At 73.9% G+C, this 56,365-nt stretch carries 51 protein-coding genes and 1 pseudogene (2 of these 52 cut by a window edge); 16 read left to right on the top strand and 36 right to left on the bottom strand.

Annotated elements, in window-relative coordinates; all coding sequences use genetic code 11:
* On the bottom strand, positions 1-364 hold the 5' end (the start) of the coding sequence (locus tag JK359_RS21965) for a DNA-binding protein NsdB (RefSeq protein WP_201838180.1). 1,127 nt of this gene lie to the left of the window's left edge; the window shows 364 of its 1,491 coding nt (coding positions 1-364); the start codon lies at positions 362-364; its stop codon lies off the left edge, out of view.
* A gap of 333 nt (positions 365-697) precedes the next feature.
* Here JK359_RS21965 and JK359_RS21960 point away from each other — a divergent pair, with 333 nt between their 5' ends.
* Both JK359_RS21960 and JK359_RS21955 read left to right on the top strand, forming a co-directional pair.
* The gene (locus JK359_RS21960; RefSeq protein WP_201838178.1) at positions 698-1,843 is read left to right on the top strand and encodes an aminoglycoside phosphotransferase family protein; all 1,146 of its coding nucleotides are present in this window, start codon (positions 698-700) and stop codon (positions 1,841-1,843) included.
* A gap of 459 nt (positions 1,844-2,302) precedes the next feature.
* Complete coding sequence (locus tag JK359_RS21955) at positions 2,303-4,273, top strand: N-acetylmuramoyl-L-alanine amidase (RefSeq protein WP_201838176.1); 1,971 nt, start codon at positions 2,303-2,305, stop codon at positions 4,271-4,273.
* A gap of 17 nt (positions 4,274-4,290) precedes the next feature.
* Here the strand turns inward: JK359_RS21955 and JK359_RS21950 are convergent, their stop codons facing one another.
* The 9 genes from JK359_RS21950 to JK359_RS21910 all read right to left on the bottom strand — a co-directional run bounded on the left by JK359_RS21950 (position 4,291) and on the right by JK359_RS21910 (position 13,505).
* Positions 4,291-4,788, bottom strand: a complete 498-nt coding sequence (locus JK359_RS21950) for a glycosyltransferase family protein (protein ID WP_201838174.1) — start codon at positions 4,786-4,788, stop codon at positions 4,291-4,293.
* Between the two features lie 155 nt (positions 4,789-4,943).
* The gene (locus JK359_RS21945; RefSeq protein WP_236678237.1) at positions 4,944-6,476 is read right to left on the bottom strand and encodes a 3-hydroxybutyrate oligomer hydrolase family protein; all 1,533 of its coding nucleotides are present in this window, start codon (positions 6,474-6,476) and stop codon (positions 4,944-4,946) included.
* A gap of 186 nt (positions 6,477-6,662) precedes the next feature.
* Entirely contained in the window at positions 6,663-7,904 is a 1,242-nt protein-coding gene (locus JK359_RS21940; protein ID WP_201838171.1) for an extracellular catalytic domain type 1 short-chain-length polyhydroxyalkanoate depolymerase, read from the bottom strand.
* Between the two features lie 200 nt (positions 7,905-8,104).
* Positions 8,105-9,007, bottom strand: coding sequence for a universal stress protein (locus JK359_RS21935; protein ID WP_201838169.1), 903 nt, complete (start codon positions 9,005-9,007; stop codon positions 8,105-8,107).
* Positions 9,008-9,149: 142 nt separating this feature from the next.
* Complete coding sequence (locus tag JK359_RS21930; protein WP_201838168.1) at positions 9,150-9,392, bottom strand: DUF397 domain-containing protein; 243 nt, start codon at positions 9,390-9,392, stop codon at positions 9,150-9,152.
* Positions 9,393-9,509: 117 nt separating this feature from the next.
* Positions 9,510-10,676: a thiolase family protein gene (locus JK359_RS21925; protein WP_201838166.1), complete on the bottom strand. Its 1,167-nt coding sequence runs from the start codon at positions 10,674-10,676 to the stop codon at positions 9,510-9,512.
* The gene (locus JK359_RS21920; protein WP_201838164.1) at positions 10,673-11,743 is read right to left on the bottom strand and encodes a thiolase family protein; all 1,071 of its coding nucleotides are present in this window, start codon (positions 11,741-11,743) and stop codon (positions 10,673-10,675) included. The genes JK359_RS21925 and JK359_RS21920 overlap by 4 nt, the downstream gene beginning before the upstream one ends.
* On the bottom strand, positions 11,740-12,690 hold the full coding sequence (locus JK359_RS21915) for a Zn-ribbon domain-containing OB-fold protein (protein WP_201838162.1): 951 nt from the start codon (positions 12,688-12,690) through the stop codon (positions 11,740-11,742). Before JK359_RS21915 ends, JK359_RS21920 begins: the two co-directional genes overlap by 4 nt.
* Positions 12,691-12,704: 14 nt before the next feature.
* The gene (locus JK359_RS21910; protein ID WP_201838160.1) at positions 12,705-13,505 is read right to left on the bottom strand and encodes a crotonase/enoyl-CoA hydratase family protein; all 801 of its coding nucleotides are present in this window, start codon (positions 13,503-13,505) and stop codon (positions 12,705-12,707) included.
* Between the two features lie 189 nt (positions 13,506-13,694).
* On the opposite strand from JK359_RS21910, the gene JK359_RS21905 reads away from it, so the two are divergent.
* The gene (locus JK359_RS21905; protein ID WP_201838159.1) at positions 13,695-15,314 is read left to right on the top strand and encodes an acyl-CoA synthetase; all 1,620 of its coding nucleotides are present in this window, start codon (positions 13,695-13,697) and stop codon (positions 15,312-15,314) included.
* Between the two features lie 4 nt (positions 15,315-15,318).
* Here JK359_RS21905 and JK359_RS21900 read toward each other — a convergent pair.
* Positions 15,319-16,014 (bottom strand): annotated as a pseudogene (locus tag JK359_RS21900) (alpha/beta fold hydrolase); the annotation flags it as partial.
* Positions 16,015-16,069: 55 nt separating this feature from the next.
* On the bottom strand, positions 16,070-16,927 hold the full coding sequence (locus tag JK359_RS21895) for an alpha/beta fold hydrolase (protein WP_201838155.1): 858 nt from the start codon (positions 16,925-16,927) through the stop codon (positions 16,070-16,072).
* 294 nt (positions 16,928-17,221) lie between these two features.
* Here JK359_RS21895 and paaK point away from each other — a divergent pair, with 294 nt between their 5' ends.
* Positions 17,222-18,526: a phenylacetate--CoA ligase PaaK gene (gene paaK, locus JK359_RS21890; protein WP_201838153.1), complete on the top strand. Its 1,305-nt coding sequence runs from the start codon at positions 17,222-17,224 to the stop codon at positions 18,524-18,526.
* Between the two features lie 155 nt (positions 18,527-18,681).
* Here the strand turns inward: paaK and JK359_RS21885 are convergent, their stop codons facing one another.
* From JK359_RS21885 to JK359_RS21875, 3 genes are all read right to left on the bottom strand, one after another.
* Positions 18,682-20,178, bottom strand: coding sequence for an acyl-CoA synthetase (locus JK359_RS21885; protein WP_201838151.1), 1,497 nt, complete (start codon positions 20,176-20,178; stop codon positions 18,682-18,684).
* 110 nt (positions 20,179-20,288) lie between these two features.
* Entirely contained in the window at positions 20,289-21,839 is a 1,551-nt protein-coding gene (locus tag JK359_RS21880; protein ID WP_201838450.1) for an acyl-CoA synthetase, read from the bottom strand.
* 8 nt (positions 21,840-21,847) lie between these two features.
* Positions 21,848-22,975: a nitronate monooxygenase gene (locus JK359_RS21875; protein ID WP_201838149.1), complete on the bottom strand. Its 1,128-nt coding sequence runs from the start codon at positions 22,973-22,975 to the stop codon at positions 21,848-21,850.
* Positions 22,976-23,325: 350 nt separating this feature from the next.
* Here JK359_RS21875 and JK359_RS21870 point away from each other — a divergent pair, with 350 nt between their 5' ends.
* Entirely contained in the window at positions 23,326-25,194 is a 1,869-nt protein-coding gene (locus JK359_RS21870; RefSeq protein WP_201838147.1) for a serine hydrolase domain-containing protein, read from the top strand.
* A gap of 197 nt (positions 25,195-25,391) precedes the next feature.
* Here JK359_RS21870 and JK359_RS21865 read toward each other — a convergent pair whose 3' ends face one another.
* Positions 25,392-26,960 (bottom strand): phytoene desaturase family protein, encoded by a 1,569-nt coding sequence (locus JK359_RS21865; RefSeq protein WP_201838145.1) that lies wholly within the window; start codon positions 26,958-26,960, stop codon positions 25,392-25,394.
* Positions 26,961-27,081: 121 nt separating this feature from the next.
* Complete coding sequence (locus JK359_RS21860) at positions 27,082-27,933, bottom strand: oxygenase MpaB family protein (RefSeq protein ID WP_201838448.1); 852 nt, start codon at positions 27,931-27,933, stop codon at positions 27,082-27,084.
* A gap of 454 nt (positions 27,934-28,387) precedes the next feature.
* On the opposite strand from JK359_RS21860, the gene JK359_RS21855 reads away from it, so the two are divergent.
* The 3 genes from JK359_RS21855 to JK359_RS21845 all read left to right on the top strand — a co-directional run bounded on the left by JK359_RS21855 (position 28,388) and on the right by JK359_RS21845 (position 31,373).
* Complete coding sequence (locus JK359_RS21855; RefSeq protein WP_201838143.1) at positions 28,388-29,236, top strand: ABC transporter permease; 849 nt, start codon at positions 28,388-28,390, stop codon at positions 29,234-29,236.
* Positions 29,233-30,321: an ABC transporter ATP-binding protein gene (locus JK359_RS21850; RefSeq protein WP_201838141.1), complete on the top strand. Its 1,089-nt coding sequence runs from the start codon at positions 29,233-29,235 to the stop codon at positions 30,319-30,321. The genes JK359_RS21855 and JK359_RS21850 overlap by 4 nt, the downstream gene beginning before the upstream one ends.
* An 89-nt stretch (positions 30,322-30,410) precedes the next feature.
* A complete protein-coding gene (locus tag JK359_RS21845; RefSeq protein WP_201838139.1) occupies positions 30,411-31,373 on the top strand; it encodes an alpha/beta fold hydrolase in 963 nt (320 codons plus the stop codon).
* A 223-nt stretch (positions 31,374-31,596) separates the two neighbouring features.
* On the opposite strand, the gene JK359_RS21840 is transcribed toward JK359_RS21845, so the two are convergent.
* Positions 31,597-32,175 carry a TetR/AcrR family transcriptional regulator gene (locus tag JK359_RS21840; protein WP_201838137.1) on the bottom strand — a complete coding sequence of 193 codons (579 nt, stop codon included), beginning with the start codon at positions 32,173-32,175 and terminating at the stop codon, positions 31,597-31,599.
* Between the two features lie 95 nt (positions 32,176-32,270).
* Between JK359_RS21840 and JK359_RS21835 the strand changes: the two genes are divergently transcribed.
* Positions 32,271-32,717 carry an anthrone oxygenase family protein gene (locus JK359_RS21835; RefSeq protein ID WP_201838135.1) on the top strand — a complete coding sequence of 149 codons (447 nt, stop codon included), beginning with the start codon at positions 32,271-32,273 and terminating at the stop codon, positions 32,715-32,717.
* 146 nt (positions 32,718-32,863) lie between these two features.
* Here JK359_RS21835 and JK359_RS21830 read toward each other — a convergent pair whose 3' ends face one another.
* Positions 32,864-34,042 carry an acyl-CoA dehydrogenase family protein gene (locus JK359_RS21830; protein ID WP_201838133.1) on the bottom strand — a complete coding sequence of 393 codons (1,179 nt, stop codon included), beginning with the start codon at positions 34,040-34,042 and terminating at the stop codon, positions 32,864-32,866.
* 114 nt (positions 34,043-34,156) lie between these two features.
* Complete coding sequence (locus JK359_RS21825) at positions 34,157-34,531, bottom strand: four-helix bundle copper-binding protein (protein ID WP_201838131.1); 375 nt, start codon at positions 34,529-34,531, stop codon at positions 34,157-34,159.
* Positions 34,532-34,695: 164 nt separating this feature from the next.
* Here JK359_RS21825 and JK359_RS21820 point away from each other — a divergent pair, with 164 nt between their 5' ends.
* On the top strand, positions 34,696-35,061 hold the full coding sequence (locus JK359_RS21820) for a DUF6479 family protein (RefSeq protein ID WP_236678235.1): 366 nt from the start codon (positions 34,696-34,698) through the stop codon (positions 35,059-35,061).
* Between the two features lie 95 nt (positions 35,062-35,156).
* Here the strand turns inward: JK359_RS21820 and JK359_RS21815 are convergent, their stop codons facing one another.
* From JK359_RS21815 to JK359_RS21750, 14 genes are all read right to left on the bottom strand, one after another.
* Entirely contained in the window at positions 35,157-35,612 is a 456-nt protein-coding gene (locus JK359_RS21815) for an RpiB/LacA/LacB family sugar-phosphate isomerase (protein ID WP_201838129.1), read from the bottom strand.
* 169 nt (positions 35,613-35,781) lie between these two features.
* Positions 35,782-35,973, bottom strand: a complete 192-nt coding sequence (locus JK359_RS21810) for a hypothetical protein (protein WP_201838127.1) — start codon at positions 35,971-35,973, stop codon at positions 35,782-35,784.
* A 179-nt stretch (positions 35,974-36,152) separates the two neighbouring features.
* Entirely contained in the window at positions 36,153-37,403 is a 1,251-nt protein-coding gene (locus JK359_RS21805; RefSeq protein WP_201838125.1) for an ANTAR domain-containing protein, read from the bottom strand.
* Between the two features lie 269 nt (positions 37,404-37,672).
* Positions 37,673-38,614, bottom strand: coding sequence for a glycosyltransferase family 2 protein (locus tag JK359_RS21800; protein WP_201838123.1), 942 nt, complete (start codon positions 38,612-38,614; stop codon positions 37,673-37,675).
* Positions 38,604-39,596: a glycosyltransferase family 9 protein gene (locus JK359_RS21795; RefSeq protein WP_201838121.1), complete on the bottom strand. Its 993-nt coding sequence runs from the start codon at positions 39,594-39,596 to the stop codon at positions 38,604-38,606. The genes JK359_RS21800 and JK359_RS21795 overlap by 11 nt, the downstream gene beginning before the upstream one ends.
* Positions 39,597-39,795: 199 nt before the next feature.
* Entirely contained in the window at positions 39,796-41,244 is a 1,449-nt protein-coding gene (locus JK359_RS21790) for a PfkB family carbohydrate kinase (protein WP_201838119.1), read from the bottom strand.
* The gene (locus tag JK359_RS21785; protein ID WP_201838117.1) at positions 41,241-42,014 is read right to left on the bottom strand and encodes a D-sedoheptulose-7-phosphate isomerase; all 774 of its coding nucleotides are present in this window, start codon (positions 42,012-42,014) and stop codon (positions 41,241-41,243) included. Before JK359_RS21785 ends, JK359_RS21790 begins: the two co-directional genes overlap by 4 nt.
* Positions 42,011-43,243, bottom strand: a complete 1,233-nt coding sequence (locus JK359_RS21780; protein ID WP_201838115.1) for a glycosyltransferase — start codon at positions 43,241-43,243, stop codon at positions 42,011-42,013. Before JK359_RS21780 ends, JK359_RS21785 begins: the two co-directional genes overlap by 4 nt.
* Positions 43,240-44,202 (bottom strand): glycosyltransferase, encoded by a 963-nt coding sequence (locus JK359_RS21775; protein WP_201838113.1) that lies wholly within the window; start codon positions 44,200-44,202, stop codon positions 43,240-43,242. Before JK359_RS21775 ends, JK359_RS21780 begins: the two co-directional genes overlap by 4 nt.
* The gene (locus JK359_RS21770; protein WP_201838111.1) at positions 44,199-45,209 is read right to left on the bottom strand and encodes a glycosyltransferase family 9 protein; all 1,011 of its coding nucleotides are present in this window, start codon (positions 45,207-45,209) and stop codon (positions 44,199-44,201) included. The genes JK359_RS21775 and JK359_RS21770 overlap by 4 nt, the downstream gene beginning before the upstream one ends.
* Positions 45,206-46,144, bottom strand: a complete 939-nt coding sequence (locus tag JK359_RS40200) for a D-glycero-alpha-D-manno-heptose-1,7-bisphosphate 7-phosphatase (protein ID WP_307788225.1) — start codon at positions 46,142-46,144, stop codon at positions 45,206-45,208. The genes JK359_RS21770 and JK359_RS40200 overlap by 4 nt, the downstream gene beginning before the upstream one ends.
* Positions 46,141-47,136, bottom strand: coding sequence for a glycosyltransferase family 2 protein (locus tag JK359_RS21760; RefSeq protein WP_201838109.1), 996 nt, complete (start codon positions 47,134-47,136; stop codon positions 46,141-46,143). The genes JK359_RS40200 and JK359_RS21760 overlap by 4 nt, the downstream gene beginning before the upstream one ends.
* On the bottom strand, positions 47,133-48,767 hold the full coding sequence (locus tag JK359_RS21755) for a carbamoyltransferase family protein (protein ID WP_201838107.1): 1,635 nt from the start codon (positions 48,765-48,767) through the stop codon (positions 47,133-47,135). The genes JK359_RS21760 and JK359_RS21755 overlap by 4 nt, the downstream gene beginning before the upstream one ends.
* Before the next feature lie 32 nt (positions 48,768-48,799).
* Positions 48,800-49,807: an NAD-dependent epimerase/dehydratase family protein gene (locus JK359_RS21750; RefSeq protein ID WP_201838105.1), complete on the bottom strand. Its 1,008-nt coding sequence runs from the start codon at positions 49,805-49,807 to the stop codon at positions 48,800-48,802.
* A gap of 566 nt (positions 49,808-50,373) precedes the next feature.
* Between JK359_RS21750 and JK359_RS21745 the strand changes: the two genes are divergently transcribed.
* Complete coding sequence (locus JK359_RS21745) at positions 50,374-50,937, top strand: hemerythrin domain-containing protein (RefSeq protein WP_201838103.1); 564 nt, start codon at positions 50,374-50,376, stop codon at positions 50,935-50,937.
* Positions 50,938-51,160: 223 nt separating this feature from the next.
* On the opposite strand, the gene JK359_RS21740 is transcribed toward JK359_RS21745, so the two are convergent.
* Positions 51,161-51,475: a DUF3040 domain-containing protein gene (locus JK359_RS21740; RefSeq protein WP_201838101.1), complete on the bottom strand. Its 315-nt coding sequence runs from the start codon at positions 51,473-51,475 to the stop codon at positions 51,161-51,163.
* A gap of 297 nt (positions 51,476-51,772) precedes the next feature.
* Here JK359_RS21740 and dhaK point away from each other — a divergent pair, with 297 nt between their 5' ends.
* The 3 genes from dhaK (at position 51,773) to JK359_RS21725 (ending at position 53,843) form a co-directional block, all read left to right on the top strand.
* Positions 51,773-52,765 (top strand): dihydroxyacetone kinase subunit DhaK, encoded by a 993-nt coding sequence (dhaK, locus tag JK359_RS21735; protein WP_201838100.1) that lies wholly within the window; start codon positions 51,773-51,775, stop codon positions 52,763-52,765.
* A gap of 66 nt (positions 52,766-52,831) precedes the next feature.
* Positions 52,832-53,440, top strand: a complete 609-nt coding sequence (dhaL, locus tag JK359_RS21730; RefSeq protein WP_201838098.1) for a dihydroxyacetone kinase subunit DhaL — start codon at positions 52,832-52,834, stop codon at positions 53,438-53,440.
* Positions 53,433-53,843: a PTS-dependent dihydroxyacetone kinase phosphotransferase subunit DhaM gene (locus JK359_RS21725; protein ID WP_201838096.1), complete on the top strand. Its 411-nt coding sequence runs from the start codon at positions 53,433-53,435 to the stop codon at positions 53,841-53,843. Before dhaL ends, JK359_RS21725 begins: the two co-directional genes overlap by 8 nt.
* A gap of 197 nt (positions 53,844-54,040) precedes the next feature.
* Here JK359_RS21725 and JK359_RS21720 read toward each other — a convergent pair whose 3' ends face one another.
* A complete protein-coding gene (locus tag JK359_RS21720) occupies positions 54,041-54,742 on the bottom strand; it encodes a glycoside hydrolase family 75 protein (protein WP_201838445.1) in 702 nt (233 codons plus the stop codon).
* A gap of 424 nt (positions 54,743-55,166) precedes the next feature.
* Between JK359_RS21720 and JK359_RS21715 the strand changes: the two genes are divergently transcribed.
* Complete coding sequence (locus tag JK359_RS21715; RefSeq protein WP_201838094.1) at positions 55,167-56,138, top strand: fibronectin type III domain-containing protein; 972 nt, start codon at positions 55,167-55,169, stop codon at positions 56,136-56,138.
* A gap of 177 nt (positions 56,139-56,315) precedes the next feature.
* Positions 56,316-56,365, top strand: the beginning of a protein-coding gene (locus JK359_RS21710) for a hypothetical protein (RefSeq protein ID WP_201838092.1). 490 nt of this gene lie beyond the right edge of the window; only the first 50 of its 540 coding nucleotides appear in the window; it begins with the start codon at positions 56,316-56,318; its stop codon lies off the right edge, out of view.

The raw sequence follows: 56,365 nt of genomic DNA, 5'->3' as shown, positions 1-56,365 counted from the left end.
CCATTCCCGTGAATTCGGTGAGGACCGCGGCGGTTCGCTCGGGCGCCCACGGCACACCGTCGGGATGTTCCTCGATCCCGTCGCCCTGCCGTTTCCCCGCACGCCCGTGCCGCACCAGACCGAGGTCCTCGATGGTCACGACACGGCCGAGACGCTCGGTGAACAGAGCCGCCAGCACCCGCGGCACCGGATCGCGCGGGATCTCTCCCATGTCGATCCAACGCCGCACCCGGGAGGTGTCGGTCGACAGCTGGGGGTGGCCCATGGCCGCCGCCTGCCGGTTGACCAGCCTCGCGAGTTCGCCCTTGGACCAGCCGGCCAGGCCGAACAGGTCCGCAAGGCGGGTGTTGGGTTGTCCGCTCACGTCAAGCCCCCAGGTTCTCGGCTGAGTTGACAGTAGCCCGGCGGAGGTTGCCGGGCGACTATTCGCCACGGTTCGCCAGGGTCCGCCAGATGGTGTGCCACTGGCCATCGGGTGTCAGGTAGGAACGAGCCACCCCGACCCGGTCGCCAGCTCCATATGACGGCCCCATAGCGGCATATGACGGGCACATTCCCCAGGGTGTGTCCGGGCGACCGGGCCGGGTGGGCGCACGCCTCCGAAACCACGCTCACGGGCCACCGAGACCGGAGCACGAGTTCGGAGTGCGGACGTACAGGCAGGCACCGCAGGCACACGAAGGGATCTGTATCTCCCATGTACGCAGCATCGTCCTCCGTGTCCGCCCCGCCCCGGCCGCTGCGCACCCGCCCGGCGGGAGGCGGACCGTATCTCGACCCGGTGGCGCGTCCGGGCAGTCCCGTGCTGGGCGCGGCCCGGCCCCGGCGGCTCCCCGGACAGCCCGGGACCCAACCGCTCAGCGGGAGACTGGACCTGTCCGGCCCCCAGGGCGCGCAGCTGCGCACCGCACTCGCCTCGGTGCACCGGATCTGCCCCGAGTTCGCCCCGGTGCAGGTCCTGCGGCGCAGCGGACGGTCCGTCCTCCTGGTCGGGACGACGGGGCGCAGCACGGCCGTCGCCAAGTGCCTCCTGGACCACTCGCCCGCCTGGGCGGAGCGGAGCCGTCAGGAAATAGCCGCATACCGCTCGTTCGTCCGGCACCGGCCGCCAGTGCGGGTGCCGAGGCTGATCGCGGCGGACCCGGACAACTGCACGCTGGTGATCGAGCGCATGCCAGGCCGGACGGCAGCGTTCCAGCGGCATCCGACGGAAGCGCCGCCCCGCGCGGACATCCGGGCCGCGCTCGGCGCGATCTGCCGGGTGAACGCCTGGCGGCCCCCGGCGGGCACGTTCGACATGCCCCTGGACTACGCGGCCCGTATCTCCCGGTACCACGAGCTGGGCCTGCTCACCGACCGGGACCTCGGCGACCTGCAGAAGCTGCTGCACGGCATCGCCCACGAGGTGGGCCGGCACGGCATGCTCCAGTTCTGCCACGGCGATGCCCTGCTCTCGAACATCCTTCTGTCACCGGCCGGTCCAGTGCTGGTGGACTGGGAGCACGCGGGCTGGTATCTGCCGGGGTACGACCTGGCGACGCTGTGGCTGGTCCTCGGGGACGCGCCGGTGGCCCGGCGGCAGATCAGCCAGATCGCCCAGTCGGCGGGCCCGGCCTCCAGGGACGCCTTCCTGGTCAACCTGATGCTCCTGCTCACCCGGGAGATCCGTACGTACGAGACGGCCGTGCAGCGTTCGATGCACGATCCGGCCCCGGCGGCACCTGGCACGGCCCACCCAGGTGCTGCGCCGTCCGGCGAGGAACAGCGGCTGCTGCTCAGGCGGCTGCACGACGACTGCCAGATGGCCCGCAGGGCCGTCCGTGCGGCGGTCGGCACTCGCTGACGGGGACGACGGCTCCGCGGTGCGCCCTGAGCGGCGGCGCACCGCGGACCTTCGTCTCCGGACCCGTTTCCCACGCGGCCGGCCCGGGGACTTCGTGGCGCCACGCGCACGGCCCAGTGGCTCCCCTCTCTCCGCGCGGCCCGGTGACTCCCCTCTCTCCGCGCGGCCCGGACCACTGACTCCCCTGGTTCCACGCCGCACGGACCAGTGACCTCCCTGGTTCTACACAGCACGGACCAGTGACTCCCCTGGTTCCACGCCGCACGTCCCGGTGACTGGTGTATGCCAGTGACGCCCCGCAGGCCCGCGCACCGCCGCCGCGAAACTCGCCGAAACCCTCCGTGACATGGGAAATCACCGCGCTGTAGGCATCATTGACGGATCGTCGGCCAGCCGGTACCACTGACCCAGCTCGGCGCCGCAAGCCCCGCCACGCTCCGCCCGTCACAGGAGGCCGCATTGCGAGGACCCGCCACCGACCCCACGCCCACGCCCGGCCACAGACGTCTGCGGCGGACCGCCGTCCCGCTCGCCTCAGCGGCCCTGTTGCTGCCTCTGCTCGGCGCAGCCCCGGCGCCCACCACCACGGAAACCACCGCCGGCCGGCTGCAACAGGCGTTCGCCGGCGCGGCGGCCGACTACCACGTGCCGCAGAGCGTGCTGCTGGCCGTGTCCTATCTGCAGTCCCGATGGGACCGGCACGGCGGCGCGCCGAGCGTGACCGGCGGCTACGGCCCGATGCACCTCACCGACGCCCGGACCGCGATCGCCGCCACGGAACACCTCGCCGAAGGGGCGGAGGACGCCCGGGGCGACACCGCGCGGCCCGCACTGCACCCCGCCGTCGAGGCGCCGGCCGGGTCCGCGGTGCCGGCCCGCCTCAGGACGCTGCCCAGGGCCGCCGAGCTGACCGGCATCCCGGCCGACGAGCTGCGTACCGACCCGGCGGCGAACGTGGCCGGCGGCGCCGCCCTGCTCGCCGCCGCGCAGAAGGAGCTGGGCGAGCCGCTGAGCGCCGACCCGGCCGACTGGTACGGCGCGGTGGCCCGGTTCTCCGGCGCCGACGACAGGGCGACCGCCGCCGCGTACGCCGACGACGTGTACGACGTGCTGCGCACGGGCGAGGAACGCACCACGGACGACGGCCAACTGGTCGTCCTGGCCGCCCGGCCGGGGCTGGCCCCCGACACCGCGCAGCTGCGACGGGCCGGCCTGCGCACGCTGCCCGCGGACGACACCGAGTGCCCCAGGTCGGTGTCCTGCACCTCGGTTCCGGCCCCGTACGCGGAGTTCGGCGACCAGGACTACGGCAATCACGACCTCGGCGACCGCCCGGTGTCACAGAGCATCAAGTACATCGTCATCCATGACACGGAGGGCGCCTGGGACGGGGTCATGAAGCTGATCCAGGATCCCACCTACGTGTCCTGGAACTACACGATCCGCTCCACCGACGGACTGATCGCCCAGCACGTCAAGGCGAAGGACGTCGCCTGGCACGCCGGCAACTGGTACGTCAACGCCAAGTCGGTCGGCATCGAGCACGAGGGCTTCCTCGCCAGCCCGGACGCCTGGTACACGGAGGCGATGTACCGGTCCTCGGCCCGGCTCGTGCGGTACCTGGCCAGGACGTACGACATTCCGCTGGACCGGCAGCACATCCTCGGGCACGGCAACGTACCGGGGCCGACCACCTCCACCATCCCGGGGATGCACACGGACCCGGGCCCGTACTGGGACTGGCGGCACTACTTCCGGCTGCTCGGCCACCCGTTCCGGCGCACGGCCGGCCCGCACTCCGGGGTGGTGACGATCCTGCCGGACTACGACGAGAACCGGCCCGTCTACACCGGCTGCACCACGAAGGGCGTGCCCTGCACACCCCACGGCTCCGGCGACGTGCGACTGTACACGGACCACTCCGTGACCGCCCCGCTGGTCAGGGACATCGGCCTGAAGACGGACCCGACGGACGGGGTCAACGATCTGTCCTCCCGGGTCTCCACCGGCCAGCAGTACGCGGTCGCCGACCGCTGGGGCGACTGGACGGCCATCTGGTACCTGGGGCAGGAGGCCTGGTTCCAGAACCCGCGCAAGGACCCGACGGCGGTGCCCGCGAAGGGGCTCGTGGTCACCCCGGGAGACGGCCTGACGAGCATCCCGGTCTACGGCCGCGCCTACCCGGAGAAGGAGGCCTACCCGGCGGGCGTTCCCGCTCAGTCGGTGGTACCGCTGCCGTACACGATTCCGGCCGGGCAGAAGTACGTGGCCGGTGACGAGGTGCCGGGCGAGTACTACTACGCGGTCACCTTCACGACCGACTCGCACCGGGTCGTGGTGGGCAAGGACCTGTACTACGAGATCCAGTACGGCCACCGGATCGGATTCGTCCGGGCCGCGGACGTCCGGCTCGTGGACGCCGCCCGCTAGCAGCGGGCGGCGGTGCCTCAGCCCTGCTGGAAAAGTTCCGCCGGGAGCGGCTTCAGCAGGGCGTACAGGTCGTCCGTGATGGGGCGGTCCCAGGCGGCGATGGTCACGAGGACGCCGTCGCTGCGGTCGAACTGGACGCAGGAGATCCGGCTCTCGGAGAGCTTCAGACGCCGCACGATCAGGAGGTTGTCGCCCTGGAGGACGGGCGTGTCCTCGGTCTCGACGACGGTGACCTCCTCGTCGTTCTCCAGCGCCAGCAGCAGCTGGCCCACCTCGAAGGGGATCTCCCCCTCGGCGACCTCACGGGCCGGGGAGCCCTCCGGCAGATTGCCGATGATCATGGCGGGGCCGCGGCCGCCGAAGAGGTCGTAGCGCAGGAAGACGCCCTGGCAGGTGCCGTCGGGGGCGGGCAGCAGGCCCGCGCCGAGGTTGCCCGGCCAGTCGCCCGGGTCCATGGCCAGCACGTCGAATTCGGGTCCGGCAGGAGTGGCGCTGCGGCGGCGGAGGAACGACATGCGGCCATGGTACGTGCCCGTGCTGCGCCGGGTGGCGTGCGGGCGCCCGGGAGATCACCTGCGGCGGGCGGCTCGCCGGGGGGCCGGCCCGTCACGGCGGGCGGCTCGCGCGGCGCACGGCTCCTCGCGCCGGACGGCCGGTCGCCCGGGGCGGTTCAGCGCAGCGGGCAGCCGGTGAGCAGGGTCGCCGGGTCGGCGCCGGCCGGGCGCGCCACCGTCCGGTCGGCGGGCGGCGGGCCGCCCCCGTCGATCCACCGCTCCAGGGCCGTGAACGCGGAACGGTGGCAGGGCACCATCGGACGGAGCCGGCCGGGGAAGACGTCGGCCAGCGAGTCGGTGTGGGTGCCGTCCTCGATGCGGTAGTAGCGCAGCAGGGAACCGCGTCCGGCCCGGTGGACCATGCGGGCCCACACGTCGGAGTCCTCGCTGATGGGGAGGAGCACGTCGAGGGTGCCCTGGAGGGTGATCAGCGGTTTGCCGATGCGGCCGGTGAGGGCGATGCGGTCGACCGCGTGGTGGACCCCGGCCGGGCGGGCCGCGTAGTCGTAGTCCGCGTCGCACGCGGGGGTGCCGGAGGCGCAGTACGGGGTTCCCGCCTCTGTGGCACCGTCGTAGCCGGGGTCGAGTTCCTCGCGGTAGATGCGCTGGGTGAGGTCCCAGTAGACCTGGTGGTGGTACGGCCAGAGGAACTCCGAGCCGGCCGGGAAACCGGCCCGGTGCAGCGCCGCCTCCGCTTCGGCGGCTCCGGCGCCGCCGGCGGCGTAGACGGGGTAGTGGCGCAGGGCTGCCGGCAGGAAGGTGAGCAGGCTGGGGCCGTCCGAGCGCCAGAGGGTGCCTTCCCAGTCGACACCTCCGTCGTACAGCTCCGGGTGGTTCTCCAGCTGCCGGCGCACCAGATAGCCGCCGTTGGACATTCCGGTGGCGAGGGTGCGGGCGGGCGGGCGGTGGTAGCGCTGGGTGACCACGGTGCGGGCGGCACGGGTGAGCTGGGTGAGGCGGGTGTTCCATTCGGCGATGGCATCGCCGGGCCGGCGGCCGTCGCGGAAGAAGGCCGTGCCCGTGTTGCCCTTGTCGGTGGCCGCGTAGGCGTAGCCGCGGGCGAGCACCCAGTCGGCGATGGCCCGGTCGTTGGCGTACTGCTCGCGGTTGCCCGGGGTTCCGGCGACCACGAGTCCGCCGTTCCAGTGGTCGGGCAGCCGGATGACGAACTGGGAGTCGTGCTGCCAGCCGTGGTTGGTGTTGGTGGTGGAGGTGTCGGGGAAGTATCCGTCGATCTGGATGCCGGGGGCGCCCGTAGGGGTGGGCAGGTCCTTGGGGGTGAGCCCCGCGTAGTCGGCCGGGTCGGTGTGGCCGGAGGCCACGGTCCCGGCGGTGGTCAGCTCGTCCAGGCAGTCGGCGTGCTGGCGGGCGGCGCCGGGCACGTGCAAGCGGGCCCGGCCGGCGCAGTGGCTGTGCGGTGTCCCCGGGCCGGTGGGTGCCGCCGTGGCCGGGCTGACCAGGAGCGAGCAGACGGCGGCGAGCGACAGCGCGCCCAGTGCGGTGCGCCGGGCCGGCCGGGCGGGTGGTGAGGCGGGGTGGTGCGGCCGGGCGGGTGGTGAGGCGGAGTGGTGCGGGCGGGCGGGTGGTGAGGCGGGGTAGTGCGGGCGGGCGGGTGGTGAGGCGGGGTGGTGCGGGCGGTGGGGAAGCATGCGGTTCCTCCGGCGGGTTGGGGACGCGCTGGAGGCTAGGGGCGCTGTGGTGGGTGCGGACATGTGTGGGGCCGCCATGTTGACGACCCGTAGGGAGTCGTCGGCCACCATGGCGGCCCGCTGCGGGGTGGCTGACTCCGGCCGGCCTTGCTCCCGTCAAGGACAGCTGGGCGCAGCGAGGGACGGCTAGGGACAGCTGGTGTCGGCGATGGTGAAGTAGCCGGTGGGTGACTCCCTGAGCGTGTGGGTGACGAACGTGTTGTACAGGCCCATGTTCTGGTGGGAGCCGTTGGCGTAGGTGTAGCCGCCGCCGGTGGTGGCGTGTCCTGCCCCGACGTGGGCGTAGTTGCTCGCCGTCCAGCAGGCGACGGTGTCGCCGCCACCGGGGTCCGGGTCACCCGGTTCTGAGGTGTCCAGGCCGAAGAACCGGGCGATCCAGCGGCTGGAGCAGATCGAGTCGAGGAAGTAGGGGGCGCCGGTGCTGCCGCACTGCTCGCCGCCCGTGCCGGGGTCGACCGGGGTGCCGTGCCCGATGCCCGGAACACGGTCGACCTCGACGGCGACCGTGCCGTCGGCGGCCAGGTACTGCTCCTGCCGGGTGGCGTCGGGCCCGATGACCGCCGTCCGCGTGGGCGTCTGGGACAGCCCGTGCAGCGACGTCCACTGGTCGCGCAGTTCGGCGGCGTTGCGGGGTGCGACGGTGGTGTCCTGGTCCCCGTACCAGACGGCGGCGCGCGGCCACGGTCCGGTGTACGAGGGGTAGGCGTCGTGGACCCGCCGGGCCCAGTCGGCCGGAGTTCTGTCCACGCCGGGGTTCATGCAGGTGTAGGGGCTGGTGTCCGCGGCGCAGTCGTAAGGGAGGCCGGCGACGACCGCGCCGGCGGAGAAGACGTCGGGGTAGGCGGCGAGCATGACCGCGGTCATCGCGCCGCCGGCGGACAGACCGGTGACGTAGACCCGCTGCGGGTCGGCGCCGTAGGCGGTGACGGCGTGGGCGACCATCTGCCGGATGGACAGGGCCTCGCCCTGGCCGCGCCGGTTGTCGGTGGTCTGGAACCAGTTGAAGCACTTGTTCGGGTTGTTGGCGGTGCCCGTCTCGGCGAGCACCAGCAGGAAGCCGTCGTGTTCGGCGCGTTGCGGCAGCCCGGAGTTGTCGGCGTAGACCTGGGCGTTCTGCGTGCAGCCGTGCAGGGCCACGACGACCGGTGGGTGGGCCGGCAGGCCGGCGGGCCGGTACACGTACATGGTGAGGGCGCCCGGGTCGGACCCGAAGTCGCTCACCCTGGTGAGCGTGACGGAGGCGTGGGCGGAGGGCGTCGGCCCGGCGAGAGCAGTGCCGAGGACGACGGCGAGGACGGCGAGGAGACGGCCCAGGAGTCGGGCTCGTGGTGGCGCTCCCGGTGCCGTGCGGGACGAGGGCGGGGACATGGCGGCTCCTTCGGTGGCACATGTGTCCCGGCCGCTCCCGCACACGGGCGGCGCCCGGAGCGCCGGGGGTGGCGGAACCCTAGATTCGGGTGTGTCCGGGCACCATGGCGTCGCGCACCACAGCCGTCACGGCGGGACCCGGCCGCGGAGGGATTGCCGGGTGCCGTGCGGTCTGCTACACCGCTGTCTCTCCCGCGGCCTCACTCCTCCGGCGGGGCCGGCGGCACCACCGCGACCGGGCTCGCCGCGTGCAACAGCACGGCCTGGGTGACCGAGCCCATCATGCGGGCCGGGGCGAGCAGCCTTCTGCGGTGCCGGCCGACCACGACCAGGTCGGCGTCCCTGGAGGCGGCGACCAGGAGCCCGGCCGCGTCGCCGGGCAGGGCCTCGGCCTCGGCGCGCACCCCGGGGTGCCGTCGGCGGTGCGGGGCGAGGAAGCCGTCGGCGAGGGCGCGGGTCTCGCTCTCCACCACCTCCCGGTCGACCGGGGGCGGCACCGGCTGGCCGGGGGCCGACCAGGTCTGCACGGGCCAGGGGTAGGCGGCGATCACCTGCACCCGGGCCCGGCGGAGGGCGGCCTCCTCGAAGGCGAGGGCGAGGGCGCCCTCGTCCGGGCTGTCGACGTGCAGGCCGACGACCACCCTGGGTCCGGGCGCGACGGGTCCCTCCCCGTGCACCTCGCGGCCCGGCGGCGGTACGACGACCACCGGGCACTCGGCGTCCCGGGCGGCGGTGAGGCCGTTGGAGCCGAGCAGCAGGCTGGCGAAGCCACCGCGGCCCCGGGATCCCAGCACCAGCAGCTGTGCGCCGGTGCCGAGTTCGGGCAGCACGGCGCCCGGGACGCCCTCCAGGGCGACGTACTCCACCTCCGGGACCCCGGTGCGGTCCGTGAGCCGGGTGCGCACCTCGTCGAGCACCGGGTCGCCCTCCGCCTCGGGCGGTGCGGCGACCAGTACGTCGGCCTGGCCCCAGGCGGCGTACTGGCGCACGTGCACGACGCGCAGCGGTGCCGCGCGGCGGCGGGCGGTGTCCAGGGCCCAGTCCAGGGCGCGCAAGCTGTCCTCGGAACCGTCGACCGCGGCGATGACCGGGGCAGCGCTCATCGTTCCTCACCTCCGGAGCACGACCTTCCCCTTGCTGGGGCCAGCCTCGCTCAGGCGGGTGCCCCGGCAGGGCGCTGCTGCGTCGCGTGTCCGGAATTCCGGCCGTAACACCCCCGGATCAGGTGAGGATCTCGCGGAGGCGTCAGGTGAGGTCGAACTCGCCCTCACGGGCGCCGGAGACGAAGGCGCCCCATTCCGCGGGGGTGAAGATCAGAGAAGGGCTCTCCGGCCGGTCGCTGTTGCGCATCGCGATGAAGCCCTCGATGAAGGCGATCTGGACATCGCCCAGACCTCGGCTGCTGGACTGCCACTCGGCCCTGCTGAGATCCAGCTCCGGCTTGTCCCAGCCCGCGAGCGGCTGCTGCTGGGTGATGCTCTCGGCCACGTCCGTGCTCCTCCCGGTTCGTCGTCCGCGGGCCAGCCTAGCGACCGCTCGCTACCCAGGACAGGCCACGTGAAGAGGACCTTTCGGGAGTCCGTCCGGACCGCTCCGGACGGGCCGTCAGGAGTCGGGGGGCTCGGCGCCCACGAGCCACATGGAGAAGAACTGGGAGCCTCCGCCGTAGGCGTGCCCGAGCACCCTGCGGGCGCCGTCCACCTGGTGTTCTCCGGCCTGGCCGCGCACCTGGAGGGCGGCCTCGGCGAAGCGGATCATGCCGGAGGCCCCGATGGGATTGGTGGACAGCACGCCGCCCGACATGTTGACCGGCAGGTCCCCGTCGAGTCCGGTCACGCCGGACTCGGTGAGCTTCCAGCCCTCGCCCTCCGCGGCGAAGCCCAGGTTCTCCAGCCACATGGGCTCGTACCACGAGAACGGCACGTACATCTCGACTGCGTGGATGTCCCGGCGCGGGTCGGCGATGCCGGCCTGCCGGTAGACGTCGGCGGCGCAGTCCTTGCCGGCCTGCGGGGAGACGAAGTCCTTGCCGGCGAACAGGGTGGGTTCGCTGCGCATGGCGCCGCCGAGCAGCCAGGCGGGCGGCCGGGGCGCGCGGGCGGCGCCGGCCCGGTCGGTGAGGACCATGGCGCAGGCGCCGTCGGAGGACGGACAGGTCTCGGAGTAGCGAATGGGGTCCCACAACATGGGCGACGCCAACACCTTTTCGAGGGTGATGTCGTGCTCGTGGAGGTGGGCGTAGGGGTTCTTGAGGGCGTTGCGCCGGTCCTTGTGGGCGACGAGGGCGCCGATGGTGTCGGGGGCGCCGCTGCGCCGCATGTAGGCGCGCACATGGGGCGCGAAGAAGCCGCCCGCGCCGGCGAGCAGGGGCTGCTGGAAGGGGATGGGCAGGGAGAGGCCCCACATGGCGTTGGACTCGGACTGTTTTTCGAAGGCGAGGGTGAGGACGGTGCTGTGGACGCGGGCGGCGACGAGGTTGGCCGCGACGAGCGCGGTGGACCCGCCGACCGAGCCTGCGGTGTGCACCCGCAGCATGGGTTTGCCGACGGCGCCGAGGGCGTCGGCGAGGTACAGCTCGGGCATCATCACGCCCTCGAAGAAGTCGGGCGCCTTGCCGATGACGACGGCGTCGATGTCGGCCCAGGTCGCCTCGGCGTCCTCGAGAGCCCTCAGGGCCGCCTCGCGGACGAGTCCGGCGATCGACACGTCCCGGCGGGCGGCGACGTGCTTGGTCTGGCCGACTCCTGTCACGGCCACGGGCTCCTTGCTCATCGGGGATCCCCTTCGAGTACGGCGACCAGGTTCTGCTGCAGGCAGGGGCCGGAGGTGGCGTGGGCGAGGGCGCGGTCGGAGGCGCCGCGGTGGATGCGGGCGGCCGCCTCGCCGATGCGGATGAGTCCGGCCGCCATGATCGGGTTGGCGGCGAGGGCGCCGCCGGAGGGGTTGACGCACACGCTGTCGTCGAGGCGGAGGGCCCGGCGCAGGACCACCTCCTGGGAGCTGAAGGGTGCGTGCAGCTCGGCGGTGTCGACGGGGCGTTCGAAGGCGCCCGCGTTCTCGGCGGCGAGCCGGGCGGAGGGCGAGTCGGTGAGGTCGCGCACGCCGAGGCCGTGGGCCTCGATGCGGTGGTCGATGCCCCGGATCCAGGCGGGCCGTGCGCACAGCCGGCGGGCCCGGTCCCCCGCCGCGAGGACGACGGCGGCGGCGCCGTCCCCGACGGGCGGGCAGTCGCCGGCGCGCAGCGGCCGTACGACGTAGTCGCCCTGCGGTGCCGGCCCCCTGAGCTGGGCGTGGGGGTTGGTGCGGGCGTCGGCGCGGCTGCGGGCGCCGACGGCCGCGAGGGCGGGTTCGTCGGTGTGCCCGGCGTCGATGAGGGCCTGCGCCTGGAGGGCGGCGAGGGCGACCGCGTCGGGCCACAGGGGGGCGAGGTAGTAGGGGTCGAGCTGGCGGGTGAGCACGTCCCGGACCGAGCCGGGTGAGCACTTGCCGTAGGAGTAGACGAGGGCGGTGTCGGCTTCTCCGGTGAGCAGCTTGGTCCAGGCCTCGTACAGCGCCCAGGCGCCGTCCGTCTCGACGTGCGACTCGGAGATCGGCGGCCAGGCGCCGACGCCGTCCAGGGCGAGGGTGAAGGAGAAGGCACGGCCGGCAAGGTAGTCACTGGAGCCGGAGCAGGTGAAGCCGATGTCGGAGGTCTTCAGGCCGGTACGGGCCAGGACCTCGTGCAGGACCGGCATGAGCATCTCGACCTCGGAGGAGTCCTCGGTGGAGCGCCGGTGGTCGGTCTGTGCGAAGGCGACGACGGCGATGTCCCGGGGGCCGGGGGCTTCCTGGCTGGTCACAGCAGCTCCTTGTACGTCTCGTAGTCGGCGTCGGGTTCGCCGGTGGGCCGGTAGTGGTCCGGGAAGCGGGCGCCCTCGGTCCACACCGGTTCGACACGCAGCCCCATGCGCACCTGGTCGTAGGGGATGCCGCCGATCCGGGCGTGCAGGGCGAGGTCGGCGCCGTCGAGGGCGATGTGTGCGTAGACGTACGGCACGTCGATGTCGAGATTCGCCGTGTGAGAAGCCTTGATGTTGACGATGCAGAAGGTGGTGACTGTGCCCCGTGGACCCACTTGCACTTGTTCGGCTGTGGCGACACCACATGTGGGGCAGGCGCCCCGCGGCGGGACGTAGACCTTGCGGCAGGAGGGGCAGCGCTCTCCGACGATCCGTCGTTCGGAGAGGGCGTGGATGTAGGCGGACTGGGCGCGGCCGGGTGAGTAGGTGTAGTCGAGGCGGGCGTGGGCGACGATCCCAGTGAGCGGATCGGCGAACTCGCCGCTGTGACCGCGGGGTTGTTCCGGTTCGCCGTCGTACGGCTCGAAGCAGGCGATGTCGGTGATGGCCCCGGTGGGCTCCGCCGCCCAGCGGATGCGCACCCGCATGCCGGTGCGGACGGCATCGGGTCCGGGGGCGTCCAGGGCGTGCAGGAGGGCGGTGTCGGCGCCGTCGAGCCGGACCAGGACCCAGGCGAACGGGGTGGACAGGGGCTGGCCGCGGCGGGGTGCGTGGTTCCAGGCCCAGGTGGTGACCGTGCCCGTGGGCGCGATCTCCACCAGGTCGCGGATCTCGTCGGCGGTGACGGGGTCGTACTCGACGGGCGGGACCAGGGTGCGGCCGTCCGTGGTCCGCACGCCGAGGACGACCCGTTCGCGGAGTCCGGTCAGGAAGGCGCTCTGGACGGGGCCGAGGGAGCGGGTGAAGGGGAACTCGACGACGAGTGGCGCTTTGAGGGCTTCGGGCATGGGGGCTCCTCGGATCAGGCGCGCTTGTAGACGGGGGGCCGCTTCTCCGCGAAGGCGCGTGCACCCTCCTTGGCGTCGGCGGTGTCGAAGACCGGCCAGCCGCGGGTGAGTTCGGCGGCGAGACCCTCGGTCTCGGTCAGTTCGGCGGTCTCGTACACGGACGCCTTGACCGCCTCGACCGCGAGCGGGCCGCAGGCGTTGATCTGTTCGGCGATCTCCAGGGCTTTGGCGAGGGCGGTGGTGTCGGGGACGACGTGTCCGATCAGGCCGATGCCGGCGGCCTCCCGGGCGCTGTAGGGGCGTCCGGTGAGGAGCATCTCCAGGGCGTGGGTGCGCGGGATCTGGCGCTGGAGGCGGACGGTGGAGCCGCCGATCGGGAACAGGCCGCGCCTGACTTCGAACAGGCCGAAGGTCGCGGACTCGCCGGCGACCCGGATGTCGGTGCCCTGGAGGATCTCGGTGCCGCCGGCGACGCAGTGGCCCTCGACGGCGGCGATCACCGGTTTGCGCGGGCGGTGGTGGCGCAGCATGGCCTTCCAGTGCAGGTCGGGATCGGCCTTGAGGCGGTCGCGGTACTGCTGTCCCTGCATGCCGTCGCCGGCCAGGGCCTTCAGGTCCATGCCGGCGCAGAACGCGCCGCCGGCCCCGGTGAGCACGATCGAGCGGACGGAGTCGTCCGCGTCGGCCTCGATCCAGCCGTCGTACAGGCCGACGAGCATCGCCAGTGAGAGCGCGTTCTTTGCGTCGGGCCGGTTGAGCGTGAGCACCAGTGTGGCGCCTTCCCGCTGCACGGTGAGGTGTTCCGTCCCACCCATGGGCCATCTCCCCTCGGTCAGAACGAGAACAGGTTGCAGGAGGCGAGGAGGCACTTCAAGGGTTTTCTGACAGACAGTCAGATTTGTTGCGCGCGGGGCCTTCCCAGTTGCCCCGCGCTTTGCTCTGATGACCGGCGAACCGACGGATGCGCCTCTCTTCGCCAGGGCTGCCGGGGTCAGGAGGAAGCGGTGGAGTACAACCTTGCCGACCTGTTCGAGTCGGTCGTCGACGTGGTCCCGGACCGCGAGGCGCTCGTGTACCTCGACCGTCCCGGCACGGGCGCGGAACGCCGGCTGGCCTACGCGGGGCTCGACGCCGCCGCCAACCGCATCGCCCACCACCTCCTCGACAGCGGGATCCGCCCCGGTGAGCACCTGGGCCTGCACCTGTACAACGGGGTCGAGTACCTGCAGACGGTGCTGGCCTGCCTGAAGGCCAGGATCGTTCCGGTGAACGTGAACTACCGCTACGTGGAAGAAGAGCTGGTGTACCTGTACCGGGACGCCGACCTGGTCGCGCTGGTCTTCGACGCGGAGTTCGAGGACCGGGTGGCGGGTGCGCTGCCGCGGGCGCCGAAGCTGCGGCACCTGCTGCGGGTGGGCGCACCGGCCGCCGAGACGGTGCCGGGGGCGGTGCCGTTCGCCGCCGCGGAGGCCGCGGGATCTCCCGGGCGGGGCTTTCCCGCGCGTTCCGGGGACGACCAGTTCATCATCTACACCGGTGGCACGACCGGCATGCCCAAGGGGGTGATGTGGCGCCAGGAGGACCTGTTCTTCGCCGGGCTGGGCGGCGGGGCACCGACCGGGGAGCCGGTGAAGGCGCCGGAGGAACTGGCCGAGCGGGTCGCCGCGGGCGGCTCCGGGATCACCTTCTTCCCCACTCCCCCGCTGATGCACGGCACCTCGACGCTCACCGCGTTCATCGGCTTCAACTTCGGGCAGCGGGTCGTCCTGCACCGCAAGTACGTGCCCGAGGAGGTGCTGCGGACGGTCGAGCGGGAGAAGGTCACCAGCGTGTCCCTCGTCGGTGACGCGATGCTCCGGCCGCTGATCGACGCGCTCGCCGGCCCGATGAAGGGCACCGACTGCTCCTCGCTGTTCAGCGTCTCCTCATCGGGCGCGATCATGTCCGAGACGGTGCGCAGCCAGTTCCGCGCACTGGTCCCGAACGCCCTGCTGCTGAACAACTTCGGCTCCTCGGAGTCCGGTTTCAACGGCACCGCGACCGAGGACTCCGGACCCGAACGCGGCTTCCGCATCCGGGTCAACTCCCGTACGCAGGTGGTGGATCCGGGAACGTACGAACCGGTCGCCGTCGGCGAGGTGGGCCGGGTCGCGCAGTGCGGCCATGTGCCGCTCGGGTACTACAACGACCCGGCGAAGACCGCCGAGACGTTCTTCGAGAAGGACGGCCGGCGCTGGGTGCTGCTGGGCGACATGGCGACGGTCGACGAGGACGGCGTGGTCACCGTCCTGGGGCGCGGCTCGCAGTGCATCAACACCGGGGGCGAGAAGGTCTACCCGGAAGAGGTCGAGCAGGCCCTCAAGGCACACCCCGACGTGTACGACGCGCTGGTCGCCGGGGTGCCGGACACCCGATGGGGCTACCACGTGGCCGCCGTGGTGCAACTGCGCACGGGGGCGCCGCGGCCCTCGCTGGCCGACATCCAGGACCACTGCCGCACCCGGCTGGCGGGCTACAAGATCCCCCGCCAGCTGGTGATCACGGACGCCGTCCAGCGGTCGCCGAGCGGCAAGGCCGACTACCGGTGGGCGCGGGAGGTGGCGGTGGCGGCGGAGCGCCCGTAGCCCGTCACCGCTCGAGGAACTCCTCCACCAGGGCGAGGAACTCCTCCGGGCGGGCCTCGTGGACGAGGTGCCCGGCGTCGACGGTGACCAACGAGGCGCCCGGGATGAGGTCCGCCAGCTTCGCGACCTGGTCCTGAGGAATGTGGCTTGCTGCTCCACCCGCGATGACCAGAGTGGGCATGGTGATCCGGTCCATGTGGTCCCACCACACGGGATCGGGTGCGTTGCGCTGCTCGTCGGTGGCCCGCACCATCGCCCAGTCGAACGGCAGCTCGCCGGCGGGCCGTTCCGCGGGCGGGCGGGGCGGATCCAGCGGGACCGGCGCGCCCACGTCTTCCAGCACGAGGCGGCTCACGACGCCGGGGTGACGCTGGGCCAGCAGGTAGGCGACGACCCCGCCGAGCGAATGCCCCACCACGTCGACGCTCGTCAGGCCGAGGGTTGTCAGCAGGGCACGGACGTCCTCGCTCATGGCCTCCAGCCGGTACTCGCCGGGCCAGTCGCTGCGGCCGTGGCCGCGCAGGTCGGGGGCGTACACCCGGCGGGGACGCGGGGACGCCGCGAGGCGTTCGGCGATCCGGGTCCAGTCGCCGCCGTCGGCGCCCCGGCAGTGCAGCAGGAGGACGGGCGGGGCACCCGCCGGGCCCCAGGTGCGGCAGGCCAGCGTGAGTCCGCCTGCCCGGACGGTGTGCGGTGCGGTGGTCTCCATGCGAGTCACGCTAGTTCGGCGGCACGGCGTGCGGTGCCCGCTCTGCTCAGGGCAGAGTGCCGGCCGCGGGCTCGGCGAGAAATGCGGCGACGGAGTCACGGAACCGCTCGGGGTCGTCCAGCCACGGGTAGTGGGCGGCGCCGGGCTGGACCGTCACCTCGGCGTTCGGGAAGGCCTCGGCGGCGCGACGGGCGAGGCCCGGGCGTGGACCGCCGTCCAGCTCGCCCGCGTACACGAGGACCGGCGCGGCCAGGGTGGCGAGGGCGCTCCGGGTCGCATCCGGGGTGAAGGCACCCTCGGCGAAGTAGCGTTCGCCCGCCTCGTCGTTGCTCTGCTCCAGTTCGGCGTCGGTGTGTGCCCGGGCGGTGTCGTCCCAGCGGCCGTAGAAGAAGGGCAGGAAGACGTCGTCGAAGTCCGACTCGCCCGCGAGCCAGGCCCGGAAGGCGGGGAACGCCTCGTCGAACCACGGCTCGTCCGCGCGCAGCCGGGCCGCGGCCAGCCGGTCCTCGGGCGTGGCCCGGATGCCCAGGGCGGAGGGGTTGGGGGTGAGGAGCACCAGTCGGCGTATCCGGTGCGGATGGCGGGCCGCGTAGAGCATCGCCAGGGCGGCACCTGCCGAGTGAGCGAGCAGATCCATGCGTTCCAGACCCATGTGCGCCCGCCAGGCCTCCACGTCCCGGACCATCTGGTCACAGCGGTACGTGGCCGGGTCCGCCGGCTCCCCGGAGTCACCGGTGCCCCGCAGGTCGAGCAGGGCCAGCCGGCGGTGCGCGGTGAGCCCACCGAGATCCCCGAGGTAGGCGGAGGCACGCATGGGACCACCGGGGAGGACGGCGAGGGGCTCTCCGGCGCCCCGCAGGTGGTAGGCGAGCCGGGTGCCGTCGGCTGCGGTGAAGGTCGGCATGCGCTGATCATCACGGGACGCCCCGCCCGCCCGCAACGCATTTCAGGACACCGGCCGTGCCCCACGCCGCGCCCCTCGCCCCGCGCCCGCCGTCCACTTCCGGCCGGCGCCCGCGGCTTCTCCCGGTCGGCGTCCCTGCTTCTCCCGCCCCGCGCCCGCGCTTCCGCCGGCTCCGGCCGGGAAAAATTCCGCAGACCCCTTGCCTGCGGCCGGAACGGCCTGAATTACTGACCATGGAAACATCGACCGAATGATCGGTCGTCCGGAATGTGTGGCTGGTGAGGAGACGTCCCGATGGCGGATGTGACGGACCTGCTCGACGCGGGCGAACGGCTCGGGCCCGAGGAACTGCGTGCCCTCCAGCTGGAGCGGATGCGTACCTCGCTCCGCCACGCGTACGAGAACGTGCCGTTCTACCGGGACTCCTTCGACAAGGCCGGCGTCCGCCCGGAGGACTGCCGTACACTCGCCGACCTGGCCCACTTCCCCTTCACGACCAAGGCCGACCTGCGGGAGAACTACCCGTACGGCATGTTCGCCGTGCCACGGGAGAAGGTCCGCCGGCTGCACGCCTCCAGCGGCACCACGGGACGCCCCACGGTGGTCGGCTACACGGACAACGACCTTTCCATGTGGGCGGACATGGTGGCGAGGTCCATCCGCGCGGCCGGCGGACGGCCCGGCGACATCGCACATGTGGCCTACGGCTACGGGCTGTTCACGGGTGGCTTGGGCGCCCACTATGGTGCCGAGCGCCTGGGCTGTACGGTCGTCCCGGCCTCCGGCGGCATGACGGCCCGCCAGGTGCAGCTGATCCGCGACCTGGAACCGTCCGTCATCATGGTGACCCCCTCCTACATGCTCACGCTGCTGGACGAGTTCGAGCGGCAGGGCGTGGACCCGCGCAGTACCTCCCTGCGCGTGGGGATCTTCGGCGCCGAGCCCTGGACCGAGCGGATGCGCCGCGAGATCGAGGAGCGGTTCTCGATCGACGCCGTCGACATCTACGGACTGTCCGAGGTGATCGGTCCCGGTGTGGCCCAGGAGTGCGTGGAGACCAAGGACGGTCTCCACGTGTGGGAGGACCACTTCTATCCCGAGGTCGTCGATCCCCTCACCGGCGAGGTGCTGCCGGAGGGCGAGCGGGGCGAGCTGGTCTTCACCTCGCTGACCAAGGAGGCCATGCCGATCATCCGCTACCGGACGCGCGACCTCACCCGGCTGCTGCCGGGCACGGCCCGGGCGTTCCGGCGGATGGAGAAGGTCACCGGGCGCAGTGACGACATGGTGATCCTGCGCGGGGTCAACCTGTTCCCGACCCAGATCGAGGAGATCGTGCTGCGCACGCCCGGAGTGGCTCCGCACTTCCAGCTGCGGCTCACCCGGGAGGGCCGCCTGGACTGTCTGACCGTCCGGGCCGAGGCCCGCCCGGACGCTCCGCCGGAGGTCCGGGAGGCGGCTGCCCGGTCCATCGTCGCCGCCGTCAAGGACGGCATCGGTGTGTCGGTCGACGTGGAGATCGTGGAGCCGGAGACCCTCGAGCGATCGGTGGGCAAGATCCGCCGGATCATGGACCTGCGACCCCGCGACGCAGGGTAGGCCGGCCCGCAGTTCCCCGCGTCCAGGGGCCGCGGGGAACTGCGCGATCAGACAGGACGGTCCCGCAGCCGCACAACGGTCCGCAGCGGCACCCCGTAGCGTCGGGCAGGCCGGCCCCGCGACGCCGGCGTCCACCGCCGCAGGCCCGGCCCGGCCTAGCCGCTGAAGCGGTCCCGCAGCTCGCGTTTGAGGATCTTGCCGCTGGCGTTGCGCGGCAACTCGTCGACGAACAGCACCTGTTTGGGCGCCTTGAACGGCGTGAGCTTCTGCTTCACGTGCGCGATGAGCTGGTCCTCGGTCACCTCGCCCCGGGGGACGACGACCGCCGTGACGGCCTCGATCCACCGCTCGTCGGGCAGGCCGATCACGGCGGCCTCGGCGACCGCCTCATGGGTGTACAGGGCGTCCTCGACCTGACGCGAAGCCACCAGTACGCCACCGGAGTTGATGACGTCCTTCACCCGGTCGACGATGGTGAAGTAGCCGTCGGCGTCCCGCACCGCGAGGTCGCCGGAGTGGAACCAGCCGTCGCGGAAGGCCTCGGCGCTCTCCTCCGGCCTGTCCCAGTAGCCCTCGCACAACTGCGGTGACCTGTAGACGATCTCGCCGGGGGTGCCGTCCGGCACGTCCGCGCCGGTCCCGTCCACGACCCGGGCGTCCACGAACAGTACGGTCCGCCCGCAGGAGTCCAGCCGGCCCTCGTGCTCGCCGGGGCCGAGCACGGTGGCCAGCGGGCCGATCTCACTCTGCCCGAAGCAGTTGTAGAGGGCGAGCTTCGGCAGGCGCTCACGCAGCCGTTCCAGCACGGGCACCGGCATGATCGAGGCGCCGTAGTAGGCCTTGCGCAGGCCGCCGAGGTCACGGGTGGCGAAGTCGGGCCGGTTGGCCAGGCCGATCCACACCGTGGGCGGCGCGAACAGGCTGTCCACGCGGCCCGCTTCGATCAGGTCGAACAGCCGGTCCCCGTCCGGGGCGTCCAGGATGATGCTGGTCGCGCCCACCGCGAGCGAGGGCAGCAGGAACACGTGCATCTGCGCCGAGTGGTACAGCGGCAGCGCGTGCACCGGACGGTCGCCCGCGCTCAGATCGAGCGCAGTGATCGCGCTCAGGTACTCGTGCACCAGGGCCCGGTGGGTCATCATCGCGCCCTTGGGCAGGGCGGTCGTGCCGGAGGTGTACAGCAGTTGCACCAGGTCCTCGGTGCGCGGGTCGGGGCCGGCGTACGGCGTCGCTCCGGGGAGCCGGGCGAGCAGCGAGTCGTCCGCGTTCCGCAACGGCAACGACCGTGCTCCGTGCGGCAGTCGTCCGGCGAGGTCCGGGTCGGTGAGGACCAGGGTGCTGCCGGACTGGCCGATGAGGTACGCCAGGTCGTCACCGGTGAGGTTCTGGTTGACCGGCACGTGGACCAGGCCCGCGCGGGCGCAGGCGAGGAAGGCGATCAGATAGGCGTCGGAGTTGTGGCCGTAGGCGGCGACCCGGTCGCCGGGCACGAGGCCCTCGGCGAGCAGCAGCGCGGCCGCGCGGGAGACGGCGTCGTCCAGTTGCTCGTACGTCCAGGCCCGCTCGCCGTACTCCACCGCGACGCGCGCCGGGGTGCGGCGGGCGCTGCGCCGCAGCACCCCGTCGACCGTGCTGCCGTGTCCCTGCATCATGACAGCCGATCCTCGGGCCGCCGGCCGTGCCGGTCAAGCACCCGGGGGGCCGGGCACGCTCGCTCGCCGTCGCCCCGGCCCCGCCGGTCGGCCGCCCCGCCGGGCGCGGGTCACACCGGCCGGGTGCGTCCCTCCCAGTACGGCTCCCGCAGCCGCCGCTTGTACAGCTTCCCGTTGGGGTCGCGGGGCATCTCGGCGATGAAGTCGATGCTCTTCGGCCGCTTGTAGCCGGCCAGCCGGTCGGAGCAGTGGGCGAGGAGGGCGGCGGTCAGCCCGGGTCCCGGTTCGTGTCCCGGGGCCGGCTCGACCACGGCCTTGACCTCCTCGCCCCAGTCGTCGTGCGGGATGCCGAAGGCAGCGGCGTCGGCGACCGCCGGGTGGGAGAGGAGGACGGATTCGATCTCGGCCGGGTAGATGTTGACCCCGCCGGAGATGATCATGTCGATCTTGCGGTCGCGGAGGAAGAGGTAGCCGTCCTCGTCCAGGTAGCCGAGGTCGCCGACGGTGAAGAAGTCGCCGATTCGGTTCTTGCGGGTCTTGGCCTCGTCCTTGTGGTACGTGAAACCGCCGGTGTTCATCTTCATGTAGACGGTGCCGAGCCGGCCGGGCGGGAGCCGGTCGCCGTCGTCGTCGAAGACCGCGAGTTCGCTGATCGGCCAGGCCTTGCCGACCGTGCCGGGCTTCTTCAGCCAGTCCTCGGCGGTGGCGAAGGCACCACCGCCCTCGCTGGCCGCGTAGTACTCCTCCACACAGTGTCCCCACCAGTCGATCATGGCTCGTTTCACGTGGTCCGGGCAGGGGGCGGCACCGTGGATGGCGTGCCGCATGGACGAGACGTCGTGGCGGGCCTTCACCTCGTCCGGAAGGGCCAGCAGCCGGTGGAACTGGGTCGGGACCATATGGGTGTGGGTGCAGTCGTGGGTGTCGATGAGGCGGAGCATCTCCTCTGGCATCCACTTGTCCATCAGTACCAGGCGGTGTCCCAGGTGCAGGGACGCGCCGGCGAACTGCAGGACGGCCGTGTGGTAGAGCGGCGAGCAGACGAGGTGGACGTTGCCGTCGAACGGCCGGATACCGAAGATGCCGAGGAAGCCGCCCAGGTACGACTCCTCGGGCGCCTTGCCGGACAGCGGGCGCCGGATGCCGCGGGGGCGTCCGGTCGTACCGGAGGTGTAGTTCATGACCCAGCCGAGTTCGCGGGCGGAGGGGGCCGACTCGGGCTGCCCGGCGAGGAGTTCGGGGTAGGGCCGGAAGCCGTCGACGGCACCGACCGCGTACCGGTGGCCGGCCGGCAGCCCGGCCTCGTCGGCGGCCCGGCGCGCCGCGTCGGCGAACCGCTCGTGCGCGATGAGGACCTTGGCGCCGGAGTCGGCGACGATCCAGGCGATCTCGGGGCCGACGAGGTGGTGGTTGACCGGCACCAGATAGAGGCCGGCCTGGGTCGCGGCCAGGTAGGCGGTGAGGAACTCGACGCCGTTAGGCAGGACCACGGCGAAGGCGTCACCACGCGTCAGGCCGGCCGCACGCAGCCCGTGCACGAGCCGGTTGGCGGCGGCGTGCAGGCGGCCCGCGGTCCACTCCTCTCCGTCGGGGGCGACGAGGACGGCCCGGCCGGGGTCCTGGGCGGCCTGCGCCCAGAATCCGGCGGGGGGTGTGCTCATGGATGCGCTCACGACTGGCCGCTCCTTCCGGCGATGCGGTTGATGCGGTCCACGGCCTGCTCGAAGCCGCGGGTGAGGTCGTCGAAGACGGCCCGGACGCTGCGTTCGCCGGTCATGCGGCCGACGATCTGGCCCACGGGGGTGCCGAGCAGCGGCTCGACCTCGTACTTCTGGATGCGGGAGACCGCCTCCGCGACCAGCAGTCCCTGCAGCGGCATGGGCAGGGTGCCGGGCCCGGCCGGGTCGTCCCAGGCGTCGGTCCACCCGGTCCGGAGCTGACGCGCGGGTTTCCCGGTCAGGGCGCGGGAGCGGACGGTGTCCCCGGATCCAGCGGCGAGGAGTTTGCGGGTCAGGGCGGGCGAGTGGAGGTCTGCTTCTGTGGTGGTCAGCCATATAGAGCCCAGCCACACACCTTGGGCGCCCAGGCTGAGCGCGGCGGCCACCTGCCGGCCGCTGCCGATGCCTCCTGCGGCCAGTACGGGCAGCGGGTCGACGGCGTCCACGACCTCGGGGGTGAGCACCATGGTGGCGATCTCCCCGGTGTGGCCGCCGGCCTCGTAGCCCTGGGCCACGACGACGTCGATGCCGGCCTCCTGGTGCTTGCGGGCGTGCCGGGCGCTGCCGGCGAGCGCGGCGACCAGGACGTCCCGGTCGTGGGCACGGGCGACGACGTCGGCGGGCGGGGAGCCGAGCGCATTGGCCAGCAGCCGGATCGGGTAGTCGAAGGCGACGTCGAGCTGGGTACGGGCGACCTGCTCCATCCAGCCGGTGATCCGCCATCCGGACGTCTCGCCGTCGGCCAGTTCCGGGACCCCGTGCCTGGCGAGGGTGTCCCGCACGAACTGCCGGTGCCCTTCCGGGATCATCGCCTCGATGTCCGCCTCCGTCAGCGTGCGGCCTTCCGCGGCTTCCACCTTCTTGGCGGGCATCACCACGTCCAGCCCGTAGGGCCGGCCCCCGGCGTGCGCGTCGAGCCAGTCGAGGTCGCGTTTGAGGTCGTCGGGGGCGGTGTAGCGGACCGCACCGAGCACACCGAAGCCGCCGGCCCGGCTGATCGCCGCGGCCACGGCAGGGAACGGCGTGAAGCCGAAGACGGCGTGCTCGATTCCCAGTTTCCTGCTCAGCTCCGTCTGCATGGGCGCAGGATGCCGCAGCCCGCCGGACGACGGAAGACCTTTTCTGATGCTCCGTCAAATCCATGCCGGTCCGCTCCGCACAGCCACTCCGCCCACCGAGCCACGCGGTCCGCTCCGCCACAGCCATGCGGTCCGCTCCGCCACAGCCACTCGGCCGGATCCATCGGATCCCCTCGGCCAGATCCATCGGATCCCCTCGACCGGTCCGACCGGAGCCGCTCGGACGGTCCGGCAGAGCCGTCGGATTCCGGACCACCGTCCCGTGCCCCGTTGACACACCTCCCCCCTGACAGGAAAGTTTCACCGGCAGGGCAAGCCCCGAAAGATAGTTTCAGCCGGGAGGCCGCGCGATGACGGACGACCTTGCAGGCGGACGAGCGAGCGGTCCGACGCGCCGCCGGCTGGTGGCGGGTTCCCTGGCCGCGGGCGGCGCACTGGCCCTCGGCGCGCTCCCCGGCAACCCGGCCACCGCCGCAGCCCGGACACCAACACCCACGCCCCCGCCTGCGGTCCCGACACCCGCCGGCACCGCGCCCGTCGGCCCCGCGTCCACCGCCACCCACCGCACCCTGCGCCACGGCTCACCCGAACGCGCCGGACTGCTCCCCGCCCATCTGCGGCAACTCGTCGCGGACGCCCGGGCGTTCCTCGCGCCCTCCCCCCGGCACCCCTGGTACGCGGGCGCCGTCCTGCTCGCCGGGCGTGGGCACACCGTGGCCCTGCACGAGCCGATCGGCACGGCGGTGCGCTATGCCGCGTACGACGAGAAGACCGACAGCGGGGTCGAGTTACCGCCCGAGCGGCAGATCCCGATGGCCCGGGACACCGTGTTCGACCTGGCCTCCGTCTCGAAGCTGTTCACGTCGGTCCTCGCGGTGCAGCAGATGGAGCGGGGCAGCCTGGAGCGGGAGGCGACGGTCGCCTCGTACCTCCCGGAGTTCGGGGCCGCGGGCAAGCAGGACGTCACGATCCGTCAGCTGCTCACCCACACCTCGGGTCTGCGCTCCTGGATCCCGCTGTACAACGCACCGACGCGCGAGGAGAAGCTCCGGCTCGTCTTCGGCGAGGCGCCGCTCAACCCGCCCGGCAGCACCTACCTGTACTCGGACCTGAACCTGATCTCCCTCCAGCTGGTGCTGGAACGGATCACGGGCCGCACCCTGGACGCGCTTCTCCACGACGGGATCACCGGCCCGCTCGGGCTGCACCGCACCCGGTACAACCCGCCCGCCTCCTGGAAGCCGCGGATCGCGGCGACGGAGGACGCCCGCAGGCCCTGGTCGGGACTTGACCGGGGCCTGGTGTGGGGCGAGGTGCACGACGAGAACGCGTACAGCCTGGGCGGCGTCGCGGGCCACGCCGGGGTCTTCTCCTGCGCCTGGGACCTCGCCGTACTCGGCCGCACCCTGCTGAACGGCGGCGTCCACGGCAGGACGCGGGTGCTGCGGCCGGAGTCGGCGGAGCTGCTGTTCACCGACTTCAACACGGCGTTCCCCGGCCATGAGCACGGGCTCGGCTTCGAGCTGTACCAGCACTGGTACATGGGTGCGCTGGCCACCCCGCGCACTGCGGGCCACACCGGCTTCACCGGTACCTCGCTCGTCCTCGATCCGACGACGGACTCGTTCCTCGTCGTGCTCGGCAACTCGGTGCATCCCGTGCGCACCTGGCGGTCCGGCTCCGCTCCCCGCGTCGCCGCGGGCAACGGCCTGGCCCGTGCCGTGCCGGTCCGCCCGGCGCGGGGGCGTACGGCGTGGTTCTCGGGCATGGCGAGCGCCACCACGGCGACGCTCACCCTGCCCGCGCTCGACACCTCGGCCGGCGAAGCGTTTCTGCGGTGTGCGCTGTGGTGGGACACCGAGCCCGGGGCGGACGTCCTGGCCCTGGAGTCGAGCACGGACGGCGGCTCCGCCTGGCAGCCGGTCGCCTTCACCACCGTCCGCCACGACGTCCGCCACGACGAGGACCCACGGGACCACCCGGCCGGCACGGTCACGGGCTGGTCGGGCCGTGTCTGGCACCGCCTGACCGCCCCTCTCCCGGCCGAGCGCCGGCTCACCGTGCGCTGGCGGTACACCACCGACCGGCTGTACGTCGGCCGGGGCGCCTATGCGGACGCGTTGCGTGTCGAGGCGGGCGAGGCGGTGCTGTTCGACGGGGCACGCCCGGCGGACACGGCCCGCATCACGACGGTGGGCTGGCAGCGCTCGGCCGACTGAAGCGGCCCGAGGCGGACCGACGCGGACCGAGGTGGACCGACGCGGACCGAGGTGGACCGAGGTGGACCGACGCGGACCGAGGCGGACCGACGCGGACCGAGGCAGCTCGAGGCGGAGCAAGGCGGACCGCAGTGGGGCTCGGCCGGCCGGGAGCGGACGGCGGGCGCGCGGCCGGCCGAGCCGGACGGCGGAGCCGGTCAGTCGCGCTCCAGTACCGCCATGGCCGCGTTGTGGCCCGGTACCCCGCTCACCCCTCCCCCGCGCACCGCGCCCGCCCCGCACAGCAGGACGTTGGCGTGCCGGGTCTCCACTCCCCAGCGGCCGGTGCCCCCGTCCTCCTGCGCGTACGGCCAGGACAGTGCCCGGTGGAAGATGTTCCCGCCGGGCAGCCGCAGGTCCCGTTCGAGGTCGAGCGGGGTCTTCGCCTCGATGCAGGGGCGGCCGTCGGCGTCGGTGGCCAGGCAGTCGGCCAGGGGTTCGGCGAGGTGGGCGTCGAGCTGGGCGAGGGTGGACTTCAGCAGTTCCTCGCGGACGGCGTCGTTGTCCCGGTCGAAGAGCCGGGCCGGGGTGTGCAGGCCGAAGAGGGTGAGTGTCTGGTAGCCGCGCTCGGCGAGGCCGGGCCCGAGGATGGTGGGGTCGGTCAGGGAGTGGCAGTAGATCTCCGACGGCGGGGCGGCGGGGAGTTCGCCCGCGGCGGCCTGGGCGTGGGCGGTGGCCAGCTCGCGGTAGCCCTCGGCGATGTGGAAGGTGCCGGCGAACGCCTCGCGCGGGTCGGTGTCGGGGTCGCGCAGCCTGGGCAGCCGTTCCAGCAGCATGTTGATCTTGAGCTGGGCCCCTTCGGCGGGTTGCGGGGCCGGGTCGCCGGTGAGGACGGCCAGTTCCTGCGGGGAGGCGTTCACCAGGACGTGCCGGGCCGCGGCGACCCCCTCGCCGTCGGCCGTGCGGTAGGTGATCTCGGCGGTGCGCCCGTCGGTGTGGATGCGGACCGCCTCGTGGCCGGTGGCGACGACCGCGCCGGCCGAACGCGCCGCCGCGGACAGCGCGTCGGTGAGGGCGCCCATGCCGCCGACGGGTACGTCCCAGGCGCCGGTGCCGCCGCCGATCACGTGGTAGAGGAAACAGCGGTTCTGGGCCAGGGACGGGTCGTGGGCGTCGGCGAAGGTGCCGATGAGCCCGTCGGTGAGAACGATGCCCCGGACCAGGTCGTCGGTGAAGTTCTCCTCGATCGCGACGCCGATCGGGTCCTCGAACAGGACCCGCCAGGCGGTCTCGTCGTCGATGCGGCGGCGCAGTTCGTCACGGGTGGGCAGCGGCTCGGTGAGCGTCGGGAACACGCGCCGGGCGAGGCGGCCCGTCATGCCGTAGAAGCGCTGCCAGGCCGCGTACTCCTGCTCGCCGCCGGTCAGCCGGGCGAAGGCGTCCCGGGTGCGCTGCTCGCCGCCGCCGACGAGGAGTCCGGTGGGCCGTCCCGCCCGCTCGACGGGGGTGTAGGAGGAGATGGTGCGGGAGCGGACCCGGAAGTCCAGTCCGAGGTCGTCCACGATCTTCTGCGGGAGCAGGCTGACCAGGTAGGAGTACCGGGAGAGGCGGGCGTCGACCCCGGCGAACGGGCGGGTCGAGACGGCCGCGCCGCCGGTGTGGTCCAGCCGTTCCAGGATCAGCACGGAGCGGCCGGCCCGGGCCAGGTAGGCGGCGGCGACCAGGCCGTTGTGGCCGCCACCGACGATGACGGCGTCGTACGCGCGGGTTCCCTCGTTCGCAGACATGGTTCTTCGTAGCACGCGGTGATCCACGACGGCCAGAGGCGGGCCCGGGGCGGATCACGAGCCCGGTCCGTACGGCACCGGGGAGCGGTCAAGGCCCCCCTCCGTGCGGCGCCGGGGGTGATCACGGCCCCGCCCTGTGCAGGGCCGGGCGTGTGTCCGGGCCGAGCCGTGCCATGGCGCGCAGGATGTGCTTCGGCGGCAGCTGCCAGCGAAGCCGGGCCGGAACACCGCGGAGCAGCACGCCGGTGGCGCGCAGCCGGCGGGTGACGACGGCCGGCGCGGGGGCCGGTCTGCCGTACAGCGCATGGGCGTACGGCGGCAGCGCGGCGTACGCCAGGTCCGCCACGCGCCGCCACACCAGCGCACGGGCCGGTACGAGGAGGGGGTGGGTCGGCGGGCGGAGCAGGAAGTCGTCCACCGTGCGCGCCTCGGGTCCGGCGGCCAGGTCCGGGCGCACCTTCTCGAAGTACGCGGCGAGTTCGGCGCGGCTCGCGGGTACGTTCTCCGGGTCGAGTCCCACCAGCCGGGCGCTGATCCGGTGTTCGGCTATGTACCGGTCGGTCTGCGCGTCGGTGAGCGGGTAGCCGGAGCGGCGCATGACGTGGACGTAGGAGTCGATCTCCGCGCAGTGCACCCACAGCAGCAGTTCGGGTTCGCCGACGCCGTACCTCTCCCCGGTGTCCGGGTCGGTCGCCCACAGCATGCCGTGGATCTTCCGCACGCGGGCCCCGGCACGTTCGGCGGCCTCGCTGGTGCCGTACGTCGTCGTCCCGACGAAGTCCGCGGTGCGCAGCAGCCGGCCCCAGGCGTCGCGTCGGAAGTCGGAGTTCTGCAGCACCCCGCGGACCGCACGCGGGTGCAGCGCCTGGAGGTAGAGCGCGCGCACGCCGGCGATCCACATCATGGGGTCGCCGTGCATCTGCCAGGTCACCGAGCCGGGGCCGAAGAGACCCGGGTCGGCACACGTGTCCATGCCGTCCACACCGGCAGTCTGAGCGGCGTCCGCGGGCGGTATCAAGGCTCGTGCTCGCCACGTCTCGCGGGCCCGCGGGGGATCGGGAGGCCCGGGCGGTACGGCGACGCCTGCTCTTCCGCTTCCCCGAGGCCCGGGACCGGTGAGGATCGAAGCCCCGGCGGTTCCGCGCGAGGCGGGTCACGCGAGGCGGGTCACGTACGAACGCACATGCCAGGCGGGCCGCGGCACTGGTCGGCTCATGCGATGTGACAGGGGTCTTTTCCCTCGCACCCGCGACAGTATGATCGGCGCAGGCACACGGCCGCGGCCGGTTGCCGTGACCGAGTCGGCGAACGTGGTCCTGGAAGGACCGTGGACGAGCCCGTTCAGGACCCCGAGGGAGTGGACCCGTGATGACGCGTTCCGTGCGCCGTACCCGCCGGTCGCCCCGGGTGGCCGGATTCCTCGCGCCGTGACCCCGCCCCACCTCACCGGCGCCCCGGCCGGCCCCCGCACGGACCGGCCGCGGCGCCGCCGTGCCCGCGGGGGCGCACCCCTGCCTCTCCTCCTGCCCGCGCTGGCCGGCCTGGTGTTCCTGGTCCTGCCGCTCGTCGCCCTGCTGATCAGGGCCCCGTGGCGGAGCATGCCGGAGCTGCTGACCAGCCCCGAGGTGTGGCAGGCGCTTCAGCTGTCCCTCGTCAGTGCCACCGCCGCGACCGCCGTCAGCCTGGTGTTCGGCGTCCCGCTGGCCTGGCTGCTGGCGCGGGTCGAGTTCCCGGGGCGTGGGTTCGTACGGGCCCTGGTGACGCTGCCGCTCGTGCTGCCGCCGGTCGTCGGCGGTGTGGCCCTGCTCCTCGCCCTGGGCCGCAACGGGGTCGTCGGCCAGTGGCTCGACTCCTGGTTCGGGATCACCCTGCCGTTCACCACCACCGGGGTCGTGGTCGCGGAGGCGTTCGTGGCGATGCCGTTCCTGGTCATCAGCGTCGAGGGCACCCTGCGCGCCGCCGACCCCCGTTACGAGGAAGCGGCCACCACGCTCGGCGCGTCCCGCTTCACCGCGTTCCGCCGGGTCACCCTGCCGTTGATCGCCCCGGGCATCGCCGCGGGCGCCGTGCTGGCCTGGGCCCGGGCACTCGGTGAGTTCGGCGCGACGATCACCTTCGCCGGCAACTTCCCCGGCCGCACCCAGACCATGCCCCTCGCCGTCTACCTGGCGCTGCAGAACGACCCGGACGCGGCGATCGCACTCAGCCTGGTGCTGCTGGCCGTGTCGATCGCGGTGCTGGCCGGGCTGCGGGACCGTTGGATGACCGCCTCGTGACCGGCACCCTGAAGCTCCCGCACGAGGGCACGCCGGGATCGTCCGCCGAGGGCCTCGACGCCCGGCTGGTGGTCGAGCGGGGCGCCTTCCGTCTCGACGTGACGCTGACCGCGGCGCCCGGAGACGTGGTCGCGCTCCTCGGCCCGAACGGCGCCGGCAAGACGACCGCGCTGCGCGCCCTCGCCGGGCTGGTGCCGCTCACCGGCGGGCACCTCCGGCTGGACGGCGCCGAGCTGGACCGGATGTCCCCCGAGTCCCGTCCGGTGGGCGTCGTCTTCCAGGACTACCTGCTCTTCCCCCACCTGTCCGCGCTGGACAACGTGGCCTTCGGACCTCGCTGCCACGGCGTGCCGAAATCGCAGGCCCGCGCGCAGGCCGCCGTGTGGCTGGACCGGATGGGGCTCACCGAGCACTCCTCGGCCAAGCCCCGCCGGCTGTCCGGCGGCCAGGCCCAGCGCGTCGCCCTGGCCCGCGCCCTGGCCACCCGCCCCCGGCTGCTGCTCCTCGACGAGCCGCTCGCCGCCCTCGACGCCCGTACCCGCCTGGACGTCCGCGCCCAGCTCCGGCACCACCTGGCCGACTTCGAGGCAGTCGCCCTGCTCGTCACACACGACCCGCTGGACGCGATGGTCCTGGCCGACCACCTCGTCGTCGTGGAGGACGGCCGCGTCGTCCAGGAGGGCACGCCCTCCGACATCGCCCGGCACCCGCGCACCGACTACATCGCGCACCTGGTCGGACTCAACCTCTACCGGGGCGAGGCGGAGGGACATTCGGTACGGCTCGACGCGGGACCCGGGATCACGACCACCGAGGACCTCACCGGCCCGGTCTTCGTCGCCTTTCCGCCCGGTGCGGTGACCCTGCACCGCGACCGTCCCACCGGCTCCAGCGCCCGCAACGTGTGGCGCTGCGAGGTCGCCGGCCTGGAGACCCACGGCGACCAGATCCGCGCCGACCTCGCCGGCGAGCTGCCGCTCGCGGCGGACCTGACGACGGTCGCCGCGGCCGAGCTGGACCTGCGTCCCGGTGCCCCCGTCTGGGCTACGGTCAAGGCCGCCCAGACACACGCCTACCCCGCCTGACACGTCGGACGGCAGGCCGCGGGAAACGCCCCGCCCGCCACGCCGGTGGAACACGCTCCGCGCGGATCACGGCACGTACGCTCGGGCACATGGCGGAGCATCGCATGGTCGACGTGAACGGCATCCGGCTGCACGTCGCCGAGCAGGGCGCCGGCCCTCTCGTGGTACTGCTGCACGGTTTCCCCGAGTCCTGGCACTCCTGGCGCCACCAGTTCGGCCCGCTCGCCGACGCGGGCTTCCGGGTGGTCGCCCCGGACCAGCGGGGTTACGGGCGCAGCGACCGTCCGGACGACGTCGGGGCGTACACGATCCTCCACCTGGTCGGTGACGTCGTCGGGCTGATCCATGCCCTGGGTGAGGAGAAGGCGTACGTCGTCGGGCACGACTGGGGGGCGCCGGTCGCCTGGCACACCGCCCTGCTGCGGCCCGACATGGTGCTCGCGGTGGCCGGCCTGAGCGTGCCGCCGCCCTTCCGTGGGCCGGAGCCGCCGCTCACCGCGATGGACCGGAAGTTCGGTGGCCGTTTCTACTGGAACTACTTCGACCGCCCCGGTGTCGCCGACGCGGAGTTCGGCAGGGACGTGCGCACCACCCTGCGGAAGTTCTTCCACTTCGGTTCCGGCGCCGCGCACTCCTCCGGCGAGGCCGGGCAGCCGCTCGTCGACCTCGAGCGGGGGTGGCTGGCGGACATGCCCGACCCCGAGGTGCTGCCGGCATGGTTCACCGAGGAGGATCTCGACGCGCTCACCGAGAGCTTCTCCCAGGGCTTCACGGGGGCGCTCAACTGGTACCGCAACCTGGACCGCAACTGGGAACTCACCGCTGCCTGGCAGGACGCCCCGGTCACCCGGCCCGCACTGTACGTCTACGGCGACCGCGACCTCGTCCCCGCCTTCCCCGGCACCCCCGAACTCATCGCGAACCTCCCCGCCCTGATGCCCAGTCTGTGGCGCGAGCCGCTGGAGCTGCCGGGCTGCGGGCACTGGACCCAGCAGGAGCGCCCGGACGAGGTCAACGCGGCACTCGTCGAATTCCTCAAGGCCTGCCCCTGAGCCCGGGCACCGCACGGACCGGGCGGAGCCGCGGGCGTCGGTGCGGGTGTGACCGGGCTTGCCGGCCGGCACCGGGCACGTTCATCACCTGCAGTGCTGCCCAGCAGCTTCAGCAGCCGGAGTCGCAGGATCAGCGGCGAGCCGGGCATCCCCCAGGCAGCGCGGCGCGTCACGCGCTGACCGGGTGCGGGCGGAGACGGTCGCGGCCCGCCGGGACGGTGTGTCAGAGCATGGCGAGCCGGTCCACCAGCAGCTCCACCCTCGGCTCGGCGTCCTCGGGCAGCAGGCGGCCCGCGCGGGTCAGGGTGGCCAGGCCGTGCAGGGCCGCCCAGAACACCTCGGTGAACAGCCCCGGGCGGACGCCGTCGCCGGCGACGTCGCCGAGTGTCTCCAGGAGGGCGGCGAAGGCGTCCTTCAGAGGCTCGGGGGTGTCCTCCTGCGCGTACGCCAGGCCGCCGTCGAGCTGGAACAGGGCGTCGTAGACCGCCGGGTTGCGTGCGGCGAAGTCGAGGTAGGCGCGGGCCAGGGCGGCAACCCGGGCGCGCGGGCCGTCCGCGGCCGAGGTCGCGGCCCGCACCGCCGTGGCCAGTTCGGCGGCCCCCTGGAGGGCGACGGCACCGATGATCTCGCGCTTGCCCCGGAAATGGCTGTAGAGGACGGGCTGGCTGTATTCGATGCGCTCGGCGAGCCGGCGGGTGGTGACAGCGTCCCAGCCCTGCTGCTCGGCGAGTTCGCGCGCTGTCGTCACGATCAGGCGCTCGCGCTCCGCCCGTTCGCGCTGCTTGCGTTCCTGTACCGACATACCCCGATCCTAGCACCGCTAGACAATCGAGCGACAGCAGCGCTAGCGTTGCCTCATCTTCTAGCGACGCTAGTAGCGGAGGGATCGTCATGCCCATGCTCAACGCACTCGAGGTCGTCACCACCGTCGTCGTCGGGCTGATGGTGGGGGTGGAGTTCTCCGTCGCCTTCATCATGAACCGGATCCTGGACGCGCTTCCCGAGGACAGCGGCCAGCTCGGCCACGCGCACGGCGGCCGGATGCTCGGCGCCCTGATGCCGTTCTGGTACATAGGCTCGCTCGTCCTCAGCGCGATCTGGGCCGTCGCCGGATGGCACCACCACGGCGCCGGACTCGTCGTCACCGCCGCCGGCCTGCTGATCGTCAGCGTGGTCATGTCGGTGCTGCTGCTCGTCCCGATCAACAACAGGAACAGGACCTGGACCCCCGGCAACCGGCCCGCCGACTGGAAGCAGCAGCTGCACCGCTGGGAGCGCTACCACTACGTCCGCGTCGCCGTCATCGTCGCCGCCTTCACCCTGCTGGTCGCCGCCCTCACCTGACGCCCCCGCCGCCCCGGCATGCACCGGTCCGCCCGCGCACACCGACGGCTTCCTCCCCGTCAGGGTGAGCAGCCCGACAGGGCATCTGCTTCCTGACCCCGCGGGCGGACGCCGAGCCGGTGGCGCACGATCCCGGTCACCGGGGGTCAGCGCCGTACCCGTGGCATCCCCAGGCCGATCCAGGAGATGATCTCGCGCTGGATCTCGTTGTTACCGCCGCCGAAGGTGAAGATGACCGCCGAGCGGTAGCCGCGCTCCAGTTCGCCGTGCAGGACGGCGTTCGCCGAGCCCTCCCGCAGCGGCCCGGCGGCGGCGACGACCTCCATGAGCCAGGCGTAGGCGTCCCGGCGGGCCTCGGAGCCGTAGACCTTGACCGCGGAGGCGTCCTGCGGGGTGAGGGTACCGTCCTGGACCGCGCTCACCATCTGCCAGTTGAGGAGCTTGAGCGCCTCGAGCCGGGTGTGGGTGCGGGCCAGCAGCCGGCGCACCCAGGGCAGGTCGGCCACCCGTCGGCCGTCGGCGAGTTCGGTCTCCCGTGCCCAGCGCTGCACGTCGTGCAGGGCCCGGACGGCCATGGTGCCGTGTGCGGCGAGGGTGACCCGCTCGTGGTTGAGCTGGTTGGTGATCAGGCGCCAGCCCTCGTTCTCCTTGCCGACGCGGCGCGAGACGGGCACGCGGACGTTCTCGTAGTAGCTCGCGGTGGTGTCGTGGGAGGCGAGGGTGCGGATGACCGTGCAGGAGTAACCGGGGTCGGAGGTCGGCACCAGCAGCATGGTGATGCCCTTGTGCGGCGGGGCGTCGGGGTCGGTGCGCACGGCCAGCCACACCCAGTCGGCGGTGTCGCCGTTGGTCGTCCAGATCTTCTGCCCGTTGACGACGTACGTGTCGCCGTCGCGCACGGCACGGGTCTTCAGGGAAGCGAGGTCGGTGCCGGCGTCGGGCTCGCTGTAGCCGATGGCGAAGTCGATCTCGCCGGTGAGGATGCGGGGCAGGAAGTACGCCTTCTGCTCGTCGTCCCCGTACCGCATGATCGTCGGACCGACCGTGTTCAGCGCCATCAGCGGAAGCGGTACGCCGGCCTGGGCGGCCTCGTCGAAGAAGATGAACTGTTCCATCGCCGTCATGCCGCGCCCGCCGTACTCCCGGGGCCAGCCGACGCCGAGCCAGCCGTCCGTGCCGAGGCGGCGGATGGTGTCACGGTAGAACCGCTTCTGCGCGGCCGGGTCGGCGTACCGTGCGTAGGCGTTGTCCGGGACCAGTTCCGCGAAGTAGGCGCGCAGTTCGGTGCGCAGCCGCTGCTGCTCGGGCGTGTGGTCGAGATGCACGGCGCCTCCAGGCTCCCCAAGGGTGGTCCTGACGGCGCACACCGTAGAACGTGTTTCAGAAATAGGGAATGCCGCGCCCGGCTCGAGTTCGCGCGCCGGTCCGGCAGGGCGCGCTCAGGACAGCATCTCCAGGAAGTCCGTGCACGCGTCGGCGCAGGCCCGGCAGGTGGCCGCGGCCGACTCGGCCTCGGGGTGGTCGTCGAAGGCGCGGGCGCACTCCAGGCAGATCGAGCGGCACCACTCCACCCGGACCCGCATCCCGTCCTCGTCCTGCCGGTTCTCCTCGCTCAACACCCGGCAGGTGGCGTCGCACACCTCGGCGCACATGATGCCCAGCCGGCGAACACGCTCCTGGCGCTCGGTGCCGTCCGGGTCGACGAGGCTCGCCCGCACCGCACAGGCCCGGGCGCACTCCGTGCACGCCTGGGCGCAGGTGAAGCGGTCCTCCAGGAACCGGTAGAGCTGCTGCTGCGAAGTCGACGATGTCACCCCGTGCGGGTAGCCGGGGCGGGCGGCAGCCAAACCACCGCCCCGGGGCCCGTGGAGCCCTGCCGCGGAGACGGACCCCATCCCCCCGGGGCCGTCGCGTACAGCACCACCAGGTGACCCATAGTGTCCGGATTCGTCCGGTTATGAGGGGGTATTCCTGTCCTATGAACACCGCATCGATGCAGTTGGCCGCAGCGAGCGGCCTGATGAGCCTGGTCCTGTTCATCGTGGCCGTGGCCGTCCTGGCACTGCTCGCCGGCGGCTTCTGGATGACCTCTCGCGTCCGGTACAACGAGGCCCCGCGCCCGCGCCCCGAGGAACAGCCCAAGCTCCCGCCGGAAGGGCCGGTGCGCGAACTCCGGGAGAACAGGGAGTCCGCCGACGTGCCGGTGACCGCCAAGGGCGACCGCCCGCTCACCCCGTACGAGCTGACCAACATGGACAGCCGGCCGAGCGCCTCGAAGGAGCGCCCGCGCTGGAGCAGAGGATCCAGCGGTTCGTTCGGCGGCGGCGGCCTCGGGGCCCACTGAACCCCCCGTGGCACCGGTCTAGCGGCGCCCACTGCGCCCGCGGCACCGGTCTCGGACGACCGGCCGACCCGGCCCGTGCCGGACCGCCCGCGCCCCTAGGAATCCCCCCGGGCGGCGTCCAGGCGGCCGACGCGGGCCACATTCGTCCGGTCCTCGGGGTCCTCGCTGGGCTCGGCCGTGAACCATGCGTCGAGGATCTCCTTCAGCACGGGTTCGGACGTCAGCCTGAGACTCAGTGCGAGCACATTGGCGTCGTTCCAGCGGCGGGCGCCGTCCGCCGTGGTGGCGTCCGTGCACAGGGCGGCCCGTACGCCGGGCACCTTGTTGGCCGCGATGGAGGCGCCGGTGCCGGTCCAGCAGCACACCACGGCCTGATCGGCCGCGCCCTCGGCCACGTCGCGGGCGGCGGCCTCCGAGCAGGCCGCCCACCGGGCATCGGCCCCGGGCCGCAGCGCACCGTGCTCGTGGACGTCGTGACCACGGCTTCGCAGCTCCCTCACGAGGAGACGGGCCACGGGTTCGTCCATGTCGGAGGAGACGGAGATCCGCATACTCCGGAGCGTAGCGCCTGCGTGCGGCCCGCAGGCCGACGCCGGACGTGACGGCTGCCCCCACACATGACGGCTGCCCCCACACATGACGGCTGCCCCCACACATGACGGACGGCCCCGGGGGGCCGTCCGGTGTGTGCGGTGTGTGCGGTGTGTGCGACGGGTGAGGTCAGGGGTGCTCGGGCTGCTGCGCCGGGGGCACTCCGCCGCCCTCTCCCCCGCCCTTGGCGCCCTTGTCCGAGCCGTGCGGGCGGCCGGCCTCATCGCGGTGGGCCTGGCGGGCCTTCAGCTCGGCGACGTCCTGCGGGGTGGCGCCTCCCTTGTCACTGCGCCGCTGTTCGGGCTGCTGCGGATTGGACATGCGCCGGACTCCCTCCGGGTGGTTCGTGCTGCGTGCGGGGTCCGGGTTCCCAGGGCGGCGCGGGTGACGCACAGCCACCGGGACCGGCTCACGGCCTCCCCGTGCGGGCGACGCACCCCCACGGCGGACCGGCTCACGGCCCCGGGGCCCGCGGGGCAGGCAGGCCCACCGGGACCGGCTCACGGCCCCGGGCGGCTCAGCGTCCGGTGCAGGTGTTCGAGGGCGTCCAGCAGCACCGTGCGGTGGTACCAGCTGAGCCAGGCGGAGGTGTCGGCGGCCAGCAGGGCCAGCGTCTGGGCCCTGGCCCTGGCGGGCCGGTGCCCGGCGTCGGGCCAGAGCAGGGTGATCACGCCCGTGCAGGAGCCGGCCGAGGACAGCACCGGGACGCTCCGCAGCGCGCGGGTGCCGGTGGCCAGCAGGGCGTGCCGGCAGTCGTCGGACAGCAGCGTGTCCGTGGCGACGTCGGGCACGTCGACCGGGCGGCCCCGGGTCCGGGCGGCGGCGTCGGCCGTACCGTCGGCCCGGCCGCGCGCCAGATGGTCCAGAAACGTTTCCGCACAGCCGTGGTGGGTCTCCGGCATCAGGGTGTTGGCGGCCGGGTCCACGAGCTGCACGTAGCCGGCGGGTGCGCGGCCGATAGCCAGCGCCTCGTGCAGGACGGCGTCGACCATCTGCCTCCGGCAGCGGGGGTCCCGGCCACCGCGGGCCAGGATGCGCAGGTGCGGCACGGGCAGCGAGCGGCGCCCCGGGAACCACACCTGGCCGTCCGGGGGCCGGGCCACCACGACGGCGGAGACGAGGACGCGCAGGGGCACGTTGAACCGCTGGGAGGTCTCGCGGAGCACCCGGAACGCGCTGCCGCAGTCGGGCAGGCCGTAGCGGACCATGAGCACACCCTGCGCCGTTCCGATCACCGGCGCGGTGCGCACCCGGGCACGCAGCGCCCTTACCTCCTTGTACAGGTCCTCGTACGAGGGCCGCAGCGGGTCCGCCATCTGCGTCCGCCAGGCGGGCAGTTCCTCCACCCGGGCGGCGGCCCGGGCCAGCTCGCGCAGCGCCTCGTCCAGGGTGGCGTACAGCTGGACGCCGTCCAGGCGGGCCAGGTGCACCGCCTCCCGTACCCCGGGCCGGGCGCGGACGATGACCAGGTCCGGGCGACCGGTGCGCGCCCGGGTCGTCTCACTGAGCGTGCGCAGCACCGCCGCGCCGCCGAGCTGGACGTGGGCCATGTCGAGCACGGGCCGCAGTCCGGCGCGGTCGGCCCGTTCCAGGTGTCCGCGCAGCTCGTCCGACCAGGCCCGGGCACCGTCGGCGTCGAGACTGCCCGACATGCGCAGCAGCAGGGCGCCCTCGGCGGGCAGTCCCTCGACGACGGAGGATTCGATGACGAGGGGCGCCGGAGCGGCCGGCCCTCCGGAAGAGGGTTTCATGGCATCACCCAGACAGGACGTCACAAGGTACTGGTTCGGCCGCTTTCCGGCCTGTGCATCACCTTGCACGGTAGGCCCTCGCCCTCAACCGCGCTCGCGGCCGCGCCGGTCGGGTGCACCGGGCCTGTGCCGTTCGGTGCCACCGGTCCTGCCTCAGCGGCTACGCGCCGCCCCGGCACCTCGCCGTGCGTGCCGTACCGCCGGGGCGGCCGGCCGGCGTACCGCCGCGCGGGTGGTCCGGCGGGCCCCGTCCGGTGCGGCGGTTCCGGTCATCGCGCGACCCCCGCCCGCAGGCGCCCGGCCGTGTCCCGGTCGAGCAGCCGGGCGGCGTGTTCGACGCGCGGCGGCAGCGTCCGACGGCGGGCGACCGCGGCCGGGAACCGGGCGGCGGTCTCCCTGAGCGCCCGGCGGGCTCCGGGGCGGCCGGCCACCGCGGCCCACGCCAGTTCCGCGCCGGCGCGCAGGGCGATCCGCCAGGGGCGGCGCAGGCAGACGGTGAGCACGTGGTTGCGCCGGACGAGGAAGGAGCGGCCGGTGCGGCCGTGGTCCTGGGGGTGGTGGCGGGCCAGCAGGGTGGGCTCGTAGGCGACGCCCCAGCCCGCGGCGGCCAGGTCGTAGGCGAGCAGGGTCTCCTCGCCGCCGAAGAAGAGCAGCGGGTGGTAGCCGCCGGCGTTCAGGAAGGCGTCGCGGCGCACCACGCAGGCGCAGCCGAGGAAGCCCAGGACCGGGCGGCCGGGGAGGCCCGGTTCGGACGGCAGGGGCGAGGCGGCCAGTACGGCGTTGAGGGGGTCCTCGGCGGCCTCGTCGCCGACCAGGGTGCGGGCGGCGAGCAGGCCGAGCCGGGGGTGCCGGTCGAGGAGGTCTGCGGCCCTGGCGAGGCTGCCGGGCTCCCACCAGGAGTCGTCGTCGCTGAAGGCCACGTAGGGGGTGCGGGCGTGGCGGACGGCCAGGTTCCGGCCGAGGGCGCCGGTGTTGCCGGCGGGCCGCAGGAAGCGGGCGATCGCCGGGTGGCCGGCGACGGCACGGTGGGTGCTGTCGTCGCGGGAGTTGTCCACGAGGACGACCGGCGGCCGCTCGGGCATCGCGGCCAGCGCGTCCAGGGTGCGCAGCAGGCTGTCGCTGCGGTCGCGGGTGATGACCGCGACGGTGGTGCGGGGGTCGCCCGCGGGGGCGGGCCCGCGACTGCGGCCGGGTGCAGGGTCAGTGGGCATGCGCCACCTCCGGCCCGCTCCGGCGCTGCCTGCCGCGGACGTCGCGGAGCAGCGTCAGACAGGCCGCGGCGACCTCGCCGGTGCGGATGCGCAGCAGGCGGGCGTCCGGGGTACGGCCGTGCGGGTCGCCGGGCGGGCCGGGCTTCCACAGGGCCAGGTGGTACGGGCTCGGGGGCGGCCCCCACAGCCGCGGGGAGACGGGGCCGTACAGGGTGACGGAGCGGGTGCCGTGGGCCACGGCGAGATGGGCGAGGCCGGTGTCGCCGCTGACCACCAGGGCGGCCCCGGCGACCAGCGCGGACAGCTCGCCGAGGGGCAGGCCGCCGGTGAGCACGTCCCGGCCGGGCTGGCCGCTGCGTTCGGCGACCGAGCGGACCACGGCGTCCTCGTCGGGTCCGCCGGTCAGGACGACGTGGTGCCCTGCGGCGCGCAGGCAGCGTACGACGGCGGCGAACCGCTCCGCCGGCCAGCGGCGGGAGCCCGAGGCCGCCCCGGGGTGCACGACGACCGCGCCCGGCGCCGGGGACGGTGTGGCGGGCGGGGACAGCCGCAGGTCCCGGGGGTCGGCCGGGATGCCGTACCCCTGCAGGAAGGCGCACCAGCGTTCCCGCTCGTTGGCGTGCGCGGCCCACGGCGGGCCGTCGGGGCAGGCGTGGGCGAGCAGCCGGCGCGGATGCAGGGCGGCCAGGGCGTCGCGGCTCTCGGGGCCGTTGCCGTGCAGGTCGATCGCCACGTCGGGGGGTGGTCCGGGCCAGTGCGCGAGGTCGGGCACCGCCCGCCCCGGTGCCTCGGCCGGGAACACGGTGTCGACCGCCCCGGTGGCCAGGGCGAGTCCGGTGAGGCCGGGCGGCTGGGCCAGTACGACCCGGTGCCCGGGAAAGGCCCGCCGGACACCACGCAGCGCGGGCACACCGGCCAGCAGATCACCGAGCCCCAGCGCGCGCAGCACCAGGACGGTCGGGGAGTACGAGGTGCTGGTCACCGAGTCGGTCCTCCGGGGGGTGCGGGAGCCAGGGGAAGAGGGTGCGAGTGAAGGTGGGGACGGAGATGGGGCCGGGACCGGACCGGACGGGAGGCGGCGGCGCGGGACGGCGGTGCGTACCAGGATGCGGCGCGATCGCCGCCCAGGGTAGGTGCGCGCCCGGCTTGCGGGGGTGGGCCGGGGCGGGGCGGTCGCATTTTCACTTGCCGCGGTCCCCCGTCGACGCCGGCCCCAGTGCCGCGCGGCGGGCCAGGACCGTGGTGGAGCGCCCGTCCAGGTACGGGAGGAGCAGTACCTGGCCGCCCCAGCTCTCCACCAGCGGCTGTTCGGGGAGCGGGGTGCGGGCGTAGTCGCCGCCCTTGGCCCAGATGTGCGGGCGGAGTTCGCCGAGGAGGCGTTCGGGGGTGTCCTCCTCGAAGACGGCGACGGCGTCCACGCACTCCAGGGCGCGCAGCACCCGCACCCGGTCGGCGGCCGGGACGAGAGGCCGGCCGTCGCCCTTGCGGCGGCGCACCGAGTCGTCCGAGTTCACGCACACGATCAGGCAGTCGCCGGCCCGGCGGGCGGCCTGGAGCAGAGCGACGTGCCCGGCGTGCAGCAGGTCGAAGCAGCCGCCCGCGGCGACGACGGTGCCGCCCGCAGCCCGGACGCGGGCGGCGGTGCGCACGGCGTCGCCGGTCGTGTCGCCGTCGGCCGGCGCTTCCCCGGCCGTCCGCGGCTGATCCGGCGCGGCGACCGCGCGGGCACCGCCCTCGGTGACGTAGCGGGTGGCGGCGTGCACGGCGGCTTGTACGGCGGCCTCGGTGAGGGTGCCGTCGGCGAGCAGACCGGCGGCGGCTGCGGCGAACCGGTCGCCGGCACCGCACGGGTCGCCCGTGGCGGCGGCCGGGGTCGGCACGAGCAACGGGGTCTCGCCGTGCGAGAGCAGGGCCCCGCGCTCGCCGAGGGTCACGGCGACGGCCTGGGCCCGCCAGGCCCGCACCAGCGTGCGCGCGTCCCGGGCGGCGGTGCGCAGCCCGGCCGTGTCGCCGGTGTCGCCGGTGTCGTCGCCGTCGTCGAGCTGCCGGGCGAAGGCACGGGCCTCCTGGGCCGAGGGGGTGACCAGGCGGACGCCGGGCACCGGGGGCCGGCCGCGGAGGTGGGGGTCCCAGACGACGGGGGCGGCCGTGTGGGCCAGCGCGTCCCGCAGGACGTCGGCGGTGCCGCGGCCGTAGTCGGCGACGAGGATGCCGCCGGCTTCCGCGACCGCGGCGACCGCCTCCGGTGTCGCCTCGCGGGCGCACCCGTCGCCGTCGTCGAGCCGGAGCAGCGGACGGTCCCCCGCCATGACCCGGGTCTTGCTGCTCAAGGCGCCCTCCAGCGGCACCTCGACCAGCCCGACCCGGCCCGCCAGCAGCTCGCGCAGGGTGTCGCTCGCGGGATCGTCGCCGAGCGCGGTGACGAGGGTGACGCGGCGCCCGTCGGCCGCCGCGAGGCAGGCGGCGAGGGCCGCACCGCCCGGACGGGAGCTGCGCCGGGTGCCGTGGACGACGGGTACGGGCGCGTCCGGGGCGAGCCGCTCGGCCCGGCCGCACAGGTCGTGGTCGAGCAGGGCGTCGCCCACGACGACCAGGGGCGTGTGCGCGGTGGAGGCGGTGGAGCCGGTCATGCGTGTCCCTTCCTCTCGGCCACCGGTGTACCGGACGCGGTACGTCCGCCCGTGGCGTTGCGTACGTCGCCGCAGGCACGTCCGCCGGTGCCACTACGTCCGCCGGTGCCGCTGGGGCCGCCCGTGCCGGCGCGGCCGACGCTGTCGGCACCGCCCCCGACGCTGCCGGCGCTGCGGCCGGTCTCCCCGCGCTCGACGGCCTGGTCGAAGGATTCGCAGAGCATGTGCACGGCGACCAGGTGGAGTTCCTGGACGGTGGCGGCGACGGGAGTGTCGACGCACAGCGCCTCGTCCGCGCCGAGCTGCAGCGGATTGGGCGCCCGCCCGGTCAGCGCCCACACCGCCATGCCCCTTTGGCGGGCGCACTCGGCGGCGGTGAGCAGGTTGGCGCTGGCGCCGCTGGTGGAGAGCAGCATCAGCACGTCGCCGGGCCGGCCGTGCGCGGCGGTCTGCCGTGCGAAGACCTCCTGGACGCCGTAGTCGTTGGCGATCGCGGTGGTGGAGGAGGTGTCGGCGTGCAGGGCGACCGCGGAGAACGGCGGCCGGTCGTCGCGGTAGCGGCCGACGAGTTCGGCGGTGAGGTGCTGTGCCTGCGCGGCGCTGCCGCCGTTGCCCGCGACGAGCAGCCGCGAGCCGGAGCCCAGCCGCCGGGCCAGTTCGGCGCCCCAGCGCTCGATCAGCGGGCCGTGCTCGCGGAACGCCTCGAGGGCCTTGGCGAGGTCGTCGCAGTGCGCGGTGTCGTTGACGGTGTTCACCGGACGGCCGTTCATCGGACCACCCCCGAGAGCGAGCGGGCCGGGGACACGTCGTCGTAGACCGCGGCCACGCCCTCGGCCACCCGGTCCCAGGTGTAGTGGTTGAGCACCCGGTCGCGCCCGGCGGCTCCGTAGCGGGCGAGCCGTTCCGGGTCGGCGAGCAGGGTGCGGACGGCCGCGCTGAGGTCGTAGTCGTGGTCGGCGGGGACCAGGACGCCGGTGGTGCCGTCCACGACCGTGTCGAGCTGGCCGCCGACCGCCGTGGCGACGACCGGCGTGGCGCAGGCCATGGCCTCCAGCGGAACGATGCCGAAAGGCTCGTACACGGGCAGCGAGAGCACCAGGTCGGCACTGGACATCAGCCGCGGCATGCGGGCCCGGCCGACGCCGCCGAGCAGGGTGACCCGGTCGGCGACGCCGTGTTCACCGGCCACGGCGTAGAGGCGGGCGGCCTCGGCGTCGGTGCCGAGCAGGTCGGCCTCGGGGCCGCCGGCGATGAGGAGTTCGGCGTCGGGGATCCCGGCCAGGGCGCGGATGGCCCGGTCGAAGCCCTTGCGGGGCACGAGCCGGCCGACGGCCAGCAGCCGGCGGCGTACGCCGGGGGGACGGGTGCGGGCGGCGGGGGCGAACTGGTCGGGATCGACGCCGCAGGGCACGATGCTGATGCGGTCCTCGGGCAGGCCCATGGCCTTCAGTTCGGCCACCTCGTCGCTGCAGGTGGCGATGATCCGGGCGCACTCGTGACCGATGGCCTCCTCGATGGCGAGGCGCTGCGGCGGGCTGGTGTCGGCGGGGCCCTGGTAGCGCTTCTTCACCGTGCCGAGGGCGTGGTAGGTCTGCACGACGGGGACGCCGGGTCCCCGGGCGCCGGCCAGGGCGGCCAGGCCCGACATCCAGAAGTGGGAGTGCACCACGTCCGGCGGGGAGTGCGCCCACTGGCGGGCCAGGAACTCCCCGAACTCGTCCATGTGCGGCAGGAGTTCGTCCTTGGGGACGGGTGCGGGCGGCCCGGCGGGCACGTGCACCACCTGCACCCCGTCGATCAGGGTCACCCGGTCCGGCAGGCCCTCCGAGTCCCGGCGGGTGTACACGGTGACCCGGTATCCCTTCCTGGCGAGCTGCCGGGCGACCTGCGCCACGTACACGTTCTGCCCGCCCGCGTCCGGACCGCCGAGTGCGGCCAGCGGGCTGGCGTGCTCGGAGACCATGGCGACGCGCCCGGCCGTGTGCGGAATGCGGCTCATCGGGTGACCTCCTTGATCAGGCGCTCCCAGTCGTCCAGGAAGCGCCGCTCTCCGTAGCGGGCGCGGGCCGCGGCCCGGGCGGCCTCGCCGGTACAGCGGGCCAGTCCGGGATCGGCGAGGAAGGCCCCTACGGCGTCCTCCAGCACGTCGAGGCGGTTCGAGACCACCCCGGCGCCCTCGGGTACGGCTTCGCGGACCTCGGTGGTGTCCAGGGCGACCACCGGCATGCCCAGGAACATGGCCTCCAGCAGGGAGAGGCCGAGCGAGGTCCAGCGCACGGGATGCAGATAGACCCGGCACCGGGCCATCTCGCGGTGCAGCTCGTGCTGCGGCAGGTCCCGGGCGCGGCAGCGGCCGGGGGGCAGGCCGAGGTGCTCGGCGAGTCCCTCGGTGCGCATCCCGAACACGTCCAGGGGGGCCGCCCGGGCGAACCGCGGCAGCAGGTCGGTGCCCGTCGTACGGCCCCTGCGCACGGGCTCGTTGACCACGACGGCCGCGCGGCGTTCGGTGCCGGTCCAGCGGTGGCCGGGGTCGATGACGCCGTGCTCCACGACCTCGGTCGGGGCCCGGCCGCTGTCCCACATCAGCCGGTTGAAGTGGGTGACGTGGACGACGGGGATCTCCGACTGCCCGGCCAGCGGATGGAGCTGCCGCTCGGGTGTCGCGTCGGGGCTGTTGTGCTCGACGTACACGGCGGGCACGTCCACGCCGGGCCGGCGGCCGGTCCAGCGCAGGGCCAGGTCGAGTTCGTGCGGGCGCTGCAGGACCATCAGGCCGAGGTCGCAGTCCCGGAGTTCGCGGGGCGTGCGTTCCCGCACGGACCGCGGCCAGTCCCAGGTCAGCGCCCGGCCGCGGCCGTCGGGTCCGCGGTCCCCGGTGACCGGGACGAGGTAGGTGTGGGGGCCCTGCACGAAGGCGGTGAGCCAGGATCCGTGCACGTGCCATACGAGGATGTTCATGAGTGCCGCTCCTGGATGAGCTTGTGGACCGCGCGCACCACGTCCTGTCCGGTGACCTCGTCCAGGCAGGGGTGTCCGGGCACCGGGCAGGTGAGGGCCCGGGTGTCCGCGCACAGCGCCGACTGGTCGCCGAGCAGGATGACGGGGACGCCGTACGGCGCCCAGCGCCCGGCCGGTACGACGGGCGAGAACAGCGACACGACGGGGGTGCCGACGGCGGCGGCCAGATGTGCGGGGCCGGTGTTGGCGCTGACGACGGCGTCGGCCGTGCGCAGCACACCGGCGAGGGTGCGCGGGGAGGTCCGGCCGCCGAGGTCCACGGCCAGGTCGCCGCTCACCTGCCGGGTGAGGGCCGTCTCGGCGGGCCCTCCGGTGACGACGACGCGGTGCCCGGCGTCGGCGAGCAGGGCGACGGCCTCCGCGCAGCGGTGGGGACTCCAGGCGCGGGCGGGGGCACTGGCGCCGGGGTGCAGGACGACGTACGGGCCGTGGCCCGTCAGGCCGCCGGTGTCCGGGGGCGGGAGGACGCGCAGCCGCCCGTCGTCGCCGGGGGGCGGCCGGAAGCCCAGGGCGGCGGCGGTGTCCAGGGCCGCCTCGGCCTCGTGCCGGCCGGGCAGCCGCCGGTGGCGTACGTCGAGGAGCCGGCCGGGGTGGTCGGTGCTGTCGGCGCCGATCCGGCCGACGCCGGCGAGTCGCAGCAGCAGCGCGGTGGGCAGCGGGCTCTGGTGGAACGAGGTGAGGACGAGGGCGGTGTCGTACGCGCCGGTGCGCAGCCGGCCGAGGATGCGGTCGATGTCCGGCGGGCTGACCGGGGGCGGGTCGAAGCCCTCCCAGGGGGACTCCCACACCAGGACCTCGTCGACGCCGGGCAGCAGCCGGGCGGCGTCCGCGCCGCGGGGGCCACACAGCAGGGTGACGTGCGTGCTGTGGGCGGCGACGGCGCGTACGGCGGGGCCGGCGAGCAGGACGTCCCCGAAGCTGTCGAGCCGGACGACGAGCGACCTCATGCCGACGGCCTCCCCCCACACCCGCCGAACCCCACGGGCCCACCGAACCCCACGGGCCCACCAGACCCCGACCCCACGGGCCCACAAGACCCCAGCCCCACGGGCCCACAAGACCCCAGCCCCACGGGCCCACAAGACCCCAGCCCCACGGGCCCGCCAGACCCCGGCCCCACGGGTTCACCGGACCCCGGCCCCACGGGCCTGCCGGACATCGGACCCACGGGCCTGCCGTCACCCGGCCCCACGGGCCTGCCGTCACCCGTCGGTACTTCGGACCCCGCCCGCCTGCCGATCCTCGCCGACGTGGCGGACTCTGGCCCTCCGGGCCTGCCGAACCCCGCCGGCGCGTCGGAGCCCGCCGGCACGTCGGGCCCCGCGGGGCCGCCGGACCCGGCCGGCACGTCGGGCCCTGCGGGCGTGTCGAGTGCCCTGCGTACCGCGGTGAGCAGATCCGGGAAGCTCTGTTCGGCGAAACGTTTCACTTCCGCCGGTGCCGTGGCCGCGTTCGGGACGAGCGCGCCTCGGGCGCCCGCAGCGCGCGCGGCCAGCAGGTCCGCGGCGATGTCACCGATCACCAGGCACGCGGCGGCCGGTACGCCCAGCCGGGCGGCGGCCGCGTGGATCAGGCCGGGCCGGGGCTTGCGGCAGGGGCAGCCGGCGTCGGGGGCGTGCGGGCAGAACACCCAGGTGTCCACCCCGCCCAGCAGGGCGTCGGCACGCGCGTTCACGGCACGCACCTGCTCGGCGGTGAGCAGTCCGCGCCCGATGCCGGACTGGTTGCTGACCACGCCGGTGGCCAGGCCGCGGGACCGGGCCAGCGCGACCGCCTCCGCGGCGCCGGGCAGCAGCCGGACCCGGTCCGGGTCGCCGTTGTACGGCACGTCCGCCACGAGGGTGCCGTCGCGGTCGAACAGGACGGCTGCGACGGTGGTCACCCGGCACCTCCCAGGGGTTCGGCGTGCCGGTGGCGGAGGGCTCCGCGCAGCCGGTGCCGGACGGCGAGGGGCGGGATGAGCACACTGGTGCCCAGCATCCCGGCGATCTCGCCGGCGGTGCGCGGTCCGGGCAGGATGCGGGCCAGGGCGAACTCGGCGGTGCCCAGGGCCCACAGGGCCGCGCAGGCCGTCGCGGCCCGGCGCCGTCCGGCCAGGGCACAGCCGGCGGCGGCCAGGGCCGCGCCGGTGACCGCCAGGTGACGGGGCAGCCGGCCGCGGGGCGCCTGCGCGCGGTCCCACCAGTCGCGGCCGTGCAGCCGGTTCATCAGGGCGTCGTCGGCGTTGCCGCGCTGCGCCGGCAGCGAGGCCCACCAGTGGGCCGCGCGGACCGGGTGCCGGGTGATCCGGCCGCCCCGGACCAGGGTCCAGCCGCAGCGCTGCACGCGCAGGGCGAGGTCGGCGTCCTCCCGGAACGCCCGCGGGAACCGCTCGTCGAAGCCGCCGGTGCGCTTGAGCGCCTCGGTGCGGTAGGCCATGTCGGCGGTGGCCCAGGCGGCGTTCTCCAGGCCCTTGGTGGTGCGTTCCCAGTCGGTGGGCCGGCGGTCCGTGGGCAGGGGGACCCGCAGCCGCCCCTGGACACCGCCGACGTCCGGACCGGCCTCGCGCAGGTCCGCGGCGAGCCGCCGGGACCAGTCCGGCAGCACCTGGACGTCGTCGTCCAGGAAGACCGTCCAGGGCGTACGGACGGTGTGCCAGCCCGCGTTGCGTGCGGCGGCCGGCCCCTTGCCGCCGGTGCGCAGGGTGCGCACCCGGTCCAGGAGCTGCCCGGCCGCGGTCAGCGGCAGGTCACCGTCGGGCGCGGGCCGGTCGTCCACGACGACCACCTCGTGCGGTGGATGGCCCCCGGCGTCGGCGAGTGCGTGCAGGCACTCGGCCAGGCAGGGGCGGCCGATGGTGGGGACGACGACGGTGTAGGCGGGTGCGTCGCTCATGCGAATGCCCTCCCGCGGCGGACGGCGAACGGGCCGAGCACCAGCAGGTCGACGGGGGCCGAGCCGAAGCACTCCAGGGCGTCCCGGGGGTCGTCGACCATGGGCCGGCCGGCGGTGTTGAGGCTGGTGTTGACCACCACCGGCAGTCCGGTGCGCCGCTCGAAGCCGTCGAGCATCCGCGCCACCAGGGGCTCCTGGGCCCGGTCGACGGTCTGCACGCGGGCCGTGCCGTCGACGTGGACGACGGCCGGGATGCGGGCCTTCCAGTCGCCGGCCACCCGGTGCACGAACAGCATGTGCGGACTGGGCAGCGGGCCGTCGAAGATGCCGGCCGCGCGCTCGGCGAGCACCATGGGCGCGACGGGCCGGAACTCCTCGCGTCCCTTCACCGCGTTGAGCCGCTCCAGGTTGGCCGCCCGGCCGGGGTGGGCGAGCAGCGACCGGTGCCCGAGTGCGCGCGGCCCGTACTCGCTGCGCCCCTGGAACCACCCCACGATCCCGTCCTCGGCCAGCACCTGAGCGGCCGTCTCGGCGATGTCGTCGGGCTCCTCGTACGGTACGGCCGCCCGCTCCAGCCACGTGCGCAGTTCGGCGTCGCTCCAGCCGCGTCCCAGGGCGGCCGTCGGCATCGGCTCCAGGGCGTCCTTCTGCCCGGCGACGTGGGCGGCGGCGCCCAGGGCCGTGCCGGCGTCGCCCGCCGCCGGCTGCACCCACACGTGCCGGAAGCCGCTCTCGCGCCACAGCCGGGTGTTGGCCACGCAGTTCAGCGCGACGCCGCCGGCCATCGTGAGCGCTTCCTCGCCGGTGTGTTCGCGCAGCCACCGGGCGAGGGCAAGTACGGCCTCCTCCAGGCAGAGCTGGGCGCTGGCGGCCAGGTCGGCGTGGTCCTGGCTCCAGTCGCCGCCGGCCCGGCGGGCCGGGACGAGGTCGGGCCAGGGCACCGGGCGGGCGGTGAAGCCGCCCCGGTCGTCGGCGTGGACGTACGCACGCAGCCGGTCGGCGAAGCGCGGGGTGCCGTAGGAGGCGAGCGCCATCACCTTGAACTCGTCGCTGCTGCGCAGGAATCCGAGGTGATCGGTGAGGTCCTCGTAGAACAGGCCGAGGGAGTGCGGCAGTTGCTGGGTGGCGAGGACGGTCAGCTCCCGGTTGGTGTAGCGGCCGGCCAGATGGGAGCCGCACTCGCCGCGGCCGTCCAGGACGAGGACGGCGCAGTCCGGGTAGGGCGACACCGGTCCGGCGGAGGCGGCGTGCGCCACGTGGTGCGGGACGAACCTCACCTTCGCCGGGTCGAGTCCGGGCAGGGCCTCGGCGAGGAACTGCGGGGCCTGGCGGGCGTACTCCTGCCTCAGGTGGTCCCAGGGGTCGTGCAGGCCCATGTGCTCGGCGGGGCGGGCCAGTGCGGGGTCGTAGGAGTAGGCGACGGCGTCGAGGTCGCACGGGGCGAGTCCGGCCTGCTCCAGGCACCAGCGGGCCGACTGCCCGGGCAGTTCCCAGGCGGAGAACGGTACGGGCCGCTTGCCGTGCTTGCGGCGGGAGAACCGCTCCTCCTCCGCTGCCGCCACGACCCGGCCGTCGGTGATCAGGGCGGCGGCGGGGTCGTGGAAGAGTGCGTTGATACCGAGGACGTGCATGCGCTGTCTCCAGGGCCGGGGACGGGCGGGGGTCAGGTCTGCGGTGCCGGGCTCTGCGCGCGCGGTACGGGTTCCGGGGGCAGGGCCGCGAAGTAGGCGATGGTCTGCTTCAGGCCCTCCTCCCACGGCACCTGCGGCGACCAGCCGAGCAGCTCACGGGCGAGGGTGGTGTCGGGGCGGCGCCGGCCGGGATCGTCGACGGGCCGGTCGATGAAGGCGATCGGCGAACGGGAGCCGGTGAGGGCGACCACCCGGCGGGCCAGTTCGGCGACGGTGATCTCGTCGCTGCCGCCGATGTTCACCGGGCGCACGGACCTGCTCCGCGCCACCTGCAGCACGCCTTCGACCGTGTCGTCCACGTAGCACAGCGAGCGGGTCTGGCTGCCGTCGCCGGTCACCGTGAGCGGCTCGCCGGCCAGGGCCTGGCAGATGAAGGTGGGCACGGCCCGGCCGTCATGGGCTCGCATCCGCGGCCCGTAGGTGTTGAAGAGCCGTGCTATCCCGGCGTTCGTCCCCCTGGTGGCGGCGTGCGCGGTGACCAGCGCCTCGGCGAACCGTTTGGACTCGTCGTAGACGCTGCGCGGACCGACCGGGTTCACGTTCCCCCAGTAGCCCTCGTGCTGCGGGTGCACCTGGGGATCGCCGTACACCTCGGAGGTGGACGCGAGCAGGAAACGGGCGCCGTCCCGCTGAGCGACGGCCAGTGCGTTGCGGGTGCCGAGGCTGCCCACGTCCAGGGTCTCCAGGGGCATGCGCAGGTAGTCGGCGGGCGAGGCCGGGCAGGCGAAGTGCAGGACGAGGTCGTAGGGGCCCGGCAGGAGGTCGGCGCAGTCGGCCGCGGAGACGTCACAGTGCACGTAGCGGAAGCCGGGCCGTGGCTGGAGGTGGGCGACGTTCTCGCGCCGCCCGCAGGCCAGGTTGTCGGCGCAGTCGACTTCGACACCTGAATCCAGCAGCCGCTCGCACAGGTGGGAACCGAGGAAGCCGGCGCCGCCGGTCACAAGGGCGCGTTGCCAGGAGAACGGTGTGTCACCAGTCATGGGGCATTCCTTCGTCGTCCTGCGTGCACGTCGTGGGCGCCGGCGGACGCCTCTGGGGGGCGTCCGGGCGCGTGCCGCGTCCCCGGGTCCGGCCTGCCGGCCCGCTGGGTGAGGAAGAGGACAGGGCTCGGGTCCCGCAGATCCGCAGGACCGCCCTGGTCGGCCGCCGCTGGCTGGACGGCACTGGACTGGGAGCAGAGTTCCCGTACCAGTTGGTTTCACACGTTTGAGTCTCATTGTCCGGAAGTCCCGGCCCTCGCGCGACTCCGGGGCCTGGGACCGCGGTGGGAGAGTCGTGCACGCGACGGTGCGGCGGCGGCCGAGCACGGCCCCGGCAACAGTGCGGATGCCGCCCGCGCCGTCCGGGGCCCGCCGGGGGCGTACGGGCGCATCCTGGACCGCCGACGGGCCTGGCGCGCTGCGGAGCGGGCCGGACGGCCGTGGGCCGCCACTCGATGCGCTGACGCTTCGCGGCGGGCCGTGTAGCGCAGCGCGCCCGGGGCACTCGGCGCGGCGACGGACGGCCGCTCACGGGCCGCCGCGGTTCACCGCAGGAGGTAACGACAATGGGTCACGGCGGAAACGTCATCCAGGAGCTGACCACCGACCACCGTGAGGTCGAGGAGATCTTCGGCCGCATCGAGGCGCTGCCGCCCGGCTCCAAGGAACGCAAGGACCTCTGCGACCAGGCCACGATCGAGCTGGTCCGCCACTCGGTCGCGGAGGAGGCCTATCTGTACCCGGCGGTGCGCAAGCACCTGACGGGCGGGGACGCTCTGGCCGACAAGGAGCTGGAGGACCACGCCAAGGCAGAGCAGATCATGAAGGACCTGGAGGGCTGCGCGGCGGACGACCCGCAGTTCGACATGCTCATGGGCCAGCTGATGAGCGAGATCAGGTCCCATGTGACGGACGAGGAGCAGAACCTGTTCCCGCAGCTGGAGGCGGCCTGCCCCGCGGACGCCCTGATGGACCTGGGCGACAAGGTCCGGCGGGCGAAGAAGATGGCGCCGACCCGTCCGCACCCGTCGGCACCGGACACTCCCCCGGCCAACAAGCTGCTGGCGCCGGGCGCGGGCCTGGTCGACCGGATGCGCGACGCCCTGTCGGGCCGGGGCAAGCAGAGCTGACGGCAGGTTCGGCGGGTACGTCCGCCGCCCGGCCCGTCCCGGCACACCGGCACGGCCACATGAACTCGGCGCCACCCGGCCCGCACGGCCGGGTGGCGCCGAGTTCGCGTCTGCGTTCACGTCTGCCGAGTGGCCCTGCGTGTCTGCCTGGTGGAGAGCCGGAAGGCGGAGTCCCGGAAGGCGAGGTCCCGGAAGGCGGAGCGCGGCCGGGTGGCGCCGTGGTTCACAGCCACGGCGTGAGGCGGGCGCCGGAGCGGGGCCGGGGACCGGCCGTCCGGCACAGCAGCCGGAACACCTGGAAGAGGGTCAGCGGCCACAGCACCAGGAAGCACCACAGCAGTGCGGGGTCCGAGGTACGGATGCCCATGACGGCGACGAACACCGACGCGAGCACCAGCAGCGCCACGGACGACGGCAGCCACAACGTCCGGCGCGGCCGGCCCAACCGGCGCGCCAGCCGGCGGTCCTGCCGCAGGTTGGCCTCGATCTGCAGCAGCGCGAGCCGCTCGTGCGGTGACAGCCGTACGTCGTCGTGCATCTCTTACATCTCCCAGTCGTCCACGGCGGGGGCACCTCCTGCGCCGACAGGCGGCCCGTGTTCGCACGACCGGGTTCCCCGGACGGCCCGGCCGATGCGGTGCCGGCCTCCGGGAGACGGGGCCGTGGAGCGGTGGGTGTCCTCCGTGTCGCCCACCGTGACGGCGGGCGCCTGCACGTGACCTCCCCCGGTGCAGGGCAGATACTGCCAATAGCTCATGGCTCCATCAGCGAACTCGGCCCGACGTCGCAGACGCAGGTCTCACGTCCACCCCGCACAGCTCACGAGGAGACACCGATGAGGATGCTGATCAACGTGCCGGAGACCGTCGTGGCGGACGCGCTGCGCGGCATGGCGGCTGCGTATCCCGATCTGAACGTGGACGTGGAGAACCGGGTGATCGTCCGCCGGGACGCCCCCGTGGCCGGACAGGTCGCGCTGGTGTCGGGCGGCGGGTCGGGGCACGAACCGCTGCACGGTGGGTTCGTGGGCCCGGGCATGCTGTCCGCGGCCTGCCCCGGAGAGGTGTTCACCTCGCCGGTGCCGGACCAGATGGCGCGTGCCGCGGCCGCCGTGGACAGCGGCGCCGGGGTGCTGTTCATCGTGAAGAACTACACCGGCGACGTGCTGAACTTCGACATGGCTGCCGAACTGGCCGAGGACGAGGGCATCTCGGTGGCCAAGGTGCTCGTCAACGACGACGTGGCCGTCACCGACAGCCTCTACACGGCCGGGCGGCGCGGTACCGGCGCGACCCTCTTCGTGGAGAAGATCGCCGGTGCGGCGGCGGCCGAGGGGCAGCCGCTGGAGCGGGTGGAGGCCGTCGGCCGCCAGGTCAACGAGAACTCCCGCAGCTTCGGCGTGGCCCTGAGCGCCTGCACGACCCCCGCGAAGGGCAGTCCCACCTTCGATCTTCCCGACGGGGAACTGGAGTTGGGCATCGGCATCCACGGCGAGCCGGGCCGGGAGCGGCGGCCCATGATGACCTCCGGGGAGATCGCCGACTTCGCGGTGAACGCGGTCCTGGAGGACATGCCGCCGCGCAACCCCGTGCTCGTACTGGTCAACGGCATGGGTGCGACGCCGCTGCTGGAGCTGTTCGGCTTCAACGCCGAGGTGCAACGGGTGCTGCGCGAGCGCGGCGTGGCCGTGGCCCGCACGCTCGTCGGCAACTACGTGACCTCCCTGGACATGGCGGGTGCCTCGGTGACGCTGTGCCAGGCGGACGAGGAACTGCTGCGGCTGTGGGACGCGCCCGTGCGGACCCCGGCCCTGCGCTGGGGAATGTGACACGGCGGACCAGCCGCTCACGCTCCGCCCCCACCGGTCGACAGCCCTACCACGCAAGGAGATCCAGTGCTCGACGCCGACTTCTTCCGCCGTTGGATGACGGCCACCGCCGCATCCGTCGACCGCGAGGCGGAACGGCTCACCGCCCTCGACTCGGCCATCGGCGACGCCGATCACGGCAGCAATCTGCAGCGCGGCTTCACCGCCGTGGCGGCCGCCCTGGACAAGGAGGCACCGCAGACGCCGGGTGCCGTCCTGATCCTCGCCGGACGGCAGCTGATCTCTACGGTCGGCGGCGCGTCCGGACCGCTGTACGGCACCCTGCTGCGCCGCACCGGCAAGGCGCTCGGCGATGCCACCGAGGTCGGCGCGGCGCAGCTGGCCGAGGCGCTGCGCGCGGGGGTGGACGGGGTGATGGCGCTGGGCGGTGCGGCGCCGGGCGACAAGACCATGATCGACGCGCTGGTGCCGGCCGTGGACGCCCTCGGTACCGGTTTCACCGCCGCGCGGACCGCCGCGGAGGAGGGTGCGCAGGCCACCACGCCGTTGCAGGCGCGCAAGGGCCGGGCGAGCTATCTGGGCGAACGCAGCATCGGCCACCAGGACCCGGGGGCGACCTCCTCGGCGCTGCTGATCGCGGCGCTGGCCGACACGGCGGAGGCTGACGGTGAGTGAGGACACGCGGGTCGGGATCGTGCTGGTGTCGCACAGCGCGGAGGTGGCCGCCTCGGTCGCCGAGCTGGCGAAGGGCCTGGCGGGCGGGGCGACGGCGGTGCCGGTGGCTCCCGCGGGCGGCACCGTGAGCGGCGGGCTCGGCACCAGCGCCGAGCTGGTCTCCGCCGCGGCGGAGACGGTGGACCGCGGCGCCGGGGTGGCGGTGCTCGCCGATCTGGGCAGCGCGGTGCTCACGGTGAAGGCGCTGCTCGCCGAGGGCGACGAACTCCCCGAGGGGACACGTCTGGTGGACGCGCCGTTCCTCGAGGGTGCGGTGGCCGCGGTGGTGACCTCCGCCGCGGGCGGTGACCTGGACGCGGTGGAGGCCGCGGCGGCGGACGCGTACAGCCACCACAAGGTGTGACGGTCCCACGACCGCGGCAGCGTGCAGCCCGGCCGGCGTGACGACCCCCGGCCGCGGCAGTGTGCAGTGGTCACAGGGCTGATGGCCCCCGGGCGCGGCAGCGTACGACGGTCGCAGGCGTGACGACCCCCGGCCGCCGCAGCGTACGGCGGTCGCAGGCGTGACCGTCCCGGGGTGCCGCGGCCGGGGGCGGCTGCTCACTTGTGCGCGATGAACTGCCGGGCCAGGCGCTCCCCCGTCGCCACCGCCGCCGCATGGTTCTCGATGGGGGTGATGCGGGAGTTCCGGAAGACGATGTAGGTCACGCCGGAAGGCGCGCCGCCGGTGAGCGGGTCGGACGGGATGCCGAGGTTCCGGGCGGTGGCGTAGGAGGCCTCGCCGATGATGTCGCCCGGGCCGGTGTCGCCGACCACCGCGTACTGCACCCGGTCCTCGTGGACGACGGCGGCCACGGAGCCGCCGCTCACCCCGTGGCTGAGGAAGTTCCAGCGGGGGCCCGGTGCCGGGAGCACGATGTAGGGCAGGGTCTCGGCCCTCAGGTGGCGGCCGTCGGACTGCTGGTAGGCGGTGGTGGGGGCGAACAGCGGGTCGGTGCGGCCGTTGCAGTGGGCGGAGGTCCGGCCGTCGCAGTCGATGTCCAGGTCGGCCTTCCAGAACACGGCGTCGTGGGTACCGCAGACGGGGACGGTCGCCGGGCTGCCGGCGTCGGTGCGGTAGCGGCCCTTGGAGACCCGGGCGCAGTCGCCGGTCCGGGCCAGCAGTTCGGCGGCGGTGACCGCGCCCTCGCTGCGGGCGGCGGGACGTTCCCGGGGCGGGACGGCGGTGGCCGGGACGGGCAGGGCCGCCGGGGCGAGCAGGGCGACGCCGGCGGCGGCCAGCGTCAGGTGCGGGACACGCACGATGAGGGACCCTCTCTTAGGGGACATGACGGACATTCAGCCCACTGTGCGGGGGGTCCGGGCGCACAGCCGTCGGGGCCGCTCCGAAGGGGCCGGATGGAGCACACTCCTGACACCCCGTAAGGGGAAGGCGGGCGGCGGGGGAGAGGGCGGCAGGGCGGACACAGGGCCAGGGGTTCCGGGCCGGTACCGGTCCGGAGCCCCTGGCCGCCCGCGCCGGCGCGGGACCAGCGACGACAGCGTGTCCGCGCCACAGGCGTGAACTCCCTTTTGCTCGCGGGTAGTTCAGCCGTCGAGTAGCCCAGCATACGTAGTCTCCGGGAAAGGTCACCAACACACCCCCTTGCTGCGGTCGCACCGGCCGGGCCATATTGGTCCGTACCTTTACCGCGATTGCCGATGCCGTTCCCGGGGAGGCAGAGCCGTGCGACGCGTTCCCCTTCCGCTCGTGCCGGTCTGCGGGGCACTGCTGCTGCTCGTGTCCTGCGGGTGGAGCCGGGCCGACGACGGCGAGGGCCGGGCGCCGGGTGCCCCGGCCGGGGTCACCGCCGCCGCGGGCAGCGCCACGAGCGTGCACGTGATGTGGAACGCGGCGCCCGACGGCTCCGGGGTCCGCGTCTACGAGGTATTTCGCGGCACCACGAAGGTTGCTGATGTACCGGGCTCGCAGCACATGGTGGACGTCACCAGGCTCAGGCCGTCCACCGTGTATGCCTTCACTGTGCGGGCCCGGGACACCGCGGGCCGGCTGGGCCCGCCGAGCCGGCCGGTGCGGGCGCGGACGCCGGCCGTGGTGGCGGCGGACCGCTCGGCGCCGACCCGGCCGTCGAGGACCGCCGGACGGCCCGTGGGCAGCAGCGCGGTCCAGCTCTCCTGGGGCGCCTCGCGGGACGACCGGGGTGTGCTGTCGTACGACGTCTACCAGGGCGGAGTGAAGATCCACAGCGTCGGCGGGAGCCAGAGGGCCACCGTGGTGACCGGGCTGCGTCCCGGCAGCCGTTACGTGTTCACGGTCCGGGCCCGGGACGCCGCCGACAACCTCTCCCCCGCCGGCGCGCCGGTCCGCCTCACCACCCCGGGCAGCGACGACGGCCGGAACACCGCTCCCACCGGCTTCACCGCCGGCACGCACCGCTCCGGCGGGGCCTACTACATCGACCTGGCCTGGGACCCGCCCCGCACGGACGGCGTGATCACCGAGTACCGGATCCAGCTGGACGGCACCGCGGCCGGCTCGCTCGTCTGGGGCGGCGTCCCGCCGAGCGGCCGGGCGCACCACAGCTTCTACCTGGGCACGGCCGCCGGGGAGGAGCACCGGGTGCGGCTGCGGGCCCTGCTGCCGGACGGCACCTTGGGCGGGTGGTCGGCGCGGCGGACGGTCACCACCGGCGGCTGACGCGCCGGGACGGCGTGCCGTCGTGCCCCGGACGGAGCAGTCCGTCACCCGACCGGGCGCCCCCCGGGTGCGGGCCCGCCCGGAGCCGCGTTGGCTGCAGTGGAGGCAGCACGGCCGTTTCCCGACCCTCGGCGGCGCATGGGACGTACCGCCGACCGTGCAGCCGGAGGCCAGCCCATGCACACCTCACGACTTCTCCGCTCCGGCCTGACCCTGGCGGCCGCCGC

It is taken from the genome of Streptomyces actinomycinicus (genome assembly GCF_016741775.1).
Taxonomy (GTDB): Bacteria; Actinomycetota; Actinomycetes; order Streptomycetales; family Streptomycetaceae; genus Streptomyces; species Streptomyces actinomycinicus.
This window is presented reverse-complemented; position numbering and strand designations above follow the sequence as displayed.

Bases quoted from the DNA above. Each gene is read 5' to 3' on its own strand.
- JK359_RS21740 (WP_201838101.1), bottom strand. From the start codon at position 51,475: ATGCACGACGACGTACGGCTGTCACCGCACGAGCGGCTCGCGCTGCTG.
- JK359_RS21870 (WP_201838147.1), top strand. From the start codon at position 23,326: ATGACGGACGACCTTGCAGGCGGACGAGCGAGCGGTCCGACGCGCCGC.
- JK359_RS21950 (WP_201838174.1), bottom strand. From the start codon at position 4,788: ATGTCGTTCCTCCGCCGCCGCAGCGCCACTCCTGCCGGACCCGAATTC.
- JK359_RS21770 (WP_201838111.1), bottom strand. From the start codon at position 45,209: ATGAGGTCGCTCGTCGTCCGGCTCGACAGCTTCGGGGACGTCCTGCTC.
- JK359_RS21760 (WP_201838109.1), bottom strand. From the start codon at position 47,136: ATGAGCGACGCACCCGCCTACACCGTCGTCGTCCCCACCATCGGCCGC.
- JK359_RS21780 (WP_201838115.1), bottom strand. From the start codon at position 43,243: ATGAGCCGCATTCCGCACACGGCCGGGCGCGTCGCCATGGTCTCCGAG.
- JK359_RS21915 (WP_201838162.1), bottom strand. From the start codon at position 12,690: ATGCCCGAAGCCCTCAAAGCGCCACTCGTCGTCGAGTTCCCCTTCACC.
- JK359_RS21800 (WP_201838123.1), bottom strand. From the start codon at position 38,614: ATGCCCACTGACCCTGCACCCGGCCGCAGTCGCGGGCCCGCCCCCGCG.
- JK359_RS21805 (WP_201838125.1), bottom strand. From the start codon at position 37,403: ATGAAACCCTCTTCCGGAGGGCCGGCCGCTCCGGCGCCCCTCGTCATC.
- JK359_RS21790 (WP_201838119.1), bottom strand. From the start codon at position 41,244: ATGACCGGCTCCACCGCCTCCACCGCGCACACGCCCCTGGTCGTCGTG.
- JK359_RS21910 (WP_201838160.1), bottom strand. From the start codon at position 13,505: ATGGGTGGGACGGAACACCTCACCGTGCAGCGGGAAGGCGCCACACTG.
- JK359_RS21785 (WP_201838117.1), bottom strand. From the start codon at position 42,014: ATGAACGGCCGTCCGGTGAACACCGTCAACGACACCGCGCACTGCGAC.
- JK359_RS21945 (WP_236678237.1), bottom strand. From the start codon at position 6,476: ATGCTTCCCCACCGCCCGCACCACCCCGCCTCACCACCCGCCCGCCCG.
- JK359_RS21745 (WP_201838103.1), top strand. From the start codon at position 50,374: ATGGGTCACGGCGGAAACGTCATCCAGGAGCTGACCACCGACCACCGT.
- JK359_RS21960 (WP_201838178.1), top strand. From the start codon at position 698: ATGTACGCAGCATCGTCCTCCGTGTCCGCCCCGCCCCGGCCGCTGCGC.
- JK359_RS21835 (WP_201838135.1), top strand. From the start codon at position 32,271: ATGCTCAACGCACTCGAGGTCGTCACCACCGTCGTCGTCGGGCTGATG.
- JK359_RS21885 (WP_201838151.1), bottom strand. From the start codon at position 20,178: ATGATGCAGGGACACGGCAGCACGGTCGACGGGGTGCTGCGGCGCAGC.
- JK359_RS21860 (WP_201838448.1), bottom strand. From the start codon at position 27,933: ATGGACACGTGTGCCGACCCGGGTCTCTTCGGCCCCGGCTCGGTGACC.
- JK359_RS21895 (WP_201838155.1), bottom strand. From the start codon at position 16,927: ATGCCGACCTTCACCGCAGCCGACGGCACCCGGCTCGCCTACCACCTG.
- JK359_RS21845 (WP_201838139.1), top strand. From the start codon at position 30,411: ATGGCGGAGCATCGCATGGTCGACGTGAACGGCATCCGGCTGCACGTC.
- JK359_RS21935 (WP_201838169.1), bottom strand. From the start codon at position 9,007: ATGAGCGCTGCCCCGGTCATCGCCGCGGTCGACGGTTCCGAGGACAGC.
- JK359_RS21820 (WP_236678235.1), top strand. From the start codon at position 34,696: ATGAACACCGCATCGATGCAGTTGGCCGCAGCGAGCGGCCTGATGAGC.
- JK359_RS21940 (WP_201838171.1), bottom strand. From the start codon at position 7,904: ATGTCCCCGCCCTCGTCCCGCACGGCACCGGGAGCGCCACCACGAGCC.
- JK359_RS21815 (WP_201838129.1), bottom strand. From the start codon at position 35,612: ATGCGGATCTCCGTCTCCTCCGACATGGACGAACCCGTGGCCCGTCTC.
- JK359_RS21865 (WP_201838145.1), bottom strand. From the start codon at position 26,960: ATGTCTGCGAACGAGGGAACCCGCGCGTACGACGCCGTCATCGTCGGT.
- JK359_RS21750 (WP_201838105.1), bottom strand. From the start codon at position 49,807: ATGACTGGTGACACACCGTTCTCCTGGCAACGCGCCCTTGTGACCGGC.
- JK359_RS21875 (WP_201838149.1), bottom strand. From the start codon at position 22,975: ATGCAGACGGAGCTGAGCAGGAAACTGGGAATCGAGCACGCCGTCTTC.
- JK359_RS21775 (WP_201838113.1), bottom strand. From the start codon at position 44,202: ATGAACATCCTCGTATGGCACGTGCACGGATCCTGGCTCACCGCCTTC.
- dhaK (WP_201838100.1), top strand. From the start codon at position 51,773: ATGAGGATGCTGATCAACGTGCCGGAGACCGTCGTGGCGGACGCGCTG.
- JK359_RS21755 (WP_201838107.1), bottom strand. From the start codon at position 48,767: ATGCACGTCCTCGGTATCAACGCACTCTTCCACGACCCCGCCGCCGCC.
- JK359_RS21925 (WP_201838166.1), bottom strand. From the start codon at position 10,676: ATGAGCAAGGAGCCCGTGGCCGTGACAGGAGTCGGCCAGACCAAGCAC.
- JK359_RS21880 (WP_201838450.1), bottom strand. From the start codon at position 21,839: ATGAGCACACCCCCCGCCGGATTCTGGGCGCAGGCCGCCCAGGACCCC.
- JK359_RS21810 (WP_201838127.1), bottom strand. From the start codon at position 35,973: ATGTCCAATCCGCAGCAGCCCGAACAGCGGCGCAGTGACAAGGGAGGC.
- JK359_RS21840 (WP_201838137.1), bottom strand. From the start codon at position 32,175: ATGTCGGTACAGGAACGCAAGCAGCGCGAACGGGCGGAGCGCGAGCGC.
- paaK (WP_201838153.1), top strand. From the start codon at position 17,222: ATGGCGGATGTGACGGACCTGCTCGACGCGGGCGAACGGCTCGGGCCC.